This is a genomic window from Streptomyces sp. NPDC102270 (assembly GCF_044766405.1).
Taxonomy (GTDB): Bacteria; Actinomycetota; Actinomycetes; order Streptomycetales; family Streptomycetaceae; genus Streptomyces.
In genome coordinates this window covers 224,915-279,309 of the sequence record NZ_JBIWLX010000006.1, presented here as the reverse complement: position 1 = coordinate 279,309, position 54,395 = coordinate 224,915, and the positions used below count along the sequence as shown (strand labels likewise).

Annotated in this window: 65 protein-coding genes and 1 pseudogene (1 of these 66 cut by a window edge); 19 read left to right on the top strand and 47 right to left on the bottom strand. The window is 70.4% G+C overall.

The features are described from left to right. From ACIRP7_RS14070 to ACIRP7_RS14060, 3 genes are all read left to right on the top strand, one after another. Positions 1-659, top strand: partial view of a hypothetical protein gene (locus ACIRP7_RS14070; RefSeq protein WP_403657884.1) — the 3' portion only. 322 nt of this gene lie to the left of the window's left edge; only the last 659 of its 981 coding nucleotides appear in the window; the start codon falls outside the window, past its left edge; its stop codon occupies positions 657-659. Between the two features lie 114 nt (positions 660-773). Then, the gene (locus tag ACIRP7_RS14065; RefSeq protein WP_403657881.1) at positions 774-1,850 is read left to right on the top strand and encodes a LacI family DNA-binding transcriptional regulator; all 1,077 of its coding nucleotides are present in this window, start codon (positions 774-776) and stop codon (positions 1,848-1,850) included. Then, a complete protein-coding gene (locus ACIRP7_RS14060) occupies positions 1,847-2,758 on the top strand; it encodes a carbohydrate kinase (protein ID WP_403657878.1) in 912 nt (303 codons plus the stop codon). The genes ACIRP7_RS14065 and ACIRP7_RS14060 overlap by 4 nt, the downstream gene beginning before the upstream one ends. Before the next feature lie 135 nt (positions 2,759-2,893). On the opposite strand, the gene uvrA is transcribed toward ACIRP7_RS14060, so the two are convergent. Beyond that, positions 2,894-5,932, bottom strand: a complete 3,039-nt coding sequence (gene uvrA / locus ACIRP7_RS14055; protein ID WP_403657875.1) for an excinuclease ABC subunit UvrA — start codon at positions 5,930-5,932, stop codon at positions 2,894-2,896. A 224-nt stretch (positions 5,933-6,156) separates the two neighbouring features. Between uvrA and ACIRP7_RS14050 the strand changes: the two genes are divergently transcribed. Further along, on the top strand, positions 6,157-6,843 hold the full coding sequence (locus ACIRP7_RS14050) for a maleylpyruvate isomerase family mycothiol-dependent enzyme (RefSeq protein ID WP_403657872.1): 687 nt from the start codon (positions 6,157-6,159) through the stop codon (positions 6,841-6,843). Positions 6,844-6,853: 10 nt separating this feature from the next. Further along, positions 6,854-7,507: an MBL fold metallo-hydrolase gene (locus ACIRP7_RS14045; RefSeq protein WP_403657869.1), complete on the top strand. Its 654-nt coding sequence runs from the start codon at positions 6,854-6,856 to the stop codon at positions 7,505-7,507. 330 nt (positions 7,508-7,837) lie between these two features. On the opposite strand, the gene ACIRP7_RS14040 is transcribed toward ACIRP7_RS14045, so the two are convergent. After that, positions 7,838-8,086, bottom strand: coding sequence for a GNAT family N-acetyltransferase (locus ACIRP7_RS14040; protein ID WP_403658429.1), 249 nt, complete (start codon positions 8,084-8,086; stop codon positions 7,838-7,840). Positions 8,087-9,577: 1,491 nt separating this feature from the next. Between ACIRP7_RS14040 and ACIRP7_RS14035 the strand changes: the two genes are divergently transcribed. The 3 genes from ACIRP7_RS14035 (at position 9,578) to ACIRP7_RS14025 (ending at position 11,943) form a co-directional block, all read left to right on the top strand. Further along, the gene (locus ACIRP7_RS14035) at positions 9,578-10,195 is read left to right on the top strand and encodes a hypothetical protein (protein WP_403657866.1); all 618 of its coding nucleotides are present in this window, start codon (positions 9,578-9,580) and stop codon (positions 10,193-10,195) included. Positions 10,196-10,330: 135 nt separating this feature from the next. Further along, a complete protein-coding gene (locus ACIRP7_RS14030) occupies positions 10,331-10,600 on the top strand; it encodes a hypothetical protein (protein ID WP_403657863.1) in 270 nt (89 codons plus the stop codon). A gap of 392 nt (positions 10,601-10,992) precedes the next feature. Then, positions 10,993-11,943 (top strand): PIN domain-containing protein, encoded by a 951-nt coding sequence (locus ACIRP7_RS14025; RefSeq protein WP_403657860.1) that lies wholly within the window; start codon positions 10,993-10,995, stop codon positions 11,941-11,943. Between the two features lie 570 nt (positions 11,944-12,513). Here the strand turns inward: ACIRP7_RS14025 and ACIRP7_RS14020 are convergent. Then, on the bottom strand, positions 12,514-13,929 hold the full coding sequence (locus tag ACIRP7_RS14020) for a hypothetical protein (RefSeq protein WP_403657857.1): 1,416 nt from the start codon (positions 13,927-13,929) through the stop codon (positions 12,514-12,516). Between ACIRP7_RS14020 and ACIRP7_RS14015 the strand changes: the two genes are divergently transcribed. After that, on the top strand, positions 13,919-14,095 hold the full coding sequence (locus tag ACIRP7_RS14015) for a hypothetical protein (protein WP_403657854.1): 177 nt from the start codon (positions 13,919-13,921) through the stop codon (positions 14,093-14,095). The genes ACIRP7_RS14020 and ACIRP7_RS14015 overlap by 11 nt on opposite strands. Positions 14,096-14,100: 5 nt before the next feature. On the opposite strand, the gene ACIRP7_RS14010 is transcribed toward ACIRP7_RS14015, so the two are convergent. The 5 genes from ACIRP7_RS14010 to ACIRP7_RS13990 all read right to left on the bottom strand — a co-directional run bounded on the left by ACIRP7_RS14010 (position 14,101) and on the right by ACIRP7_RS13990 (position 18,151). Beyond that, positions 14,101-14,262: a hypothetical protein gene (locus tag ACIRP7_RS14010; RefSeq protein ID WP_403657851.1), complete on the bottom strand. Its 162-nt coding sequence runs from the start codon at positions 14,260-14,262 to the stop codon at positions 14,101-14,103. Positions 14,263-14,445: 183 nt separating this feature from the next. Continuing rightward, positions 14,446-15,114: a hypothetical protein gene (locus tag ACIRP7_RS14005; RefSeq protein WP_403657848.1), complete on the bottom strand. Its 669-nt coding sequence runs from the start codon at positions 15,112-15,114 to the stop codon at positions 14,446-14,448. A gap of 32 nt (positions 15,115-15,146) precedes the next feature. Then, the gene (locus tag ACIRP7_RS14000) at positions 15,147-16,217 is read right to left on the bottom strand and encodes an integrase (protein WP_403657845.1); all 1,071 of its coding nucleotides are present in this window, start codon (positions 16,215-16,217) and stop codon (positions 15,147-15,149) included. Further along, on the bottom strand, positions 16,214-17,347 hold the full coding sequence (locus ACIRP7_RS13995) for a serine/arginine repetitive matrix protein 1 (RefSeq protein WP_403657842.1): 1,134 nt from the start codon (positions 17,345-17,347) through the stop codon (positions 16,214-16,216). Before ACIRP7_RS13995 ends, ACIRP7_RS14000 begins: the two co-directional genes overlap by 4 nt. A gap of 135 nt (positions 17,348-17,482) precedes the next feature. Beyond that, positions 17,483-18,151 carry a DUF4145 domain-containing protein gene (locus tag ACIRP7_RS13990; RefSeq protein WP_403657839.1) on the bottom strand — a complete coding sequence of 223 codons (669 nt, stop codon included), beginning with the start codon at positions 18,149-18,151 and terminating at the stop codon, positions 17,483-17,485. Between the two features lie 101 nt (positions 18,152-18,252). Here ACIRP7_RS13990 and ACIRP7_RS13985 point away from each other — a divergent pair, with 101 nt between their 5' ends. Beyond that, positions 18,253-18,474 carry a hypothetical protein gene (locus tag ACIRP7_RS13985; protein ID WP_403657837.1) on the top strand — a complete coding sequence of 74 codons (222 nt, stop codon included), beginning with the start codon at positions 18,253-18,255 and terminating at the stop codon, positions 18,472-18,474. Between the two features lie 291 nt (positions 18,475-18,765). Then, the gene (locus ACIRP7_RS13980) at positions 18,766-19,749 is read left to right on the top strand and encodes a hypothetical protein (protein ID WP_403657834.1); all 984 of its coding nucleotides are present in this window, start codon (positions 18,766-18,768) and stop codon (positions 19,747-19,749) included. On the opposite strand, the gene ACIRP7_RS13975 is transcribed toward ACIRP7_RS13980, so the two are convergent. Then, positions 19,693-19,935 carry a hypothetical protein gene (locus ACIRP7_RS13975; protein ID WP_403657831.1) on the bottom strand — a complete coding sequence of 81 codons (243 nt, stop codon included), beginning with the start codon at positions 19,933-19,935 and terminating at the stop codon, positions 19,693-19,695. The genes ACIRP7_RS13980 and ACIRP7_RS13975 overlap by 57 nt on opposite strands. Before the next feature lie 432 nt (positions 19,936-20,367). On the opposite strand from ACIRP7_RS13975, the gene ACIRP7_RS13970 reads away from it, so the two are divergent. Further along, on the top strand, positions 20,368-21,249 hold the full coding sequence (locus ACIRP7_RS13970) for an alpha/beta fold hydrolase (protein WP_403657828.1): 882 nt from the start codon (positions 20,368-20,370) through the stop codon (positions 21,247-21,249). Positions 21,250-21,334: 85 nt separating this feature from the next. Here ACIRP7_RS13970 and ACIRP7_RS13965 read toward each other — a convergent pair. Then, positions 21,335-22,215, bottom strand: a protein-coding gene (locus ACIRP7_RS13965; RefSeq protein ID WP_403657825.1) for an IS5 family transposase whose coding sequence is annotated in 2 segments (ribosomal slippage) — positions 21,335-21,855 and positions 21,855-22,215 — 882 coding nt in all. Because the reading frame shifts where the segments join, the coding sequence is not laid out codon by codon here. A gap of 98 nt (positions 22,216-22,313) precedes the next feature. Between ACIRP7_RS13965 and ACIRP7_RS13960 the strand changes: the two genes are divergently transcribed. The 3 genes and pseudogenes from ACIRP7_RS13960 to ACIRP7_RS13950 form a co-directional block, all read left to right on the top strand. Then, complete coding sequence (locus ACIRP7_RS13960) at positions 22,314-22,685, top strand: VOC family protein (protein WP_403657822.1); 372 nt, start codon at positions 22,314-22,316, stop codon at positions 22,683-22,685. A gap of 238 nt (positions 22,686-22,923) precedes the next feature. Continuing rightward, complete coding sequence (locus tag ACIRP7_RS13955; RefSeq protein WP_403657819.1) at positions 22,924-23,361, top strand: transposase; 438 nt, start codon at positions 22,924-22,926, stop codon at positions 23,359-23,361. A 167-nt stretch (positions 23,362-23,528) separates the two neighbouring features. Then, positions 23,529-24,473 (top strand): annotated as a pseudogene (locus tag ACIRP7_RS13950) (transposase); the annotation flags it as partial. Positions 24,474-24,650: 177 nt separating this feature from the next. On the opposite strand, the gene ACIRP7_RS13945 reads toward ACIRP7_RS13950, so the two are convergent. Beyond that, positions 24,651-25,466 carry an EamA family transporter gene (locus ACIRP7_RS13945; protein ID WP_403658426.1) on the bottom strand — a complete coding sequence of 272 codons (816 nt, stop codon included), beginning with the start codon at positions 25,464-25,466 and terminating at the stop codon, positions 24,651-24,653. A gap of 146 nt (positions 25,467-25,612) precedes the next feature. Here ACIRP7_RS13945 and ACIRP7_RS13940 point away from each other — a divergent pair, with 146 nt between their 5' ends. Continuing rightward, a complete protein-coding gene (locus ACIRP7_RS13940) occupies positions 25,613-26,482 on the top strand; it encodes a LysR family transcriptional regulator (RefSeq protein WP_403657816.1) in 870 nt (289 codons plus the stop codon). A 289-nt stretch (positions 26,483-26,771) separates the two neighbouring features. Continuing rightward, the gene (locus ACIRP7_RS13935) at positions 26,772-27,293 is read left to right on the top strand and encodes a hypothetical protein (RefSeq protein WP_403657813.1); all 522 of its coding nucleotides are present in this window, start codon (positions 26,772-26,774) and stop codon (positions 27,291-27,293) included. A gap of 109 nt (positions 27,294-27,402) precedes the next feature. Here the strand turns inward: ACIRP7_RS13935 and ACIRP7_RS13930 are convergent, their stop codons facing one another. The 28 genes from ACIRP7_RS13930 to ACIRP7_RS13795 form a co-directional block, all read right to left on the bottom strand. Beyond that, positions 27,403-28,056 (bottom strand): helix-turn-helix domain-containing protein, encoded by a 654-nt coding sequence (locus ACIRP7_RS13930; RefSeq protein ID WP_403658423.1) that lies wholly within the window; start codon positions 28,054-28,056, stop codon positions 27,403-27,405. Positions 28,057-28,100: 44 nt separating this feature from the next. Beyond that, the gene (locus ACIRP7_RS13925; RefSeq protein WP_403657810.1) at positions 28,101-28,382 is read right to left on the bottom strand and encodes a hypothetical protein; all 282 of its coding nucleotides are present in this window, start codon (positions 28,380-28,382) and stop codon (positions 28,101-28,103) included. Between the two features lie 587 nt (positions 28,383-28,969). After that, positions 28,970-29,830, bottom strand: coding sequence for a helix-turn-helix domain-containing protein (locus ACIRP7_RS13920; protein ID WP_403657807.1), 861 nt, complete (start codon positions 29,828-29,830; stop codon positions 28,970-28,972). A 167-nt stretch (positions 29,831-29,997) separates the two neighbouring features. Further along, positions 29,998-30,396 (bottom strand): hypothetical protein, encoded by a 399-nt coding sequence (locus ACIRP7_RS13915; protein ID WP_403657804.1) that lies wholly within the window; start codon positions 30,394-30,396, stop codon positions 29,998-30,000. Between the two features lie 186 nt (positions 30,397-30,582). After that, entirely contained in the window at positions 30,583-31,047 is a 465-nt protein-coding gene (locus ACIRP7_RS13910; protein WP_403657802.1) for a hypothetical protein, read from the bottom strand. Continuing rightward, positions 31,044-31,430: a hypothetical protein gene (locus ACIRP7_RS13905; protein WP_403657799.1), complete on the bottom strand. Its 387-nt coding sequence runs from the start codon at positions 31,428-31,430 to the stop codon at positions 31,044-31,046. Before ACIRP7_RS13905 ends, ACIRP7_RS13910 begins: the two co-directional genes overlap by 4 nt. Before the next feature lie 123 nt (positions 31,431-31,553). Beyond that, positions 31,554-31,778 (bottom strand): hypothetical protein, encoded by a 225-nt coding sequence (locus ACIRP7_RS13900; protein ID WP_403657796.1) that lies wholly within the window; start codon positions 31,776-31,778, stop codon positions 31,554-31,556. Between the two features lie 469 nt (positions 31,779-32,247). Beyond that, entirely contained in the window at positions 32,248-32,604 is a 357-nt protein-coding gene (locus ACIRP7_RS13895) for an ASCH domain-containing protein (protein WP_403657793.1), read from the bottom strand. Further along, positions 32,601-33,701 (bottom strand): hypothetical protein, encoded by a 1,101-nt coding sequence (locus ACIRP7_RS13890; RefSeq protein WP_403657790.1) that lies wholly within the window; start codon positions 33,699-33,701, stop codon positions 32,601-32,603. Before ACIRP7_RS13890 ends, ACIRP7_RS13895 begins: the two co-directional genes overlap by 4 nt. Before the next feature lie 77 nt (positions 33,702-33,778). Further along, positions 33,779-34,021: a pRL2-19 gene (locus tag ACIRP7_RS13885; protein WP_403657786.1), complete on the bottom strand. Its 243-nt coding sequence runs from the start codon at positions 34,019-34,021 to the stop codon at positions 33,779-33,781. Then, positions 34,018-34,353 carry a hypothetical protein gene (locus tag ACIRP7_RS13880; protein ID WP_403657783.1) on the bottom strand — a complete coding sequence of 112 codons (336 nt, stop codon included), beginning with the start codon at positions 34,351-34,353 and terminating at the stop codon, positions 34,018-34,020. Before ACIRP7_RS13880 ends, ACIRP7_RS13885 begins: the two co-directional genes overlap by 4 nt. 106 nt (positions 34,354-34,459) lie before the next feature. Beyond that, the gene (locus ACIRP7_RS13875) at positions 34,460-34,972 is read right to left on the bottom strand and encodes a hypothetical protein (RefSeq protein WP_403657780.1); all 513 of its coding nucleotides are present in this window, start codon (positions 34,970-34,972) and stop codon (positions 34,460-34,462) included. Between the two features lie 119 nt (positions 34,973-35,091). Continuing rightward, positions 35,092-35,244 carry a hypothetical protein gene (locus tag ACIRP7_RS13870; RefSeq protein ID WP_389158633.1) on the bottom strand — a complete coding sequence of 51 codons (153 nt, stop codon included), beginning with the start codon at positions 35,242-35,244 and terminating at the stop codon, positions 35,092-35,094. 67 nt (positions 35,245-35,311) lie between these two features. Next, on the bottom strand, positions 35,312-36,835 hold the full coding sequence (locus tag ACIRP7_RS13865; RefSeq protein ID WP_403657777.1) for a transfer protein: 1,524 nt from the start codon (positions 36,833-36,835) through the stop codon (positions 35,312-35,314). Beyond that, on the bottom strand, positions 36,835-37,695 hold the full coding sequence (locus ACIRP7_RS13860) for a hypothetical protein (protein ID WP_403657774.1): 861 nt from the start codon (positions 37,693-37,695) through the stop codon (positions 36,835-36,837). Before ACIRP7_RS13860 ends, ACIRP7_RS13865 begins: the two co-directional genes overlap by 1 nt. A gap of 20 nt (positions 37,696-37,715) precedes the next feature. Next, complete coding sequence (locus tag ACIRP7_RS13855) at positions 37,716-38,207, bottom strand: hypothetical protein (RefSeq protein WP_403657771.1); 492 nt, start codon at positions 38,205-38,207, stop codon at positions 37,716-37,718. Positions 38,208-38,221: 14 nt separating this feature from the next. Further along, positions 38,222-40,480, bottom strand: coding sequence for a hypothetical protein (locus ACIRP7_RS13850; RefSeq protein WP_403657768.1), 2,259 nt, complete (start codon positions 40,478-40,480; stop codon positions 38,222-38,224). Between the two features lie 157 nt (positions 40,481-40,637). Further along, positions 40,638-40,868, bottom strand: a complete 231-nt coding sequence (locus tag ACIRP7_RS13845; protein ID WP_403657765.1) for a hypothetical protein — start codon at positions 40,866-40,868, stop codon at positions 40,638-40,640. Next, positions 40,865-41,365 (bottom strand): hypothetical protein, encoded by a 501-nt coding sequence (locus tag ACIRP7_RS13840; RefSeq protein ID WP_403657762.1) that lies wholly within the window; start codon positions 41,363-41,365, stop codon positions 40,865-40,867. The genes ACIRP7_RS13845 and ACIRP7_RS13840 overlap by 4 nt, the downstream gene beginning before the upstream one ends. Positions 41,366-41,539: 174 nt before the next feature. Next, positions 41,540-41,761: a hypothetical protein gene (locus ACIRP7_RS13835; protein ID WP_403657759.1), complete on the bottom strand. Its 222-nt coding sequence runs from the start codon at positions 41,759-41,761 to the stop codon at positions 41,540-41,542. Further along, on the bottom strand, positions 41,761-43,284 hold the full coding sequence (locus tag ACIRP7_RS13830) for a DUF2637 domain-containing protein (RefSeq protein ID WP_403657756.1): 1,524 nt from the start codon (positions 43,282-43,284) through the stop codon (positions 41,761-41,763). The genes ACIRP7_RS13835 and ACIRP7_RS13830 overlap by 1 nt, the downstream gene beginning before the upstream one ends. 118 nt (positions 43,285-43,402) lie before the next feature. Next, positions 43,403-43,546, bottom strand: a complete 144-nt coding sequence (locus ACIRP7_RS13825) for a hypothetical protein (protein WP_403657753.1) — start codon at positions 43,544-43,546, stop codon at positions 43,403-43,405. Then, on the bottom strand, positions 43,543-43,839 hold the full coding sequence (locus ACIRP7_RS13820) for a hypothetical protein (protein ID WP_403657750.1): 297 nt from the start codon (positions 43,837-43,839) through the stop codon (positions 43,543-43,545). The genes ACIRP7_RS13825 and ACIRP7_RS13820 overlap by 4 nt, the downstream gene beginning before the upstream one ends. Then, positions 43,836-43,970, bottom strand: coding sequence for a hypothetical protein (locus ACIRP7_RS13815; RefSeq protein WP_403657747.1), 135 nt, complete (start codon positions 43,968-43,970; stop codon positions 43,836-43,838). The genes ACIRP7_RS13820 and ACIRP7_RS13815 overlap by 4 nt, the downstream gene beginning before the upstream one ends. 245 nt (positions 43,971-44,215) lie before the next feature. Then, positions 44,216-44,437: a hypothetical protein gene (locus tag ACIRP7_RS13810; protein WP_403657744.1), complete on the bottom strand. Its 222-nt coding sequence runs from the start codon at positions 44,435-44,437 to the stop codon at positions 44,216-44,218. Further along, positions 44,434-44,697, bottom strand: a complete 264-nt coding sequence (locus tag ACIRP7_RS13805) for a hypothetical protein (protein ID WP_403657741.1) — start codon at positions 44,695-44,697, stop codon at positions 44,434-44,436. Before ACIRP7_RS13805 ends, ACIRP7_RS13810 begins: the two co-directional genes overlap by 4 nt. A 69-nt stretch (positions 44,698-44,766) precedes the next feature. Next, a complete protein-coding gene (locus tag ACIRP7_RS13800; protein ID WP_403657738.1) occupies positions 44,767-44,955 on the bottom strand; it encodes a hypothetical protein in 189 nt (62 codons plus the stop codon). Positions 44,956-45,024: 69 nt separating this feature from the next. Next, complete coding sequence (locus tag ACIRP7_RS13795; protein ID WP_403657736.1) at positions 45,025-45,354, bottom strand: hypothetical protein; 330 nt, start codon at positions 45,352-45,354, stop codon at positions 45,025-45,027. 527 nt (positions 45,355-45,881) lie between these two features. Between ACIRP7_RS13795 and ACIRP7_RS13790 the strand changes: the two genes are divergently transcribed. Together ACIRP7_RS13790 and ACIRP7_RS13785 are read left to right on the top strand one after the other, a co-directional pair. Then, a complete protein-coding gene (locus tag ACIRP7_RS13790; RefSeq protein ID WP_403657733.1) occupies positions 45,882-46,634 on the top strand; it encodes a GntR family transcriptional regulator in 753 nt (250 codons plus the stop codon). A 692-nt stretch (positions 46,635-47,326) separates the two neighbouring features. Further along, entirely contained in the window at positions 47,327-48,196 is an 870-nt protein-coding gene (locus ACIRP7_RS13785; protein WP_403657730.1) for a helix-turn-helix domain-containing protein, read from the top strand. Between the two features lie 121 nt (positions 48,197-48,317). On the opposite strand, the gene ACIRP7_RS13780 is transcribed toward ACIRP7_RS13785, so the two are convergent. From ACIRP7_RS13780 to ACIRP7_RS13745, 8 genes are all read right to left on the bottom strand, one after another. Further along, positions 48,318-48,449, bottom strand: coding sequence for a hypothetical protein (locus tag ACIRP7_RS13780; RefSeq protein ID WP_403657727.1), 132 nt, complete (start codon positions 48,447-48,449; stop codon positions 48,318-48,320). Between the two features lie 283 nt (positions 48,450-48,732). Further along, entirely contained in the window at positions 48,733-49,101 is a 369-nt protein-coding gene (locus tag ACIRP7_RS13775; protein ID WP_403657724.1) for an STAS domain-containing protein, read from the bottom strand. Continuing rightward, a complete protein-coding gene (locus ACIRP7_RS13770; protein ID WP_403657721.1) occupies positions 49,098-50,522 on the bottom strand; it encodes a PP2C family protein-serine/threonine phosphatase in 1,425 nt (474 codons plus the stop codon). The genes ACIRP7_RS13775 and ACIRP7_RS13770 overlap by 4 nt, the downstream gene beginning before the upstream one ends. 621 nt (positions 50,523-51,143) lie before the next feature. Continuing rightward, positions 51,144-51,626 (bottom strand): ATP-binding protein, encoded by a 483-nt coding sequence (locus ACIRP7_RS13765; RefSeq protein WP_403657718.1) that lies wholly within the window; start codon positions 51,624-51,626, stop codon positions 51,144-51,146. Positions 51,627-52,253: 627 nt separating this feature from the next. Then, the gene (locus ACIRP7_RS13760; RefSeq protein WP_403657715.1) at positions 52,254-52,778 is read right to left on the bottom strand and encodes a hypothetical protein; all 525 of its coding nucleotides are present in this window, start codon (positions 52,776-52,778) and stop codon (positions 52,254-52,256) included. A gap of 240 nt (positions 52,779-53,018) precedes the next feature. Next, entirely contained in the window at positions 53,019-53,150 is a 132-nt protein-coding gene (locus ACIRP7_RS13755) for a hypothetical protein (protein ID WP_403657712.1), read from the bottom strand. 497 nt (positions 53,151-53,647) lie between these two features. Next, a complete protein-coding gene (locus ACIRP7_RS13750) occupies positions 53,648-53,788 on the bottom strand; it encodes a hypothetical protein (RefSeq protein WP_403657709.1) in 141 nt (46 codons plus the stop codon). A 247-nt stretch (positions 53,789-54,035) separates the two neighbouring features. Beyond that, on the bottom strand, positions 54,036-54,344 hold the full coding sequence (locus ACIRP7_RS13745; RefSeq protein ID WP_403657706.1) for a hypothetical protein: 309 nt from the start codon (positions 54,342-54,344) through the stop codon (positions 54,036-54,038). Between the last annotated feature and the right edge of the window lie 51 nt (positions 54,345-54,395).

Here is a 54,395-nt window from a genome sequence, read left to right as displayed (position 1 = left end):
AGCGGCCCGCGACCCGCTCCTACCGCTCCCTCCTCGCGGCCTCGGACATTCTCGGACAACTGCTGGGCGAACTGGACGCGCCGCCCGACGGCGGGCTGCACACCCTCGGCCATCACGAACGCATAGGCATCGGGGCGCGCCGTGAGCTGCGCAGCCGCGAATCGCACCACATCGTGCGCGCCCACCGCGAGGGCGTGGACCGTTTCATCGCCGTCCACCACGGCGACCCGGGGTGCGTGCCGGAGCGCATGACCGTGCACGCCCTGGAGAACTGCCGTACGGGACGCGTGCGTTCGCACCACGACACCGGGGTGCTCGTGGCCGAGCTGCTCCTCGACGCCCGGCTGCGGGCCGGGGACACCTTCCTGTTCCGCTACGGCGTCGAGGACGGCACGGCCGGGGTGTCCCGCGAGTACACCCGCGGCTTCGGCTCGCCCGGCGGGCAGTACGCGCTCCAGGTCCGGTTCGACGAGAACGCCCTGCCGGTGCGCTGCCACCGCTTCGCCCAGCACTCCCCCGCCGCGCCCCGCAGCGGCCGCCAGGAACTGTCCCTCACCGGCCGCCACCACTCGGTCCACCTGGTCGAGCCACGGGTGCGGTCGGGGGCCGTGGGGATCGGGTGGGACTGGGAGCAGGGAGCGGTGCCGTCGGACCGGTGACATGACGTAAACGTTTGCGCAAGCGTTTACGTGCACCGCTGAATGGGATACCTTCCCGGCCGTGGGCCACTGTTCCGGTGCCCCGCAAGGGCGCCGTTCCGGGAGGGGAAGCCGATGCCGACCATGGCCGACGTGGCACGCAACGCCGGGGTCTCCGTGGCGACCGTCTCGCACGTCCTCAACGGCACCCGGCCGGTCCTGCCCCACACCCGCCAGGCCGTGCTGGACGCCGTCGACGAGCTCGGCTACACCCCCAACACCCTCGCGCGCTCCCTGGTGACCTCCCGGACCCGCTCCATCGGACTCGCGGTGTCGGCGATCAGCAATCCGTACTTCACGGAGATCCTCCAGGGCGTCGAGGCGGGCGCGCTGGAACACGGGTACAGCCTGCTCATCGCCGATCCGCACGACGACCCCGTGCACGAGCGCAAGGTCGCCCAGCTGCTCCACGAAAGGCGCGTGGACGGCATGATCGTCGCGCCCTCCGCCGACCCTCGCGAACTCGTGTCCTACCTCGGGCGCCACCAGGTCCCGACGGTGTTCCTGGACCGGGTGATCGACGATGTGGGCGGGAGCGGCCCGCAGCGCTTCGACCAGGTCTGCGCCGAGAACACCGAGCCGATGGCCGGGCTGGTCACCCACCTCGCCGGACTCGGTCACCGGCGCATCGGCCTGGTGGCCGGCCTGCCCGGCCTGAGCACCACCGCCGAGCGGATCGCCGGATACCGGCAGGGCCTGACCGCCGCCCACCTCCCCCACGACGATCACCTGGTCGTCCACGGCGACTCCGAAGCGGCCGGAGCGGAACGGGCCACGGCCGCCCTGCTCGCCCTCGCCGAGCCGCCCACCGCCCTCGTCACCGCCAACAACGCGATGACCATCGGCACCCTGCGCGCCCTGCGCGAGCACGGCGTTTCGGTGCCGGACGACCTGGCCCTGTGCTGCTTCGACGACTTCGCCTGGGCGGATCTGTTCTCGCCCCGGCTCACCGCCATCGCCCAGCCCAGCAGGGAGATCGGCGCGCAGGCGGTCCGTGTGCTGCTGGAACGGCTGGACAGGCCGGACCGGCCTGCCCGGACCGTGCGCCTCGACTGCACGTTCGTGCATCGCACGTCGTGCGGCTGCTCCGACTCCGGACAGCGGGCGCGGCCCTCGCAGCCCTCGCATTCTCAGAAAGGAACGGTTTCTTGATCGTCGTCGCTGGTGAGGCCCTCATCGATCTGGTCCCGCAGGGCACGGGAGCCCTGGCAGGTCTCAAGCCGGCGCTCGGCGGCGGCCCCTACAACACCGCCGTGGCCCTCGGCCGGCTCGGCTCCCCCACCGCCTTCTGTTCGCGCATCTCGTACGACGCCTTCGGCGAGGCCCTGCTCGACGGCCTCCGGGAGGCGGGGGTGGACGTGTCCGCCGTGCAGCGCGGTACGGAGCCCACCACGCTCGCCGTCGCCACGGTCGACACCAACGGCTCGGCCGCCTACTCCTTCTACGTAGACGGCACCGCCGACCGTCTGTTCGCCGCCCCCGCCGAACTTCCCGCCGGTACGCGCGCGGTGTCCTTCGGCACCTGCTCGCTCGTCCTGGAGCCGGGGGCGAGCGCCTACGAGGAGCTGCTGCGGACCGCGGCCGCGCAGGGGGTGTTCACCGCGCTCGACCCGAACATCCGGGACGGGCTGATCCCCGACGCGGACGCCTACCGGGCCCGGTTCAAGAGCTGGCTGCCGTCGGTGTCGCTGCTCAAGCTCTCCGAGGAGGACGCGCGGTGGCTGGGCGGCACCCCGTGTGAGTGGCTGGCCGCAGGGCCCTCGGCCGTCGTCGTCACCCAGGGCGGGGAGGGGCTGACCGTGTTCACCCGGGACGGGGCGGTGCTGCCGGTGCCGGGCGAGAAGGTCGACGTCGTGGACACGATCGGCGCGGGCGACACGGTGAACGCCGCCCTCCTGCACGGCCTGGCCACCCTCGGCGCACTGTCCCCGCAGGCGGTCGCCGGCCTGGGGGTCGAGGACTGGGCCCGGCTGCTGCGGTTCGCGGCACGCGCGGCGGCGATCACCTGCTCACGAGCCGGGGCGCAGCCGCCGTACGCGTCCGAGCTGGGCGAGCTGTAGGGCCGAGAGGGGTGCCGGTGGGCGGGGCCGGTGCGTTGATCCAGGGCTGATGACGGAGCGAGCGGTGCCCCGCGGGGAAGTTCCCGCGGGGCACCGCTCCTGTGTGTTCCAGATGCGGCTCGCCGCCCCGGCGTCTCAGGCCTTGCGGGCCCGGGTCGTCTTCTTGGCGGGCGTGGCCTTCTTGGTGGCTTCGGCGGCCTTCTTGGTCGCCGTCGTCCTGGCCGTCGCCGTCTTTTTCGCCGTGGACTTGGCGGCGACCGTCTTCTTCGCCGCGGCCGTCTTCCTGGCCGGTGCCTTGCGCGGGGCCTTCACCGAGGTCCCGTCGCTGATCCGGTCGGCACCGAGGATCTCCCTGAGGAACTTGCCGGTGTGGCTGGCCGGGACCCCGGCGACCTCCTCCGGCGTGCCCTCGGCGACGACGAGGCCGCCGCCCGCGCCACCCTCGGGGCCCATGTCGACGACCCAGTCGGCCGTCTTGATCACATCGAGGTTGTGCTCGATGACGATGACGGTGTTGCCCTTGTCGACCAGGCCCGACAGGACCTTCAGCAGCTTGCTGATGTCCTCGAAGTGCAGACCGGTGGTCGGCTCGTCCAGGACGTAGACGGTACGGCCGGTGGACCGCTTCTGGAGCTCGCTGGCGAGCTTCACGCGCTGGGCCTCGCCGCCGGACAGGGTGGTCGCGGCCTGGCCGAGACGGACGTAGCCGAGACCGACGTCCTTGAGGGTGTTGAGGTGGCGGGCGATCGCAGGGACGGCCTCGAAGAACTCCGTGGCCTCCTCGATCGGCATGTTCAGGACGTCGGCGATGGACTTGCCCTTGTAGTGGACCTCCAGGGTCTCCCGGTTGTACCGGGCGCCGTGGCAGACCTCGCACGGGACGTAGACATCCGGGAGGAAGTTCATCTCGATCTTGATTGTGCCGTCGCCCGCGCAGTTCTCGCAGCGACCGCCCTTGACGTTGAAGGAGAAGCGGCCGGGCATGTAGCCGCGGACCTTCGCCTCGGTGGTCTCGGCGAACAGCTTGCGGACGTGGTCGAAGACGCCGGTGTACGTCGCCGGGTTCGATCGCGGGGTGCGGCCGATGGGCGACTGGTCCACGTGCACGACCTTGTCGACGAGGTCGTCGCCGTCCACGCGCGTGTGCCGGCCCGGGACGCTCCTCGCGCCGTTGAGTTCGCGCGCCAGGTGTGTGTACAGGATGTCGTTGACCAGGGTCGACTTTCCGGAGCCCGAGACGCCGGTGACCGCGGTGAACACGCCCAGCGGGAAGGACACGTCGATGTCCTGGAGGTTGTTCTCGCGGGCCCCGTGCACGGTGAGCTGCCGGGACGGGTCCAGGGGCCGCCGGATGTGCGGCAGCGGGATGGCCTTCTTGCCCGACAGGTACTGGCCCGTCTCCGACTCGGCGTTGGCGAGCAGCTCCTTCAGGGAGCCGCTGTGCACGACCTTGCCGCCGTGCTCGCCCGCGCCGGGGCCGATGTCCACGATCCAGTCGGCGACCTTGATGGTGTCCTCGTCGTGCTCGACGACGATGAGCGTGTTGCCCATGTCGCGCAGCCGGACCAGGGTCTCGATGAGGCGGTGGTTGTCGCGCTGGTGCAGACCGATGGACGGCTCGTCGAGGACGTACAGGACGCCGACGAGTCCTGAGCCGATCTGGGTGGCCAGGCGGATGCGCTGGGCCTCGCCGCCGGAGAGGGTGCCGGCCGCGCGGTTCAGCGAGAGGTAGTCCAGGCCGACGTCGACCAGGAACTTCAGCCGCTCGTTGACCTCCTTCAGCACCCGCTCGGCGATCTTCTTGTCACGGGCGCTGAGCTTCAGCTCACCCAGGAAGTCCGCGCAGTCGCTGATGGACATGCCGGAGACCTCGGCGATCGACTTGCCCATGACGGTGACCGCGAGGACGAGCGGCTTCAGACGCGTGCCCTCACAGGTGGGACAGGGCACCTCGCGCATGTAGCCCTCGAAGCGCTCGCGGCTGGCGTCGCTCTCGGACTCGCTGTGCCGACGCTTGACGAAGGGAACGGCACCTTCGAAGGGGGTCGTGTAGACCCGCTCGCGGCCGTACCGGTTGCGGTAGCGGACCTCGATCTGCGTCTTGTGGCCGTAAAGAAGGGCCTTCTTGGCGCGCTGGGGCAGCCCGGCGAAGGGGATGTCCGTCCGGAAGCCCAGCGCGTCCGCGAGGGCGCCGATCAGACGGCCGAAGTAGTCCTTGGTGTGCCCGTGCGACCAGGGGTGGATGGCGCCCTCGTCGAGGGACTTGTCCTCGTCGGGGACGATCAGCTCCGGGTCGACCTCCATGCGCGTGCCGATGCCGGAGCAGTCGGGGCAGGCGCCGAAGGGCGAGTTGAAGGAGAAGGAACGGGGCTCCAGCTCCTCGAAGGACAGGTCGTCGTACGTGCAGTACAGGTGCTCCGAGAACATGCGCTCACGCTCGGGGTCGTCCTCGGGGAGGTCGACGAAGTCGAGCACGACCATGCCGCCGGCGAGACCGAGGGCGGTCTCCACCGAGTCGGTGAGACGGCGCTTGGCGGACTCCTTCACCGTGAGGCGGTCGATGACCACCTCGATGGTGTGCTTCTCCTGCTTCTTCAGCGTGGGCGGGTTGGAGAGCTGGACGGTCTCGCCGTCCACCCGCGCGCGGCTGTAACCCTTGGTCTGGAGATCGGCGAAGAGGTCGACGAACTCTCCCTTGCGCTCCCGCACCAGCGGCGAGAGCACCTGGAAGCGGCTGCCCTCCGGCAGCTCCAGGACCCGGTCCACGATGGCCTGCGGCGACTGGCGCGAGATCGGGCGGCCGCACTCGGGGCAGTGCGGCTTGCCGATGCGCGCGAAGAGCAGACGCAGGTAGTCGTAGACCTCTGTGATGGTGCCGACCGTCGAGCGCGGGTTGCGCGAGGTCGACTTCTGGTCGATGGAGACCGCGGGCGACAGGCCCTCGATGAAGTCGACGTCGGGCTTGTCCATCTGCCCGAGGAACTGGCGGGCGTACGAGGAGAGCGACTCCACGTAGCGCCGCTGGCCCTCGGCGAAGATGGTGTCGAAGGCCAGGGAGGACTTGCCCGACCCGGACAGGCCCGTGAAGACGATGAGCGAGTCGCGAGGCAGGTCGAGCGAGACGTTCTTCAGGTTGTGCTCGCGCGCGCCACGGACGATGAGACGGTCGGCCACGCCGGTCCGCACCTTTCTTTGAGAGAAGTGACAGGGGCGGGGCCCCCGTGCTTCTTCAGACTAGGGGGAGCCACTGACAACGCCGGTCGGATTCCCGGATGCATAACAATCCCCGGCCTTCCAGCATGCCCGACGCCGCACCCGACCATATAGCACGTGCATTCGATTTACGGCACAGCTTCACCACCTTCACCCAAAGGTGTGGCGGAGCTAGGGTCAGCAGCATGATTGATCACGCTCATGACCTGGAGTCTGTACGTGGTGCGACCGAGCGACTGCTGACCGCAGCCGCCACGATGGACAACGCGGCCGTGACGCAGTCGTCACGGCTGCCGGGCTGGAGCCGCGGCCATGTCCTCGCGCACCTCTCCCGCAATGCCGACGCCCTGGTGAACGTTCTGCGCGGGCAGCCCATGTACCCCTCGGCGGAAGCGCGCGACGCCGACATCGAGCGCGACGCCCCGCGCCTGCTCGACGTCCAGCTGGCCGACCTCCGCGCGAGCGCCGCCCGCTTCGACGAGGCCGCGGCAGCACCGGCGGACTGGTCGCGGACGGTGGAGCTGCGCAACGGGGTCACCGACTCGGCGTCGCGGGTGCCGTTCCGGCGGTGGGTCGAGGTGGAGCTGCACCATGTGGACCTCGGGATCGGGTACGAGCTGGAGGCCCTCTCGGAGGAGTTCACGCAGCGCGAGATCAACTTCCTGACGGAGCGGTTCCGGGGTCATCCCGAGGTACCCGCGCTCTTCATCCAGGAGGACGACGGCCGCAGGATCCCGACGGGCGGCGCCGGTGATCCCGCGCTCGTCGTCACCGGCCGCCAGGCCGATCTGCTCGGCTGGCTCGCCGGCCGCCGCGACGGCTCGGCACTGACCGTTCACGGTGGCACCCTCCCCTCGCTGCCCCCGCTATAGGCTGCCGCCCATGACGTACAGCGGACAGGTGACGGTCGGCGGGCCCGCCGACGTGCACGAGCTCAAGGACCTGATGATCACCAAGATCGCGGTCGGCCCGATGGACAACAACGCCTATCTGTTGCGCTGCCGGGCCACCGACGAGCAACTGCTGATCGACGCCGCCGACGACGCGGACACCCTGCTGGGCACGATCGGTGACGACGGCATCGCGTCCGTCGTCACCACCCACCAGCACGGCGACCACTGGCAGGCGCTCGCGGCGGTCGTCGCGGCCACCCACGCGCGTACGTACGCGGGCCGGGACGACGCCGACGGCATCCCCGTCCCCACCGACGTGCCGGTCGACGACGGCGACGTCATCCGCGTGGGGCACGTCGAGTTGACCGCGCGCCACCTGGTCGGCCACACGCCGGGCTCGATCGCCCTCGTCTACGACGACCCGCACGGGCATCCCCATGTATTCACCGGGGACTGCCTGTTCCCGGGGGGCCCTGGCCGGACAACACGCCCCGCAGAATTCAGCTCTCTCATGGGCGGCCTGGAGACCAAGCTATTCGACGTCCTGCCCGATGAGACGTGGGTCTACCCCGGCCATGGCAACGACACCACCCTCGGCACGGAGCGACCCCACCTCGCAGAGTGGCGCGCACGAGGTTGGTGACCATTGAACTGGGTTCATCCTCCGGTGGTGGACTTCGCGTTGGTCAAGTCAACTGAGACATGGACACCTACGACGGCGCCGCCACGGTCGTGGCGGACGGAAACGAATATGCGTGCCACGCCATGCTCCGGCGGTGGACAGAGCGAATCCGGTCCCAATCCTTCGGGGGACCCAGCATCTCAACAGGGCGCACGGGCTGGGACGGAACGCTAACGCTCGACGGCGACGCCTACGCGGTCTACGCGGCCGAGGACCTACAACTCCGCATCAGCCGAACCAGCTCCTTCACCATCGCGGAGGGCGGGGACCTCGGTTCAGGAACGCTGAGGATCAAGGGCAATAACGCCGCCCCGTTCGATTGACCGCCCTCGAGGGCGCGTGACCGCGCGAACGGTCGCCTGTCGCCTTGATCTGATGGACAACTCCGAGTGACGTCAGCCCCTCCCCCGCACACAGACGGTCGGAGGCACCGCCCACCACGGTCTGGAGGAGCTGGTACGCCGCACCGTGCTCGTGCCCCCAGTGCATCGCCGCGCGCCACAGGGTCAGGCCATAGCCACGCCCGCGGTGCTCCGGCAGGACACTTAAACTGCGGCAGAAGACACGTCACCCCCTGAGCGTCGGCCATCGTCTCCATGGGGCCGATGGCGCCGGCCACCCGGCCGCCGTCGAGGGTGGTGAGGACGGGACCCACGGATCCGGCTCGCATCCGCTCGTGTAGGAACGCGAACCCGTCCGCTGCCATGGCGTCGGCGAACTCCGCGAACACGGCCTCCTCGGGGAGCTGTGCGGCCTCCAGGACGATCCTGTCCGGCGGCAGGCCGGGGCCGATGGTGAAGTCCTTGAGCTGGACGCGCGTGCCGCCCCGGGCGTGCTCCTCGGGCTCGTCGGGGCCGAGGAAGGACACCACCCTGGCCTGCGCTGCGCTGTGGGCGTCAGCGAGTTCCCGGGCGAGGTCCGCGGCGACGTCCAGGCCGTCCCCGAAAACGTGGACGCGGACAGTGCCGGCTGCCCGTTCGACGAGCGTCGGCACAAGCGTCAGCCTCCGGACGTGCTCGATCGCATCGACCAGGACGCGCTCGGCCTTCCGGTCGGACCAGCGGCGGTCTTTGTCGTGAGGAAGGAACCGGCCTGTACCGGCCGCCTCCACGACGGCGGCGAACAGCTCGGGGAGCGGACTACCCAGGTGGACCGGCCCGAGGGTCGGCACGAACGGCACGGGCAGGACGTGCTCGATCCAGTCCCAGTGGAGGCGCATGGCTCGCACGCTACGCCTGGTCGACGACCGGGACGGCACCGTACGTGAACCCGTTGATATACCGCTGCCGCTGGAGACGTACACGTGTTCACACCGGCCGGAGACGACGAAGGCACGACGCCTCCATGGATAGGGCCGGGCTCCCATCGACTGGAGTACCTCCAAGAGCCAATATCCGTACCCGGGCCACACAACGGGCTACGCCACGGCCAGGACAGCTATGACATGACGAATGCCCGGCGGCCTACCGACACGTACCGGCCTCCCCACGGCGCCGCAGGACAGCGGATGAGGGATGTAGCGTGCGTTCCCGGCCCTCGTCCGGCAGGTCATCGGTTGCCCTGCTACGCAAAAGAGCGGGAGGCCGGCCCTCAGATACGACGAAAGGCCCGCGACGAGCAGTCGCGGGCCTTCGCGCTGAGGTCGGTGAGGACGCCAGCGGGGCCGGGTGGACCTCCAGCCACTCGCGCGGGTTGAACGGTGACGACACTTCGCCTGCGGATCAGACGGTCCCGGCCGGAACTGCGGCCGCCTCGTCAGCGCCCGGCTCGCACAGCGCGAGCGCCGCCGGACAGATGGCATATGCGGGTTCTGGAACGTCCGGCGCACCTGGGTGTCCGGCCGGACAGATTGCCTGTCCGGAAAGGTGCAGCAGTGACTTTCAGGTCGGCAGAGTCGCCCCATGAACGAAGAACTTGGGCCTATACGGCCCACCTCCGACTCACCGAAACCGACGAAGAAGGGCACGAGCGACAATGCAGCCGCCGAAGGGGAAGAAGCCGCGCACACCCAGCCCGAGGCCCGGCGGAGCCTTGGAGAGGAGGTCGGTCTCGCGGCGGTCCGAGGGGGAGCTTCCGGAGGCGTTCGCGGGATCCTCGACTGGATCCGCGACATCTTCGACGGACTGGACTCCTGACCCCGACGACTTCGAGGGCCTGGACCAGGAGGGATGGTTCGAGTACGTCACGGCCGCGCACGAGGCGTACGACAAGCCTTCGCTCCGCACGATCATGCGCCAGGCACGTAAGCGCGAGAAAGGATGCACTCTCGGGCACAGCACGGTCCACGACGTCCTGGGTGGGCATAAATGGCCCACCCAGCAGACCGCCTACTGGCTCGGCATCGGCATCGGCGGCCACGCCCTCGGCGCACAGTTCCGGGCCGCTTGGACTGCAGCTGACGGCAACCTCCGCAAGGAGGTCCACCAGGAGGTCATGGGGAAGCAGCTCGCGCTCCGCGAGCACCCTGGCGCCCTGGTACAGCGCCGTCAGATGCGGCAGGAGGAGCGGCAGAAGGAGCGCGCCAGATGGCGCCGCCGCAAGAGGGAGCGTCTGATGATGCTCGTGTCGATCATCATGGGCGTTATCACCCTGATCGAGATGGTGATCAGGGAGTGGGGAACCCTGCTGGGATCGATCCTCTTCGGCTGAGAGTGATCCTGCCGAAGGAAGCGGCAGGATCACCCATGGCCAAGGCTATGCAACAGGGGCTCCACCGGTCATGCCGGTGGAGCCCCGCAGTGTTCTCCGGATGCGGCCGCTCAGGGGAATGCAGAAGGTGGCCCCATGGCGATCGTCGTGCTGCGCGAGCCGCGCAAGGAACTGTCGCAGGACTTCGGTCCGGGCGACCCGGTCGACAACATCGAGGCGATACACGCCGCGCCGGCCGACCCAGACGTCTCAGGAGATCCGGACGACCGGACGTTCTGCGGCAAGTCGACCCTGGACATGGAGCGGGTGTACTACCAGCCTCCCGGGCCGGGCGCCGCGTGGCTCCCGGCCAACATGCAGGATTGGGAGTGCCGCGACTGCGCAGCCGCGCTCCGGTCGCAGTAGAGGGCCCCGCAGCGTGGCTGCGGGACCTCGTCGTCAATCAGGGGCTACAGCACCCGTACCGGCTTCACGTCGGAGGGGAGCGGGCAAGCACCCATGTGCAGTCCGGGGTCGGGGGGACTGCTGCATGGGCTGCGGTCTGCTGGGCGGGGTTCACCTGGCAGGCAGCGGAACCTCCCACCTCTCCGCAATCCATCCCTTCGGCTCCCAGCCGTACTGCCTCAGTCGTCTACCCTCTTCTACCCGTCCGGCCGCGTATTTCCCATCCGGGGGCCTCCTGTCCAGGCGCCCCGCGGTCCCAGCGGTTCGGCGAGTATGGCGCGGGTCTGCAGAGAGAGGGCCGCGACCTTGGAAACCGAAGGCGCACCAGCGGGCCGCGCTGGCAGGATCACCGCATGCTCATCACACCCCGCCCCGGCACAGACCGGAAGAACATCCGGCAGGCCCTCAGCGGCGTCCACACCACGGCGATGAACCTGCAACGACCGTACGGCAGCGCCTTCGAAGGGCTGCTGACGTATTTGGACTGGGCCACGGAGTCCGCGCGGATGTTGCGCTCCCAGATCAGCGATCGGGACCTCGACCAGCTCGTGTTCACCGACCGCTACCGGGCGCTGCTGGGCAGCTGCGGCACGCTCGCTGGGACCGCCCAGCAGCGCCTCGTGAACGGTCTGGTCCAACTTGAGGTCGCCGAACGGATCGAGGCGTTTGAGGCGGCCGTAGCCGCGCTGGATGCGCAGATCGGCCGGTGGAGCCAGCGGGAGGTGTTCGTCGTGGCCGACTCCAGCTTCTACATCCAGAACGAGGTGAAGCTGGCCGACGTCGACCTGCACGAGGTGCTCGACGTGCCGCGCTGGCAGTTCGTGCGCCTGTTGTTTCCGATCGTGGTGGTCGACGAGCTGGACGACCTCAAGGACGCCAGCAAGCAGCGGGCCCGCTGGCGTGCCGCCCACACTCTCGGTCTTCTCGACGGGGTCCTCAAGGGTGGCACGCACGGGGTCCTGCATGAAGGGGAGCACACCGTTCAGGACGGCGAGACCCGTGGCAGGGTCAACGTGGAGATCGTCCTCGATCCCCCCGGCCACGTGCGCCTAGACCGCCCCGATATCGAGATCATCGACCGGACGGTGGCTATCCAGGGCCTGGCCGGCCGCGACGTTCGGTTGCTGACGTGCGATACGAGTCAGCACACCCGGGGCCGGGCCGCCGCGCTGCAGGTGACCAAGGTGGCGACGAAGGACCCCGGTGACGAACCGGACTGGTCGGCCCCGGACAGGTCCGGCACTGGCGTACGCGCGCAGCGGCGCGCCCGGCAGGCCGAAACCCAGGCTCCGACGGCCAGCTGAGAATCGAGCACCACGGCAGTGACACTGCACTGCACGCCGCCTGGCGGTTCCGCACGCTGCTGCTTTTCCTCGTCCCCCAGCTTCCTGGCCTCCGTCAGAACGCACTTGAGATGAGCCCACAGCCGCGCCGCGGGCCGGACCACGTGCCATGGCGGTGTGCGTGGAGCATGCGAAACGAACCGCGAGATGAGGACTCTGCCCACGAACTCGGTGAGCGGTATGGACGGCTCCGGGGTCCAGGAGGCGCCGACGAAGCGGGCCATCGGTTCAAGAGCGACCAGGTCACCGCCCTGTCGGGCAACCGTACCGAGGGCACGGCGCCCAGCCAGGGGATGCGCCTGCGGTCGCTGAACCAGCAGGAACGGACTCCGTAGGCACTCATCCGCTCCGTGCGGTTGCGGATCTCGGCAGCGGTGATGCTCGCCAACTGCGCCTCCAGGGCCATCCGGTGGCCGCCGACCGTGGAGACGAGATGTCCGCTCGCCAACGGTCGTCCGGCCTGCTCACCTCCAGTTCGGCCATCCACCCGGCCGCGCGGGCGGCCTGGGCAAGTTCGACTTTTCCGGCCGCTCAGCTGAACGGCTTGGCTGTGACCTGGTGTGATGCGTCACGTTGCTGTTCGGGACGTAGTCCTGGGGCTGCTGCTGCGGCGATCAGGGTCTGTGCGATCTTGCGCATCGCGTCCCATCGGTCGTCCAGCGGTGTGTCGCCGGCCTCGGCGGTGGTGAGCATCTTGTCGATTCGCTCCTGGACGGTCTTCTTGTCGGCCGGGACAAGTTCGCCCTGGTAGTCGCTGATGCCGTTGTTGAAGCCGGTCCAGCGGACCGGCAGCGGCTCGCCAGAAGCTGTCAGCAGGCATTCGAGGCCGAAGTAGAACTCCACGGAACATGCGCGACCGTTGATGTCGTAGCGGGTGTCACCCGTGGGTCCGAGAGTCGGGTAGTCCTTCACGTAGTCGAGATCGGGTAGCCGGCAGACCTTGAACCGTCCGGGCAGCGGAGCGCTCGACAGCGTCTTCACGGCCTCGCGGCCAGCGGCGTCGTTGTCGACCAACGCGATGACGCGGTTCATGATGCCGGCCGCCGCGAAGGCCCGCAGGTTCTTCACCAGCTGGGGTGTGCCGCCCGCGGCCTTCGCGTCGGGGTCGAGGAACGTGAAGTAGCCTGCGAGGTCGGGCGCGACGATCTTCAGTCCTCGCTTGAGGAACCGCGCGTCGGTGGTTCCCTCTGTCATGACGATGATCGGCCCGCTGCTTGCCATCTCCGCTGCCAGCTCCTGCAAGGCGAGCTCTGAGACGGCGTCGTGCCGAGTGAAGTAGCCGGCCGACAGAAGATCGTGCAGGTCGAGGCGGACAACGGTGTCGGGTGCCTGGCCTTCGAGGAGTGCGGCGAGGAGTGCCCGCGGATCCTCGTCATATTCCCGGAACGGTTCAAGCGCCTCCAGGCAGGCGGTCTCCAGGCTGGTCAAGGGCTCCTTCGCCTCCGACGACTTGGAGCTGGCGATCAACGCGCGCAGGCCTATCTCCACCACTTCTTCGCAGTCGACAGTGTGACGAACGAGCTCGGCCACCCCCGGCTCTCGGACGTAGATGGCGTCATCGCCGTCGGAAATGCGGAGTTCCTGGAGAAAATCCCTCATCTCCGCCTTGCAGCGGTGGGAGGTGAACCCCATCAGGTTCAGCCGCTTCACCACCGTCTCCACGGTGGTCGAGTAACCGAAAGCCCTGCTCATGTCACCCTGGATGGCCTCCACGTACTCCTCCCACCCTGGTGCGCCCTCGTAGGCCTCCAGCGGGGCATCGATCCAGCCATCCTCGTCACCGCCCAGGTCGACGTCCCCCGCATTCATCGCGTCGACCTGGCTCGCCCAATCCTCGTCCACGTACTTGTCGTGCTCTTGGAAGATGGTCATGAGCTTCGTCGGAATGTGGTTCTTTCCCGCACTGATCTTGTCTTCGCCGAGGAAGAAGAACCACTTGTCGCCCACGCAACTCTCCGATCCGCGCTCCATGAATCTGCTTGGCGAGCATCACAGGTTCGCGTCTGGCAGGCAATGGACTTCAACGCTGCCCGGCTTCGAGGAGTTCAGCCTCAAGGGCGGCGATCTGCTTCTCGGAAAAGCGGAGGTTGGAGCGGGCGCTTTCAAGGCGTGACAGCGTCAGAGACTGCCCAAACGAGTGATCCGGACAAAGACAGAGCAGTAGGAAAACTCCAGCTTGAGCAGGTGATGAGCCTTGGACTCCTCCGCCAGCGTGCAGGTCGGAGCACCGGGCGCATGGGCGAAGAACCGCAGACCAAGGCTCGAGACCTTGGCGTGCATCCCGTGACCGCACTCCGGACAGGCCAGCGGGGCTGGCTGCCGCACCCGGCGGACCGCCTCCCACTACCAGCCGCAGCCGAGGTCCGGCAGAGAGGCGTCCACACGCCACCGGCCCGGGTGAACGGCGGTGAAGCTCACTGCTGCCTCCAGCCGGTACGGCCTGGCTGTGCGCTTCCCCCCGGGTCACAGCACCCTTACGGGTTCCACGTCGGCCGGGAGTGGACGCGTACCCATGTGCAGCCCGGCGCGCTCCAGGTCGACCAGGAGGTGGATCTCGTCCTCGTCGTACGGCCAGCGGGCCACAGCGCCCTCGGTGAGTAGGTGCGCGAACGTGCGGCTCGGCAGGGTGTAGCCGACCTCCAGCGGGACCGAGAACGGGCGCACCTCGAACGGCGCCTGAATCGCTCCGTGCAACACGTGCGCGCCCAGGACGGGAACGACAGTGCTGCGCCACGCCGTGATCGGCTCCGTCCACTCCAGCGAGCCGTCGCTGTCGGCCCCGTTCTGGGTCATGTCCAGGTGCGCCACGAACGGCAGGGGGAGCCCCTGGAGGCGAGCGGCGTTACCCACTCGGTCGGCGTCCGCTCCGGGTGACGCACCCACCCGGATACGACGGCGGGCAACCTTGCCGTAGGCGAGTCGGGTCATGACGCGCACGAACGCGGCGACCTGATCTGACGGCCAGGACCCTGGCCGCGCCGGCGTCTGCCCGACCATGGCGGCGAGCCAGTGGGGGAAACGTCCCTCCCGAAGCCGGGAGGCCACAGTGTGCAGGTGCTCCGCCTGATCGGGATCGGCCAGCATGTCGGCCAACTCGTCCTCTGCGATGTCCTCGTGAATGGTGCGCCCCACTGGGGGTCTCCTGTCTGGTCCGCTGGCAGTGGTCAGGTGAGGCCGGCGGTGGCGTTGTCCTCCCACCCGTCGACCCGCTGAAAGTAGCCGTTCATAGAGCGGGAGTGCCGGGCCCATCCGCCCTGGTCGGCGATCGTCACGGCGTCTTTCCCGCGCTTGCGGGCGGTCGTGGCCAGGCCGATGCGGAGGCTGTGGCCCGTCCAGGCAAGGTGAGCCCCGGCGCGGCCGCTGATCCGTTTGACGGCCCGGGTGACGGAGTCGGGAACCATACCTCCGGTGACGTTGCCGTGCCTGTCGATGCCGACGAACGCGGGCGCAGTGGGCTCCGACCAACGCGGTGCGGCCTCGGCGGCGAGGCGGGCCCGGTACGCCTTCCACGCCTCCACTGGGCAGACCTCCGGGTCGTCCTGATAGTTGATCTTCGCGTCACGGGCGGAGTGCTTGGTCTTGCCGGTGAGCACCGACACGACCATGCCTCGCGGCGTCAGGGCAACGTCCCCGGCGAGGAGGCCAGCGGGGTCCTGAGCGCGTGAGGCGTAGTGGAAGCCCGTCAGGATGAGCGCCTTGTCCCGGGCCCCGGCGAGGGTGTCGGGGCAGGCCCTCACCACGCGATACAGGTCGGGGACCTCGGCGGCCGCCGCCTGGCCCCGGCCGCGCCGCTCGCCCTCCTGCAGCAGCCGAACGGCCAGGCCGTCCAGCGCCTTGCGGGCAGCCGCCTGGTCGTCGCGGGTTACAGCGCAGCCGCGCTCACGCAGGCCGACGACAGCCCCAGCAAGGATCGTGCTTGCCGACGACGGGGCGTAGCCCTTGCCGTTCTGCTGGCCCTCGCGCAGCATCCACGTCACGAACGCCACCAGCGCGCCCCGGGATCCCTCCCGTTCCGGCAGCTCGGTGACGGCGCAGAAGCGCGTCCACACCCGCCAGCTCTTGTTGTAGGTGTCGACGGTGTTCTCCGGGGTGATCTCCTGCACGACGGCGTCGGCCAGGTCCTCGGCCTCGGCGAGCCGAAGGGCGACCTCGACGCCGTGCCGCTCGGCCCACCGCTCGACGAGCGCCAGCCGATCGGCCAGGACGGGGACCGGGAATGCGATCTCGGTGGTCATCCCCGCTCCTCGGTGAACCCGTAGTCCTCCGGACCCTCGTAAGGCAGTTCGTACTCGGGCTCGGTCTCCATCGACTCCTCGCACTCGTGACACATAGGCGGGGAGCCTGCAGCCGAAGCATCGATTTGCCGGCCGCAGCCGTCACACGGCATGAGGGTCGCGAAGGCCGTCGTGCAGCAGAAGCAGAAGTAGCGGGAGTTGGTCGCTTCGCTGCGCACGCGAACGTCGGCGCCGAGCGCCGCCTCACCGCACATCGGGCAGATGTCTGCCTGCTCCCACGACGGACTCTGCCCCCGGAAGTGCAGGTGGAGCCCCTCCGGGGGCCAGGACGTCGAGCAGAAGCGACACGTCGCGCGGTCGCCCCAGTCGCCCTGGAGCCCTGAGACGGTGCGCGGCTGCACCACAAGGGCCATCTCCTGGCAGGAGACGCACTCGATGGTGCGGTGCTCGACTCCTTCCGCTTTCAGTTCTCCTCCGATCCGGTTCATCCGCTCGCGCACGTAGGAGTTGATGTTGTTCAGCCCCTCGCGCAGACCGTCAAGCGACCGCTCCGTCTCCGTCGTCTCCGGCTCGTCGAGATAGGGCAGGAGCTGGTCCTCGATGAAATGGATCAGGAAGTCGAGTACGGCGCCGGCGCGGGCCTCGACGGCGCGGGCGTTGTGGGTCAGGCCGAAGTGCTGGAGCTTGTTCCGGTCCTCGGTGAGCTTGGTGAGTGCCTTCTGCTCCTTGTCAGTGATGGGAACGCCGACGATGTTCCGAAGCCGCGTGATGGCCTTGTCAGTGGACACGCTGTTGAGCGTGGCTTCCTCCAGGGCCTTCCGGTTGGCCTCGCCGGGGTGGGTGAAGACGAGGGTCCAGTGCTCTGCGAGCAATCGCGCCTTGAACAGCACCTCGACGGCGGCTTGGAGATGGAGCACGGCGTACTTCACGTCCCGGGGCGTCACCTCGGACTCAGTCTCGTCCAGGTGCTCGACGACACTAGCCAGGTAGTCGAGCCCGTTGCGGACCGGCGGGAAGTCGAGCTGCGGCGCGGCCAAGGTCCGAGGCCGGGGCGCCGCCTGCTCCCTCCGCTGGCCCGGGAAGCCCCAGACTGCCGTCCCGGCCGCGCGCAACAGTTCGGGATCGTTCATCAGTGCGGTTCCCCCTGGGGCCAACCGACGCCCGTTTCACTCCTGTTGTCGCGTCGGATAAGGAGAGGTTATCCGACGCCACCCACACGATGATCCCTTCGCCGGACTCCGCCGTTCGATGCGTTCGATTCTTCGTCAGGCGCCTTTCTGCGCCAACGCCTTCTTCTCGGCGTTCCGCTGCTCCCGCTCCAGACGGCTCTTCTTGAGCGCCAGCATCCGTGCTGGCCCTTGGTAGACCTCTTCGAGGATCTCGTCCATCAGCGCGACGATCGCCTCGGCGTCCTCGGGCGGCATCGGCTCATCGGCCAAGTCTCCGTGAGCGATCTCGTTTCCGCCCTCGCGGATCTCGTGCGCCAGCTCCCGCGTGATGTCACGGATGAGGTTCCGCTCGTACATCTCGTCGATCTTTGTGACCAGCGGCCCGCTGGTGATGCCCTTGTCCTTCGCCGTGGCCTCAAGAACCGCCCGGGCCAGAGCCACCGCCCCGCGGCAAGCGCGGATGGCCAGACACGCATGGGCTTCCACGGCCGCGTTAGCTATCTGCTCCGGTACATCGGAGAACTCCTGTCGAGGGATGTGCGTCGGTTGCCACGACAGCTCCCCGTCTCTTGCCATGTCTCGCTTCGGGCTGCCGTAGGCCCCGCTACGGGACACCGTGGCGATGGACAGCCGGTGGCACGCTTCGTTCGAGCACTGAAAGGCTGCCGTGTAGACGTAGGCCAGGTGCCCGGGAAGCTGCTCGGGTTCGGTCACCATCGCCATGTGGGTGCGGTCGCCGCACCAGCCACAGATTGTGCTTGCCATGGGCAGACGATACGCGCGTTGATCGATCCGACGGGAGTGATTAACACACGTTATGCGCATCCCCCAGCGTGGTCGTACCGCGCACCCCAGATACTGGACTCGTGACCGACAGCCCTGAGCGCAAGCCGAACACGAACCGGAACGCCCCCGTCGGCTCCGTCGACATGATGGCCTTCCAGGAGGACGGCACCCCGTACGAGATCTGGCCGTGCGACCACTGCCTCCCCTGGCACGCCGAAGTGGTGCACAGCGAAGGGGAGATCATCGTTCGTGAGTGGCACGCCGTCGACTGCCCGCTCTTCCTGGAGCTGATCGACGACTGACCTGCGCCGGCCGCTGGGCCGGGAGAAGGAACATTATCAAGAGCCAGGCGGGGGCAGGCGGGAACACACGGGAACATCCGGGGACATGAGGACCGTGGGGCGTCCGCCTCGCTACGGTGGGAGCGGCCGCCCTCGCGTCGGCCCGACTCCGAGCCGGACCCGCCCACGCCGGGACGGCGACGAGGACAAGGGGCTCAGCCTCACGCGACGTCAGCCCATAGTGCCCCTTGTGGTCCACCGACGCCACGGCGGCCGATGCGTGGGGTCCGCCGCCGGGAGAGCGACCGGTCCATGACGACCGACAAGCACGCCAAGCGCGCCGCCCGCGACCTCGCGGCCCGTGAGGGCATCTCGTACACGGCCGCCCGCCGCCGCCTCGCGGCCGGGCTGGTCGACCAGGAGCACCGGGAGCCGCGGCCGCCGGTCGCCGTCATGACGACCAGCTCGCCGTGCCCTGAGGGCTGCGACGGCTCGGGCCACCCCGGCACGGCGTGCTGGGCGTGGAGGCCTGCCGATGCGACCAACGGCGCCCGGTGGGAGGTACGGCGCGCTGCAGAACTCCCCGGCGGCCGTGCGGACCAGGTCATGCGGCGCCACGAGGAGGCCAGGGAGAACGCTTCCACGAGGTGGGCGCGGTTCCACGCATGGGAGACGAAGTGGCTGCTCGCCCTGGTCTACGCGATGCTCACGGACCAGCGCCCGGAACTGCTGCCGGACCGCGCGAGGCTGCGGGCCGCCGTCGAGGAGGACGACCTGGCGGCGGTCGACGCGCTCATGGAGCCGCTGGACCGCGCGGCCGCACGCCTTATGACGAAGGTGCCGGCCGTCTGGTGGGGCGAGGTGAAGCCGCGGATCGACGCGTACGCGGACGCCGTGGAGAGCGACGACCGGGAGCTGAGCACCTGGCAGGAAGTCGGCGCACGGCACGTCGTGGGCCGCCTGGTCGACCAGTGGCGCAGGACGTGGGAGCCGACCGTGCGGAACGCGTCGGGTGTCCTGCAGGCGCCGGGCGTGCTGTGGCTCGCGGTCAAGGGGTGGCTGGATGCCCTCCTGGTCGACCGGCACGGCGGCCACGCCCCCGGCGCCCGGGTCCGCTTCGGCGACGGCCGCCCCGCCGTGGTGTACGCCGTGGAGTGGGGCGAGGACGGCCCACCCGTCGCCTACCGCGTCCGGGAGCTGGAACCCGGCAGGCACGGCAACGTGGGCCGCCTGGTGCCCTCACTGACGAGTGACGTCCTGGTCCCGGCCGCCGACACGGGCCCCTTGGACGACTGAGCCGACAGGCATCGGCCGCCCCGTCTCCTGGACCTCGGCGAGGACGATCCCGTTCGCCGGGTCCCTGTGGGTGGGGAGGTACAGCGCCCAGTCCGCGCCGTCGCCCTTGAGCCAGCCGCCGGGCCACGGCGCCGACGTCGACAGCACGCGCCCGGCGAGGGGGCCGCCCGCGAATCGCACGATCATGGTGAAGCTCCGTTCCGAGGCGGGCACCTCCCACCTCACCTCTTGAGGAGGGCTCGGTGCCAGGAGGACAGGGACGCGCAACAGCGAGATAGTGCGAACTGGGCCCAGTTCGACCGGCGCGAGCCCGGCCGGGACGGTCGCATACGTCGGCCGGGGGTGCCGGCCCCGGGGACCGCAGCCGCGAGTGTCGGTGGAGCGTCATTCCGGAGTTGGGGTGCCGGTAAGAACGCTGTCACCGATCCTGCTGGCTTATTCCACGCTGTTCTGTTCCAGATTGAGTGGGACACCTTGGCGGTCGGTTTCCAGCTCAACCGCAGGTAGCTGTCTCTAGGGCCTGTCCGACGGATCATGGGCAGAAGCCAGGAAAGTATGTGCAGGTCACCGGACGATATTCTGGGTGCGCTCCGTGGATGACTATGACAGTCTCCGTGCATGTCGATCGTTGACGTGTCCCCTGAGGTGTCTATCGCGTACGAGAGTTTCGGCGACCCTGGAGACCCGCCAGTCCTGCTGGTGATGGGTTTCGGCGCGCAGATGCTCGCCTGGCACGAGGACTTTTGCCGAGCACTGGCAGACCGCGGCCGTTACGTGATCCGGTACGACAACCGGGACTGCGGGCTGTCCGCCAAGTTCGACGATCATCCTGTGGACATGGGCAAGTTCATCGCCGCCGTCAGCTCGGGAGACATTCCCGCCGCCCTCGCCATGGTTCCCTATCGGCTTCTCGACATGGCGGGTGACGGCCTCGGCCTGCTCACCGCGCTCGGTATCGAACGCGCCCACGTGGTCGGTGCCTCGATGGGAGGGATGATCGCCCAGGTGATGGCCCTCTCCTGCCCGGAGCGGGTGCTGACCTTGACGTCGATGATGTCCTCGACCGGCGAGAGCGAATACGGCCAGTCCAGCCCGGAGGCCCAGGCGGTGCTGTTCAGTCCCAAGCCCGCGGACCGCGAGGGATACGTTGCGGCGGCGGAGCGGGAACTGGTGTGGGCCTCCAAGCGATACGGCGACGCCTCGGTGCTGCGTGAGCTGGCCGCCGCGAGCTACGACCGCGCCTACTACCCCGAGGGGATCGGGCGGCAGCTCGGCGCGATGATCCTCAGCGGTTCACGTGCGGATGCACTGCGTGAGCTGCGGGTGCCGACGCTGGTGATCCACGGCCTGGACGACACGCTGATCGACCCCAGCGGCGGGAAACGCACCGCGGAGCTGGTTCCCGGCGCCCAACTCCTGCTGGTCCCCGACATGGGCCACGATCGCCCGCGTGAACTCTGGCCCGAGCTCATCGATGCCGTGGTGACCCATACCGGTTGAGCAAGCATGGCCAGAGCAGCATTGAGGGGAGATGCGGCTGCTCCGGTACTGGTGCCGGCCTCGAGTACGCCAGGTCTGTCCCAGATCATGGGCGCAGCCAGAGTCGAATCGAGGCGATGATGATGGTGCCGTGGAAGATGTAGGCACGCTTGTCGTACCTCGTGGCCACGGCCCTGCACGTCTTGAGCGCATTGATCGTTCGCTCGACTTCGTTCCTCCTTTTGTAGATCGTCTTGTCGAAGCCCGCAGGCCGGCCGCCCCTGCTGCCGCGGCTCTGGCGGTTGGCCCGCTGGTTCTTCGGTTCGGGGATCGTGTGCTTGATCTGGCGTCGTCGCAGGTATCGGCGATTGCGGCGCGAGGAGTACGCCTTGTCACCGCCGAGACGGTCCGGTCGGGTGCGCGGACGTCCGCCGCCGAGACGGGCGACTCGGACACGTTCCATGATGGGGATGAACTGTGGGGCGTCGCCCCACTGGCCTGGCGTGATCAGCAGGGCCAGCGGGCGGCGTCCGCCTTCCCCAACGAGGTGGATCTTGCAGGTGAGGCCGCCCCGAGAGCGCCCGAGCCCCTCGTCGGAGCGGTGCTGCCGGGGCGTTGATCTTTTCCCGGCACCCGCGGGCGTCGCTTGCGGGCGCCGGCAGCGTGCTGGTGAGCCCGGCAGGAGGTGGAGTCCACGCTCACCATCGACCAGTCGATACGGCCCTCCGCGTCGGCGTCAGCCAGGACAGCGGCGAAGAGCCTGTCCCACGTGCCGTCCGCCGACCAGCGTCTGTGTCTCTCATACACGGTCTTCCACTTGCCGAAACGCGCAGGCAGATCCCGCCAGGGCACCCCCGTGCGATTCCGGTACAAGATCCCGTTGATGACCCTCCGATGGCTCACCCAACGACCGCCCCGCTTAGCGGACTTCGGTAGATGCGGCTTCAGCCGGGCCCATTCCTCGTTCGACAGATCTCCCCGCCTCACGGACAGGCCAACGAGCCAGGCCCGCGAAGGTCACATGATCCGTTGGACAGGCCCTAGGGTGCTCGTGGCGGAAGTTCACTGGTCGGCCCGGAGGTTCCATGTCCCTGCAGATGAAGCTGGTTGCGATAACGCTCGACTGCCCTGATCCGCTGGCTTTGGCGGCGTTCTATCGGCAGGCCACCGGCCTTGAACTGCACCCGAAGTCGGACGCCGACTTCGCGGGCCTCAATGGTGAGCACGGACTCTTCATCGGTTTTCAGCGGGTCGAGGACTACCGGGCTCCGAGCTGGCCCGGCCAAGTCGTTCCCCAGCAGCTTCACACTTGCTTCAAGGTCGATGAGGACTTGGCCGTGGCCGAGGCCCGGTTGCTGGAGCTGGGCGCGAGCAAGCCGGATCACCAGCCGCATGGCGACAGGGCGCGGGTCCTCATCGATCCGGCTGGGCATCCATTCTGCATCAGCTTGCGCTGACTGCCGGATTCACGAGGGCCTCGACCTGTCTGGCACCGGACTTGCCGACACAGGACCGGGACCCAGCCGTACATGCCTACAGAACGGCGGGACTGCCTACACATCGCAGAGACAAGACACGTGCCCAGCGAGGCTGGCGGATCGTTGGTCAGGACAGTAGCGGCCGTCTTGGCGTTCCCGGTCGCGGGTGGGGTGTGGAATGTCGATGCAGCCGAGGCCGTGGCCCACGGTGCCTGAGTTGACCGCGCAGGTGGCGCGGGCGGTGGCGGCACGTGGCCCGTACCCGTTGGCGATGCGGGTCCGTGACGAACTGAGCGAGTTGTTCGCGGACTCCGAATTCGCCGAGGCGTTCGGAGTCAGAGGGCGGCCAGGCTGGTCACCGGGCCAGCTCGCGCTGGTGACGGTGTTGCAGTTCGCCGAGAACCTCACCGATCGCGCGGCAGCGCATCGGGTGCGATACGGCATGGACCTGAAATACGCGCTCGGCCTGGAGCTGGATGATCCCGGGTTCGACGCATCCGTGCTGTCCGAGTTCCGCGCACGGCTGGTCGAGCACGGGATGGAGGAGAAGGTGCTCGACCTGCTGCTGACCGCCCTCAAGGACCGGGGCCTGGTGAAGGCCGGAGGCAGCAGCGCACCGACTCCACCCGCGTGCTGGCGGCGGTACGCGACCTGAACAGGCTGGAGCTGGCCGGGGAGACGCTGCGGGCCGCGCTGGAAACGCTGGCCTGCGCGGCCCCGGACTGGCTCGCCGAGGCGCTGCCCGTTCGGGAATGGGCCGAACGCTACGGCCCGCGGATCCACTCCTGGCATCCGCCGGCCTCCACGAGCAAGCGGGAGGAGATGGCTCTGGTCTACGGCCAGGACGGGTTCATGCTGCTGGAGGCGGTGCATGCCCCTGATGCCCTGGCCTGGCTGCGCGAGCTCCCGGCGGTGCAGGTCCTGCGCACGATGTGGGTGCAGAACTACCACCGCACCGTGTCAGAGGCCGGAGCGGAGGTGAAGCGGCGGGAGAGCAATGACCTCCCGCCCGGCAGACTGCGGCTGGCCTCCCCGTACGACACCGACGCCCGCTACGGCCTCAAACAGGGCTCCTGGTGGACCGGCTACAAGATCCACATCAGCGAGTCCTGCGACGATGCCGATGACCAGGACCCGGCTGCCGACGGCCAGGCGCTGATCCCCGGAGCCGACGGGCCGCCGCCGCGCTTGATCACCAGCATCGCGACCACCGACGCCACAGTGACCGACGCGGAAATGACCGAACCGGTCCATCACATGCTCGCCGCCCGCGATCTCCTGCCCACCGAGCACTTCCTCGACTCCGGTTACGCCTCGGCCGAGTTGATCGTGGGCATGAAGAAGAACTTCGGCGTCACCCTGGTCACCCCCGTCCTGATGAACAGCTCACCCCAGGCGCGTGCCGGCGCCGGCTTCGACCGCACCGCTTTCACCATCGACTGGGACAAGCGGCAGGCCACCTGCCCACGCGGGGACACCAGCACCTGGTGGAGCCCCGCCACCCTGCGCGGCACCAAGGCCATCGTCATCAAGTTCGACAAGGAGACATGCCGCCCCTGCCCGGTGCGCGGCCAGTGCACCCGCTCGAAGACCGGCGGCCGGACCCTCTCCCTGCAACCTCGCGAGCTGCAAGAAGTCCTCGACCACGCCCGCCTCCAGCAGAGCGGCGAGCAGTGGCGAGCAAAGTACGGAACCCGCGCGGGCATCGAGGGAACCATCCACCAGGCGGTCGCGGTCACCGGGATGAGACGTGCCCGCTACCTCGGTCTCCAGAAGACCCACCTGGAGCACGTCCTCTCCGCCGTTGCACTCAACCTCATACGCCTCGATGCCTGGTGGAACGGCCACCCGCTCGACCGCACCCGCGTCAGCCACCTTGCCCGCCTCGACAAAGGCGCACACCGAGGCGCGGGCGTCGACGCGGGTTCACCGCAAGAGGTTGGTCTACTTCTCGGAGTGGCTGGCGGAGGTGCCCACAGAGACGGCGTTGGCGGTGACAATCACGGTGATGGCCAGCCACGATGCCGCACCGAGGTGCTGGTCAAGGACGAGCATGCCGATCAGAGCGGCGAACACCGGGTTGACGCTCATGAAGATCCCGAAGAAGCGGGCGGGGACCCGGCGCAGCGCGAGCAGGTCGGCGAGAAACGGCACCGCGGAGGACAGCACACCGGCAGCCAGCGCGCACAGCAGGGCGCCGACGGTGGGCTGGTGGAGCCACAGGACCGCAGCGCCGAGGGGCAGGTAGAGCAGGCCGGAGACGGCCGCGGCGGCGGCCGATCCCTGCAGCCCGGGCAGGCGCTCGCCCACGGTGCGGTTGAGCAGGATGTAACAGCCCCAGCAGACGGCGGCGATCAGGGCCAGGCCGATGCCGAGATAGTCCGTGCTGGGCCGGGGGCGGGTGAGGACCACCACGCCCACCGCGGCGGCGAGAGCACAGGCCAGATCGATACGCCGGCGAGAGCTTGCCAGCGCCACAGCGAGCGGGCCGAGGAACTCCAGAGTGACCGCCAAGCCGAGCCCGATCCGGTCGATCGCCGCATACAGCGTGAGGTTCATGGTCGCGAACACCGCGGCAAGGCCAAGGACAGGACGCCACTGCGCGGCGGTGAATGAACGCAGGTTCGGCCGGCCGGCGCTCAGCAGCACCACGGCGGCCACCCACTGGCGCACCGCCACCACTCCCGCCGGCCCCAGCACCGGGAAGGCGAGCGCGGCTATTGATGCTCCGACCTGGTTGGACAGGCCGCTGCCCATCATCAGCGCCACCCCGGACCACCGGGGCGACGACGCCTGCGCCGCGGCGGCCGAAGTCTCTGCGCGAGCTTCGAGTGTCATGGCACGACCATCCGCCAGACCGACGCATACGCAAAATGCATCCGAACCCCCAGCTATACGCTGGACGTATGGATGGTCGTACGGAACTGGAGCTGCGGCACCTGCGTTGCCTGGTCGAGATCGTCGACACCGGCAGCTTCACCGACGCCGCGATCGAGCTGGGCGTCTCCCAGGCCGCGGTCTCCCGCACACTGCTCGCACTAGAGCGCATCCTCGGCGTGCGACTGCTGCACCGCACCAGCCGCACTGTCACCCCCACCACCGCAGGCGTGCAGGTTCTCGCCCGCGCCCGGAATCTCCTGGTCGACGCCGACGAACTGGTCCACCAGGCCACCACCGGCCACACCCGGCTGCACATCGGCCACGCCTGGTCCGCGATGGGCCGCCACACCGCCGAGTTCCAGCGCCGCTGGCACGACCGCTACCCCAACGTCGAACTCCACCTGATCCGCCACAACACCCCCACCGGCGGCCTCGCCGAGGGCCTGTGCGACCTGGCCGTCCTCCGCACCCCCGTCGACACCCGCCGCTACGCCCACGCCCTCGTGGGCCACGAACGCCGCTACGTCGCCCTCGCCTCCGACGACCCATGGACCAGACGTCGCAACATCCGCCTGGCGGAGATCCGCGAGCGCACCCTAGTGGTGGACCGCCGAACCGGCACCACCACCTTGGAACTGTGGCCCGAAGACGCCCGCCCTGCCGTGGAGTACACCCGCGACGTCGACGACTGGCTCGCCACCATTGCCGCTGGCCGCTCTGTCGGCGTCACCCCGCAGGCCACCGTCGCCCAGTACCGCCGCGACGGCATCACTTATCGCCCCCTGCGCGACGCTGTCCCTGTCCCCGTCCACCTCATCTGGGGCCGACAGGACCCCCACCCGGCCACCCACGCCGCCGTCGCCCTGCTCTCTGACCTCTACCGTGAAGACGCCTGACACCCGAGCCCATGGTCTACCCTCCGAGCTCCAGGCACTGATCGACGCAGTCACCACCGGACTCTCCCTCGCCGCGTGACCGAATAAGCCAGCAGGATCGTCACCAGCCCCAAACGGCGGTGATCTTGCGCGGGTGCCACTGCGGGAGCTAGGGAGCACGGCCGATCCTGCGCGGACCCGGGTCTCGGGCCTGTTGCCGAAGTTGGCAGCACATGGACTTCCGATCGCCGAGGATGAATCGGGGCCCTTGCTCACAGGGCTTCCGGAGCGACTGGTCAGAGGAGAAGGCATGAGCGGAGAGCATCTGATTTCCGATGACGAGACCCGTCAGTTCGCGGAGGGGTTCCTGGCAGCTTCTCCTTGGCTCGGCGATGCCGAGTGGGAGCGCATCGTGATCGGCCCGAACGCTGACTATCTCGCTGGGTTCGATGGCGCCTTCCCCGCTGATGCCGAACTCGCCGAAGGGCAAAGGTGGTCCTGGCGGGTGTCGTTCTCCGATCCCACAGGAACGAAGAAGACCCTCTACCACGAGGCGGTCCTGAAGGGGCTCAGCCACATCGTCTATGGAGACCACACAGGCCCTGAGGGCTTTCGCTACATGCGCATCCAGCAGTGGTTCACCGAGCCGACCGAAGCTCGACGGACGATCCAACTGTCCGCGTCAGATCACTCGTCGATCTGCCAGTGCGCCCTGTACGGCAAGATCGTCTTTTCCACGGGGGAGGCGGAGGACCTGTTCGGCAAGAAGCTGGACCTGTTCGAGGACCAGCGGCCAGGCGGTGACCAAGCTCCTGACGGACTCAACGCCTGACTGAGCTTCATCCAGGACGAACCGGAGGGCCCGCGCCGACGATGGCGTGGGCCCTCCGGGGTCTCGCCGCGGCCCCCTCTGCATGCCATTCGGGTGAACGGCGAACGGCCTAGGCTGTCGAGTTCGGGTTCATCCCGCCCATCCACGGGACGACGTCGCTGTCCTTCAGCGCCACCAGGCGACGCCAGGTGTACACCCAGACGTCCAGGCTCGCATTGTCGATGCCGCAAGCCGACAGAAAGGCGAGGTACCGCTCGTATTCCGGCACTGTCGGCGTTCCGCGGAGCATGTCGCTCACCGTGCTGCGACGCAGGAGGCCATCGGAGCGCTTCTCCAGTTCCCTCAGCGGGGGCTTGCCTCCCCACACGTGCACGGCCCTCAGCGCCTCCTGCAGTTCACCAGCATCCGCAACCCTGATGGGGTCTGGCTGACCGAACCTTGGCACGAAGGTCCGGTACGTCCTCTCCGGCCTTCGCACGCGGCCGCGTGCTGCCTGTTCCGCCCTCTCCGGCCTTCGCACGCCGCCGGGCTGCGCCTGTTCCGACATGGCGCCTTTGGCCGTCTTGCGGCGCTGAGCTTCAAGCTTGTCTCGTGTGCTCAGGAGGTCGCGACGCAGCTGACCGGTGATCTCGAGTACGTCCATCAGGCGTGCCAGGTGGCTTTTGGCCGGGAGCCTGTGCCCGTTCAAGACCTTGTGGTTCATGACGATGCTGACACCTGCGGCCTCGGCCAACTGCGCGCTGGTCATGCCCGCTCGTTGCATGGCGTCTACGAGCTTCCACGAGAGCACCCAGTACTCTCCCCGCTCTACCGCAGCCATGCGGTACCTCGCCGCCGGCTAAGAGCTCGGCGCAGGTCTTCGTTCAGGCCGACCAGCGCCTCGACAGCGGCTGCGGCGACGACGGCCGCGACCACCTCGGCCGGGTGGTCGAGCCAGAGCCACAGCAGGACGAGCGCGGAGAGGCCAGCAACGGGGGTCCGGCCGAAACCGAAGGTCTTGCGCGATTCTCCGGGTGCGTACACGCACCCGGAGGCCAGGGGATAGAGAAGCTGGAAGACCCAGCCGACTCCAGGAACGTAAGTGAACATGAGCTGACCGCCTTTCAAGCGGACGGATGGCCTGGACTGACGCGGCGTCGACGAGGGCTTCGCGGGTCCCTCACGCCTTGCTTTTGAGTCTTACGGGGCCACAGACGGCTGCACAACTCGCCTATATACGGAGCCAGTTGTTCCCCTTAGGGATGCCATCAGCGTTAGCCCGCAACGCTCCTGACGGAACGTAAGCGGCAAATCATCGTGAAATGAAAGGCTGACGACTCTGCTGGGACCTCTTGATTGTCTGATGGTGTCCGGCAGCGTCCATCACCCTGTTCACGAAACCCGTGGCCTCGAAGTAGTGAGATGCAAACTTGTCCGGTGTCGTCCGACAACGTCCGAAAATTTGGCGTCCCGGCGACGAAACAACGATGGTGACTCTGGTGAGCTGTCCGTTCGGAATGGCCTGGACGTGCTCTCATTCGGAGTGTGTTTCGCGGCACCCTCCACGTGACCGAGGTCACATCCCGAAAGGCCCGCATCCTTGCGGGTGCGGGCCTTTCGGGGTTCCGGCGCATCCCTCGAAGGGCTTCAACCCGGTTCAACCCGGCCGGCCGCGGCGGGTGTTGTGGCGTGGCGGGTCAGGCGTCGGGTTCCTCGTCGGGGAGGTCGTCCAGGAGCGCGGCGAGGGCGGCCACGTCCTCCAGCTCGGTCCAGTCGTCGGCGGCCGCGACGTCCAGCAGCCCGGCCAGTTCCGCCGGGTCGACGCCGAACCGGGCCTCCGCCCAGACGGCGAACGCCTCGTCGGGGTCCTCGGGCAGCGGCCGGTCCTGCGAGTCCTCGGGCGTCTCCTGACGCGCCGTGTGGACGGTCGGGCGGGCAGTCCGGGCCTTGAGGTCGTCCAGGGGCGGTAGGACGGCGAGAGCGGCCGCCAGGGCTTCGGGGCTGCCCTCCCGGTGCCATAGCTCCATGCCGCGCTGCGCCCAGCGCCACGCGGTCGACGGCGAGACGCGGAACGCCCCGGCGATGTGCCGGTACGGGAGGCCGGCGGCCGCCAGGACGGCGACCGTGCGCAGGTGGTCCCGGTCGGCCTCCTCCTCCTGGCGCTCCGCCTCGTCCAGCTCCTCGCGCGTAGGTCGGCCGTCCAGGATGGTGGCGAACACGGCCCGGGGCCGCTCGTGCTCGGGCACCAGGCGCTCGAAGAGGTCAGCCGCAGTGAGGGGCGCGCGGCGGATCTCCTCGGCGACGGCGACCTTCCACGGCCAGTAGACCTCTGCGTACCAGCGCTCACGGCGGGCCCGGCGCTCCTCGGGCGGGGCGGACGGGTCTGCCTTCGGCGGGCGGGGTGCCCAACGCTGACGGAGCGGCCACGGGTGCAGCTTGCCCCCGTCGACGCGCCACAGGGTGGTCACGTCCGGGTCGTGGGGGTCGCGGACGGCGTACGTGCCGTCAGGCAGGCGCGGGACGACGGGACGGGCGGCGAGCTGGGAAGCGGACGCCATGCGCTCCTCCTGGTGGTCGTTGTCATAGTTCGCATCCCTTGTCACCCAGTGAGCGAACGCTCAGCGGGCGAAAGGGCCTGGTCGTGGAGTGGTGGGGTCGGCGGGAACGGGCGGATTCCGGGGCGTAGAGGGGCTGGGAGTGCCCGGGAAGAGCCTCCCGGCCGTCCCTACAGGCCAGGGAAGAGGTCGGCCAGGAGAGCGCTCATGGCGGGGTCGACGGGCCGGTCAGCGCGCTCCTGGAGGTGGATAGCCCTGTCGGCGGCCTCCATGAGTCGTCGCGCTGCACCCGTGGCACCGCGTCCGCCGCGCTCGATGAGCCTGGACATCTGTAGGGCGACCTCCCGGTGCAACACGGCGGCGGGTGCGGTGACCTCCTCCAGGGCGCGCAGTACGGCGACGGTCAGTTCACCGTCCGGTGGGGGCGGTGTGCCGTCCTCGTCGGCAACGGCGGCACTCAGCAGGTCGGAGGCCGTCGCGGCGAGGGACATGCCGCGGCGGGCGGCGAGCGCGGTCAGGGCCTCGTGGACGGCCGGGGAGACGCGGGTGGTCAGCGGCTTGGACGCCATGGGGCGGGCCTCCGGTGGGGTATGGCACTCGGGGTCAGGGGCGCATACAGGCTCACCGGTCGTGACCTGCACGGATGTGTAGCGGTACGGAGGCTCGGCCCGCGCGAGGGTCAACAAAAGTCAGCGTTTGTGCAGCACTTCCGTAGCCCTTCTGCGGCTCCTCGCCGGGCCGGGAGCGGGGAGGGGTCACCGGTGGCCGGCCTTTCCCGTGGCGCGATCGGACGGAGGGATGCGGGCCTGCTCGAACGCCTCCTCCTGGCGGGCGAGGTCGGCGGCCGCGGCCTCCAGGACGTCCGGGGCGATCCAGCCGAACGGCTCGTCCGGTGGCTCCGTGGCCCGGGGGACGTCGTGCCAGGCGGTGACGCCGTAGCGCTTCGCGGTGGTCTCCAGCCACCCGGAGCGGTAGCCGGTGTCATGCCAGGCCCGGGGCAGGGCGAGGGCGACGTACAGGGCGGAGGCGGCCCGGGCCCACGAGTTGCGGCCGCGAGGCTGGAGTCCCCAGCAGCGCAGGCAGAGGTGCCCGGATACGTGGACGTCGGCGCGCAGCGTGCGCTCCGGGATGCCGGGGGCGGCGCACAGCCAGCACCGATTGTCCTCGGGGCGGCGGCTTCCGACGATGCTGTCGGCGGCGGTGGGCTTGCTGGCCTTCACGGGTGATCCTCTCGGGTCGGTGGGGCGGTGAGGTGGTCGACGGCGGCCGTCCAGTCGGGGACGGCGGAGGGCGTGAGGGTGAGCACGTCGGGAGACCGGCGTACGACGACTCCGGCCGCGAGGGCTGCGGCGAGGTAGCGCACGGCGTCCTCGGTGCGCAGGCAGGCACCGCGGGCGAGGTCCTGGACGACGTCGACACCGTGGCGCGGGCGGACGTGTCCGACCTCGTCGGCGCGGTCGTGGAGGACGTCCAGCAGCCCGAGGAACCGGGAGCGCAGCAGGACGGCCGGCATCGTGGCTTCCCACTCGCGGGCGAGCTGCCCGAGGTAGGCGGCCGGGACGGGTCCGGCGGACGGTCGGTTGATGAGGTCGACGGCAGGCATGGGCGCCTCCGTGCTCGTGGGTGTCGCCAGGCCCTAAACCATCGGCGTCAGGAGGCGGCGCGGTGGCCGGCCTCCGGGTGGTGCAGCGCGCCAGGCCCAGAACCATGCAGCGCGCGGGCGACGTCAGGCGGTCGCCGTGGTGTCCCCAATTGGGGACATGCCGGAGCGGCGGCGCTCCAGCTCGGATCGGTGGACGCGGACACGGTGGCCGGTCGGCCCGAGGCGCTGTACGCGCATATCCGGGTCGGCGGCGATCCAGCGGGACACGGTCTTGGGGTGGACCTGGAGGGCGGCGGCGAACTGGGCGCGCGTCAGCCACTCGGGGCCGTCGTCGTCGGCGGTGCCCACGGGGCCTCCTTCGCTCGGGTGCGGGCGGACGTCCCAGCCGGTCCCATGCGGGGACAGCCGGGAGCGGCCGGGCACCTTAACTCATTCCGGCCCCTTGCGGGGTCGGCGGAGGACGGGCCGCTCGTGAGACCGGACGTCAGGGCCGTGACCTGCGGAGAGGGGGGCGTCGTGGAACTCGTGAGACCGTCCTACGCGCGCGGGCTCGCACGAGGCGACGACGGCCGCGAGGTCGGAATCGTTCCGCACCCCGCAAAGGTTGTTGGGTTCTTGTTGTTGGGTTTCTTCTTGTTTACGTGCGCTGTAGCGCATCAGGCCAAATGCGGTGTCGCGTACGAGGCCTGATGCGGTGTAGCGCATCAGGTGCCGAATCCTCGTGCGCTGTGGCGCATCAGGTGGACGGCCCCGGAACGCAGAAAGGCCCCCGGCCGCGCCCTCCGTGGAGGGGCGGCCGGGGGCCTTGTGTGTGGGGTTAGTCGACCAGCTCGATACCGATGGCCAGGCACCCCAGCGCTTCCTTGTCCGGCGGGTAGATGCTCCGGATGTTGGCCAGTTGCTCCTCACGGGTCGCATCGGGGTTCACCTGGGAGGGCCCTTCGGCGTCCAGGAGTTCCTCGAACGAGGCGTACTCGGCGACCCGTGTCACCCGCGTCATGCATGACCGGTCGGTGTTCTTCACGGCGAACCGGATCAGGTCACCGGCGGCCAGGCCGTCGAACTTCGGGTACTTCACCCGCACTTCCCGGGTCTTGCGGCCGGTGGCCACGAGGTCGAAATACTGGGGGTACAGGTTCAGCTCGATGACGCGGGCTGAGGTGGTGCGACTCATGTGGTCGGGCTCCCTGTGGGTACGGACATCAGCCGCGCGAGTTCCGCAGCCGAGTACGAGCGGAAGAAGTGCCGGGGGTGGGACAGCAGCAGTCCCGCCAGGTTCAGCAGGCGGTCCGCGAACTCCTCCACGGTGCCGGGCCACTTCCGGGTGTCGAGCATCCAGGGTTCGGCGCCTGCGGGCAACGCCGCCTCCCCGGAGCGGATGAGGCTCTTGGAGAGCTTGGCGCCCGTCTCGGCGACGATCATCGGGCAGAACAGCCGAGCGGGCAGTTGGCCCCGGGTCAGGCCCACGGCTTGGAGCGCGCCGTCGACCAGGAGGCTTCCGGGCATCCAGTCGGTGCCCTTGACCATCACCTGGAGGACGTCGGCCTCGGCGAGCGCGGCGAGTTCCTTGACCATGTTCCGGTACAGGGTGGCGAGGTCGAGGTAGCCGCCGCCGGTGGGCGTGATGGTGGCCGCGTAGGGGCCGTGGTGCAGGCAGACCGCCGACACACGGGCGAAGCCGCGGCCGGCGAGTTCCAGACGGGTGCGCTGCGCGTACTTCTCCGCCCACCCGCAGGACTGCGGGCAGGGCACCCGCAGGTGCGGCACTCCCGTGGAGGGAGCCAGCCAGAGGCTTGCGGCGTCCAGGCGCGGCAGCACCCGCAGCCACGTCTCCCGGAACAGGCCGGTCGCCTGCTGCTGCGAGTAGGTCTCCACGCCGTACGGCACGCCCAGCCGCTCCGACAGGGCGTCGAACAAGGATGGGTAGAGGGCGCCTACCAGGCCGGTGATGCCGTCCGTACCGAGGGCGTGGGCGTAGGCCCGCTGGTAGCGGTTCCCCGATTCGGGGTCGGTGACGATCTCGTGCGGCGCGTTGTCCAGTGCCGAGAACCGGACCTCCACGGGCAGGCCGTGGCGGTCGTGGAGCAGGGCGGCCATGGCGAACGCCATCGACTGCACCAGAGAGGTGCCGGCGTGCGGGGCGCCGTTGATCTGCGTGCCCACCACCAGGGCGATCCGCTGCGGCTTGTTGGCGTGGATGCGCGGCGCGAGGACGTCCTCCACGTTCGTCAGGGCGTTCGCGAGGACGGTGTTCGGGCTGATGAGTGTCACGGTGTTGCCTCGTCTCGTGTCGGTGACCTGCTGGCTGCGTGGGCCGGGCCGGTGAACGTGGACGGGCTGAGGGCGGGTCACTCGAAGCGGACGCCGGGGCCGTCGATGTCGGGCGGCCGGGGGCGGACGGACAGGCGCACCGTGCCGTCCTCCAGCGGTTCCAGCGCCACGGCGTGCCAGGACCCGTCAGGGCCTCCGGTGGAGTCCGGTTCGAACGCGGTGACCGGGATGGTCAGGGAGCCACCGTGCGCCATGAGGACGGCGACGAGCATGGAGTGCGAGAGGTCTTCGGGCCGGACCGGGCGGCCGTCGAGGGTCACCGGTCGGCCTCCGCCGCGTGCAGCTGCTCGCCGTGCTCCTCGTCGTCGTCTGGGTCGTCCGGGTACGGGGTGACGTGCCCGCAGTGGTGGCACCGCTCGCCGTCCCGGCCGTCGAAGGTGGAGCCGGTGCACACGGGGCAGTCACCGCGCTCCAGCACGGGCAGGCCGCCCCGGGCGCAGGACGGGCAGCGGTTCACCAGGCCCCCGGCGGTGATGCTCCAGCCGACCCGGGCGGCGGCGTGCTGGGCGGCGTCAGGCCCGAGCTGGGGAGCGGCGAGGTAGAGGGCGAGGCAGGCGGACGTGTCGCATCCGACTGCGCGGTGTAGGGCCATGAGGCGGGTTCTCCGTTCGTGCGTGGTGGTGGCGGCCGGTCGGCCTGCGGGGCCCTCGGGACGCCCTGTGCGGGCGTGCTGAGGGCCGGGCAGGGCGACCGGGCGGTCAGTTGCGGACGTCGTTGCGGTTGCGGGCGAACATGCCGCGCGCGGTGCTGCTGACCTCGGTCTTGTTCGTGACCTGGACGGAGCCCTTGAAGACGTTGGTGGTGTGCGACCGCTTGGCCTTGGCGATGGCCGCGCCGATCGCCGTAGCGAGCACCGCAGCGCCGACGAACGGCGCGAGGATGATCAGCGCGAACGTCTGGAGGCTCGGCAGGCTCACCAGGGACAGGCCCTTGAAGACGAGCCAGGCGGCGCACCCGAGGCCGGTCGCCCCGGCGCCGACTCCGAGGGAGCCGACCGCGAGGCCGGCCGCCCAGGAGGGCACGATGCGCTTGTCGTCCTGCCACACGGGCGGGGTGTCGGTCTCGCCGGTCTTCGGCACGGGCGTCTCGTCGCGGAACGACGTCACCAGGGCGGGCTGCTGCTCGGGCTGGTAGGCGCTCTCTACGTCGGCGATGAGCGCGCGGACGTGGGGCGGGAGCGGCCGGGACTGCTCGGGGCGGGTCGGTTCCATGGGGGTCCTCCTGGGCGGGTACGAGGACGGCCCCCGGCGGGTGTGCCGGGGGCCGTGCGTGGGGCAACAGGAAGGCCCGGAGCCGAGGTGCTCCGGGCCTGGCGCGCGAGGGCGGGCGGTCAGTCGTCGTCGGGGGTGGTGTTGGTCGCGCCGCAGTTCCAGCAGTCGAACTCACCCGGCAGCTCGTAATGGGTGGTGCTCCAGAAACCGCGGGGCTTCCCCCAGACGACACAGGTCGTGCCGCATCGCCAGCAGTCGAATTCGAAGTCCATGACGGTCAGCATGGCGGCCTCCGGGGACGTCGGGGGAGGTATCTGCCGGACGTCCCCGGAGGGGCGGTCAGTCGCCCGAGGGAGCGGCGGGCAGGGCCCACATGCCGCGCTCGGGCTGCTCCAGCTCGCCGTGTGACTTCATCTCGGACAGGGTCGGCGCGATGTTCCGCACCTGGCGGCCGCCGTCCGCGTTCACCTTCGCCTGGAGGTCGTGCTTGTTCAGCGGGCCGTCGGCGAGGGCGTCGAGGATGCGGCTGCGGGTGGACGGGGCGCTCTTGCCCTTGGACGGCGGCGGCATGAGGCCAGCGCCCGGGGCGGTGGGGTCCATCGTCGGCCCGGCCGGGGACGGCGAGGGCGGGGCGAGGAGCGGACCGGCGAGGTAGGCCGTGGACTCCGGGTCGACCCCGGCGGCCTCCAGGCCCTCCGCCAGGGCGTGCGCGGCCGCCACGTCGTGCACGGTGATCGGGCCGCCCCGGGCCGCGTAGACGCCGCCCATGTGCGGGACGGATTCGGCCTCAAGCCGGGCGGGCTCGCCCGGGCCGTACAGATCCACGATGGCCGGGTCCAGGCCGGCGACGGGGACCGGGGAGCCGACCCGGAAGAACCGCATGAGGGCGGTCGGCCGGGGCGAGCCGAGGAGGTACGCCTGTCCGGCCGTGGAGGTGCCGGGGACGTCGGTGCCGGTGCGCTCGAACCGGGAGCGCAGAACGGGCGGGCCGCTGCGCCTCGGGATCGGGACCAGGTCCGCGCCCAGGGGCAGGAGACCGTCCGAGACGAGCGCGGCCATCATGTTGGACGACCAGCGCAATAGGACGACGTCGCCCTCCTTGAGCATGGCGCGCAGGGTGTCCGAGCCGCCCAGCTCCTCGATGTGGCCGGCCTGCGCGGCGATGCTGATGCCGACGCCGACCGACCGGCCCAACCGCCCGATCTCCTTGATCAGGTAGGCGGCCTCGTCGCGGAACGGGCTGCCCTCCTGGAGGAGCCGGTTCGCCTCGTCGATGCGGATGTTGACCAGCGGGTCCGGGTCGCCGACGACGAAGTACGACCGCCCGAGCTTGGCGTACCGCTCGGTGCGGAGCATGACCAGGCACAGCCCCGCGCGGAGCTGCATCATGGCCTCTTGCTCGGTGGTCGCCCTCCAGTCGACTTGCCCCCGGGCCTCCGGGACGGACTGGCCGCCCTTGAGGTCCGACAGCCACGAGACGATCCGGGAGCGCTTCTCAGCGGCGAGGACCAGCTGTAGGGCGCGGGACTTGCCCGCGCCCGTGGTGCCGAACATCGCGCCGCGCTGCGCGCCCGAGCCGGGCTCGTACAGCCGCATCCGGGCCGCCATGCCGTCGTGGTGGCGGCCCACGGTGATGAACCCCTCAGAGTCCATCACCAGGTCCTCGGGGCGGGCGTAGCGCAGGTTCTCCAGCGGCGGCTTGCGGTACGCGGTGATCAGAGCCCGGGACAGGCCGTCAGTCTCGACAGCCACGCACGCCGGGTCCTTGCCCCCGAGCGCGGAGACCAGGGCGGCGTGGTTGTACGTGATCAGTTCGCCGGGCCGCCGGGCGACCTCGATCTCCACGAAGTCAGGGGCGCGCATCACTGGTCCTGGTCCTCCTTGTCGATGTGTCCGGCGCGGACCGCGACGACGGTCGTGCCGGGCATGGCGGTCGGGGCGATCTTCTGCGCCCACAGCTCCGCGAAGTCCTCGGGGCCACCGGCCGCGACGGCGCCGACCCGCAGGCGGCGGTACCCGGCGCCCCTGCCCTTGACGGGCCCCACGGCGAACAGCTTTTCCTCGATGTCCATGAGGGCGGACAGCCGCGGAACGCTCACGGCCGGGACGGGCTGGCCGGGGACGTCGGCGACGATCCACGCGGCGAACTCCTTGGGGCCCACGGCGGCGATCCGTTCCAGGTGGGTCCCGGGGGCCGGGCCGCCCTCCACGGCGGCGTGTGCGGCCCACCAGGACGCCAGGCGTTCCTCCAGGGCGCCGGTCAGTTGCACGGCCGGGCCGCCCTGGACGGCGACGGCGTCGCCGATGTGCTCGTACACGGCGACGGCGGCCTCGTTGCCGGCCGCTTCGGTCGCCCAGTCGCGGGCCTGCTTGGACGGGCGGAGCCACCAGGTGAGGGCGGTCCATCCGGCAGCCGCCAGGACCTCCCACCAGTGGATGCCCGGGGCGAACTGGAAGGCGACGGCCTCAGCAACGCAGGTGAGGGCGGGGGCGGCGTACATGGTGCGCAGCCATCCGGGGGCCGCCTCCCCGGCCGGGGCCATGGACACCAGGTAGCCGCCCCCGGCGGCGATCCCGGCAGCGGGCAGGGCGACGGCAGCGGCTTCGGGGACCACGAGGGAGGCCGCCAGGACGGCGGCCCCTCCCACGGTGCCCACGCGCCCGGCGGCGTCTCGGGTGTGTCCGACGACGGCGCGCACTCGGTCCAGCGGGGGCAGCGGCACAGCAGTGCCTCCTTCCGGGGTCAGCGGTTGCGGTAGAAGTTCCGGTTCGCCATGGGGACCGTCATGGACGTCGCGACGTCGTTGACGGCCCCGTAGTCGCCCTCGTGGGCGGCCTTGGCCTGGTCGAACATCACGCTCATCTCGTCCACGGTGTTGGCCATGCGCTGGGCCCGGGCGAGGGAGGCGCGCATCACCTTCGCGGCGTCGCGGTGCTCGCCCACGGTGTCCGCGTCAACGGCCGGGCGGAGGTTGGCGGCGAGGTCGGCGAGGTGGTCGACGCTCTTGGCGCAGTCGCCGATGTACCGGTACGTCTCGCGGACCCGGGCGCCCACACCCCGGAGGGCGAGGCCGGCGGACGCAAGCTTGGCGACCATGGCGGTGAACTGGATGCCGTAGCCGACAGCGGCGACGACGGCCCCGGCCGCGCTGGCGGCCGTGGCGGCGGCGCCCCCGCCGCCGCCCTGCGGGGCGGGGGTGAAGTCCGGGGCGGGGGCGGGGAGGTTTTCCGACATGAGCAGCGGGCTCCTTATCCGTGGTACTCGACTTCGGCCGGGGCGGCGTGCCCGTGGTCGCTGGTGGTGTCGGCGAGCGGCTTGTGCCGGGCGGCGGCGTTCTTGCCCGCCGCGCTGATCGCCTCCGAGGCGGCCGGGAGCGACTTGGCGAGTGCGTCGGCGTCGGCTGCCAGGACGGCGGCTTTCTCCTGGAGGCGGCAGGCGTACCGGAACAGGGCGCCCGGGATCTTGAGGCGGACGATGGTGGCCTTGAGGTCTTCCATGTGACCGACCAGCGCGCGGGCCGCCTTGGCGTCCTCGCGGGCGGTGTCGACGCGGGCGACGATCTCCTCCGCCGCGTCTTCGTCGGCGTCGACCAGGTCGTAGATCGTCAGCTCAGCCGCGCCGCTGTCGTACGAGGGGGCAGCCATGGCGGCGACCCCTTCGGCGATCGCGGAGGGCGTGGCGGGCAGCTCGCTCACAGGCGTTGTCTCCTTACTCGCAGGGGCGGCCGCGGTGCGGGCCGCCGGGATCGGGATGGGGCCGGGCTCGGGTTCGACCAGCTCGGCGACGTCGACCAGGACCCATCCGCCGTCGACGCCGCGCAGCTGCTCCCACGCCTGTCCGGCCGGGGCGTCCGGCGGTGGTGTGTCGCCGTCGGCGACGACCAGCTCGGGCAGTTCGACGGTCGCGGCCTCGCCGCCGTCCTCGCGCTCCATGACGACGACGTACGGGTCAGTGACGGCCGGGGGCGGTGTGAGGGGGCCGTAGCCGACCCACGGGCCGCCGCCCGGGCCAGGTCCCCAGGGCGACGCTCCGGGGCCGCCGGGGGGCGCTCCTGGACCGCTGGGGGGTGCGCCGGGTCCGGTGGGCGTCGGGCCCGGGCCGGGCGGCGTGGGGCCGGTAGTCCCGGCGGCCGCAGCGGCGGCGGCAGCGGCTGCTGCGGCCCGCTGGCGGCGCTCCCAGCGCGCTTCGGCCCGGGCCGTGATCCGGTCCCACCGGGTGCGGGACCAGCGGCGGGTGTGCCGGGCCACGCGACGGCCGTTCTTGTTGAGGTAGCGGCCCGTCTTCCGGGCGGCCGGGGGCGTGACCCGGGCGAGGTAGCGGCCGCCCTGGCGGACCAGGCGGCCGGTCCGGCGAGCGGCGCGGACGGTGGCCCGGCGGGCGAGGGCGCGGGCCTTGGCTCCCCTGGTGGCCGGTGTGGTCGGGGTCCTGGTCGCCGGGCTCTTGGACCCGCCGCCCTTCCCCTTCCCGCCCTTGCCTTTGCCCTTGCCGCCCTTCCCCTTCGGGCTGGTCGACGCGGGCGAGGTGCCGGTGCCCTTGCCGCCCTTGGATCCCTTCGGCCCCTTGCCCTTGCCCTTGCTCTTGCGGGTGGACGTCCCCGAGCCGCCCGGCGACGATCCGCCGCCGCTGCTCCCGGAGCCGCCGCCCTTCGGCTTGCGGCGCTTGATCCCCTTGGGGCCGCGCAGGGCCTTCCCGCTGCCGTCCCCGTCGCTGCCTCCGTCCTTGCGCTTCCGGCGGCTGCTGCCGGGCGGCTTCGATCCGGAGCCGCTGCCCGAGCTGGGCGACGTTCCCGAGCCGGACCCGTTCTTGCGCTTGCTGCCCGGGCCGGTGCCGCCCTTCCCGCTGTGCGTGGCGGCGGGCGGCCTCGAGTTGCCCCCGCCGGGGCGAGTGGAGCCACCCGCGCCGCGCGAGCCGGACCCGGAGCGGAACGTCGCCGGGGCGCGGCCTCCGCCGCTCCCGCCTCCCGGCCGGCCGCCGCTACCGGAGCCGGTGCCAGTGCCGGCGCGTCCTCCGCTACGCGTCGCGCGGCCGAACTCGGGACCGGAAGGCACCCGGCCGCCGCCCTTCCCGGCTGCCTTCGCGGCTGCCTTGGCGGCCTCCTCGCGGACCGTGCGGTGATGCTCCGCCCGGGCCCGGCACCAGGAGGCGAGCGCCACGGTGCCGCGCAGGCACGCAACGGTGATCGCGGAGGCCACCATCACCCCGAGCGTGGCGGCCTCGCGGGGGGTCATCCCGCCGTCCTGGTGGACGGTCACCGCCTGGTCGTCGTCGCCGCCCTGGTCCTCGTCGTCGGGGGCGAGGGCGGGCAGCGTCAGGGCGAGGGGCGGGGCGAGTTGGGCACCCGCGAGGGCCGGGAACGCGGTCAGCAGATCGGATTCCGGTTCCAGGTCGGCGGGCGGTGCCGTGGGCGGTGGAGGCGGGGCGGTCGTGCCGCCGTCGCCGATGGGCGGCCGCAGTCCTCCGAGGGCCGGGAACGGGATCACCCGGCCGTCCTCGTCGTCGCTGGACATGATCGTTAGCCCTCCTTCCGGTGGATTAAGGGGGTTGACAGAGAGTGAGCAGTCCGGCGACCCTCGCGCGCGCACGTCGTACGCGCGCCTCGGGGCCCGGCGAACCCCGGGGGCCGGGCTGAAGAAGAAGAAAAAGAACTCACCGTGTGTGACCCGTCTACTGGGCTCGCTGCGTGTCGACGGACCAGCGGTGCAGGGTCTCCGCGAGCTCGCGCCAGATCGGGTGATTGGGGTCCCGCCCCGCCACCTTCGCGGCGGTGGAGCGGGCCAGGTCGTACATGACGGCCGCGAGCTGCTTCTCGTCGCTCGCGGCCGCCTGCCGGGCGTTCCAGAACTCCGCTTGATTCCGCTTCGTCTGGTCGGCCAGCCGGGGAGGAGCCGTGGTCACCGGGCCTCCTTGAAGAGGTCACCCCACGGCGTCACCGGCCGGGCCGGGGCGGTCTGCTCGTCGTCGTGGTCGCCGGGCTGCGCCGGGAGCATGGCCCGGCGGGCGGCGGCCGCCGCGACGTCGTTGGGGACGGTCCCGGCCGGGAGCGGTCGGCCGGTCTTCTGCAGCTCCTTCGCGGCCGCCTTCGCCGCGCGCTTCTCGGGCAGCTCCACGCACACCCGGCGGTAGTCGCCCTCCAGGGCTTTACCGGCGGCGACGACCGCCCGGGCGTGCTTGGCCATGTCCCGCAGGGCGCCGGACACCTGCCAGGCGTGCCAGTGGGCGGTGATCTTGTTGTCGCCGTCGATGGGGTCGGCGACCAGGTCGGCGCGGACCTCGCGGGCGAGGGTCTCGAAGTCGTCCGCGTACCGGCGGAACAGCTCCCTGACCTGGGCGGAGTACGTTTTGACGCCCTGCTCGGTCAGCAGGGTGTCGCTGGTCCAGCGGTCAGCGCTCACTGGGCGCTCCTCTCGGGGTGTGGTGCGGGGTGGTCGGTGCGCGGGGCTGGCGGTCCCGCTGCCGCGCCCGGCCCTTTGGGGGCGGGTCGGGAACGGCGGAGGCATCGCCAGATGCGGTGAGGGGCGGCCCGGTGCGGGCCGCCCCTCGGTCGGTGCGGTGGGTGTTTGTGCTGGTCAGCCGTCGTCGCACTCGCAGGCGCAGCCGGGGCCGGCGCACTTCCCGCAGTCCTGGCAGGCGGAGCAGGTGCGGCAGTGGCCACAGCCGCGGTTCTCGATCGGCCAGCACCGGCAGCCGGTGGGCTGCCACGGATCGGCGGAGCCGAACAGCCCGAGCTGGCCGGGCACGTTCTCCTCGGGGGCCCTGCGCGGCGCGCGGGGCTTCACCCGGCCCGCCATCACATGCCCTCCGGGCGGTATCCGTCCGCGAGCAGGGCGGCGGCCGCCGTCCGGTACTCCGAGGCCGTCGACACGGAGACGCCGAACGCTTCGGCGACGTCGTGGATCGGCAGGGCACCCGCGGTGCCTCCGGCGGCGAGGATCATCCGGGCGACCTTGCGGTGCATGCGCTCCTTCGGGGAGAGGCGGGCGACGTCCTCGACTTCGACCGCGCGGCGCTCCACTTCGGCAGCGCGGCGGCGCGTTTCGGCGGCGTCCAGCTCCATTCCGGCGGCGCGGGCCTCGGTTTCGGCGCGGGCCTCTCGGGCGCGCTCCGTGGCGGCCTTGGCGGCCTCCTCGCGGGCCTCGGCTTCGGCGGCGCGGGCCCGCGTTTCGGCGGCGGCCCTCGCCGTTTCGGCGGCGTCGTGATCGATTCCGGCGGCGCGCTTGCGGTCTTCGGCGGCGCGCAGTGCGGCGGCCGCCTCGCGGGCCTTCGCTTCGGCGATGCTGGCCGACTCGATCGCCTCCGTCTCGGCGTTCGCCGTGCGCTGCGCTGCGGCCACCTCGGCGGCCGCGACGACCTCGGCGCGGCTGGTGGCCGCCTGGACCTCCGTGCGGGCCTCCTGGACGGTCCCAGCGGCCTTGAGGCGGGCGACCTCAGCCTGTGCGGCCCTCTCGGCTTTCCGGGCCTCCTCGGCGACCCTGGCGTCCTCCTCCGCCTCGCGGAGGGCCTGGGCGCGCTTCTCGGCCTCCAGGGGCAGCGCCAGGGCCTCCTCCACGGTCAGGCCGTACCGGGCCATCGTGAGGGGCAGCAGGGCGTCTGACGGGGCCTTTCGCACGCTGCCGTACTCGCGTTCCAGCATCACGCGGTAGACGCGCAGCTCCTTGTCCAGCTCCACGGCCTCCGCGTAGGTGGCGACCGCCCACAGCTTCATGCGGCGCCACAGGGCGAACGTGGGGAGGGGGGCGAGGAACCAGCGGTTCAGGGGCACGCCGTCCGTCTGGCGGCCGTCCTCCAGGGCCGTGACCTTGAGGACCAGCTTCCGGCCGGCCTCCACGGCGGCGATGAACATGAGCGGGATGACGCCGTGCATCCCGGCGCCCACCAGGTCCTCACCGATGGGCTGGTCACCGGAGGAAGCGTTGAAGACGATCGTGCCGACCGTGAACGTGTGGGCCAGCAGGCGCAGGATCGGCCACGGGGTGCGGCGGCGGATGAGCAGCAGGTCAAGGGCCAGGAGCACGAGGATTCCCGCGTCCAGGCCGATCGGGAAGACGTCGAAGTCCCCGAAGCCCTTGGCCTCCCCGAGGCCCTTGAGGGCCCTGTAGGAGCCCGCGAAGCCGATCCCGGCGAGGATCGCGCCGCCCGCGAGGGCGAGGACCGTGATGCCGCGCATTGTCGTCTCGGAGCGATCCCGGCGCGGTGCCGCCGAAGCGTCGGCGGGCGCGTCCGGAACGGCGGCCGGTATCGCCGGAATCCGATCATGCGCGGTCGGAACGGTGGAGGCCGGGGCCGCCGTGGGCGGCGTCGCGGCGATGGTCATTTCGGGTGCCTCCTGGGCGGTCGTGGGGCGCGGCCGGAACGGCGGGCGATGATCCCGGAACGTCGGCGGGTGTCGTCGGAACGGCCCGCCCCGAGGGGTGTCAGGGCGGGCCGTTCGGTCACCAGCCGCGTACGCGGAGCGCCCTGCGGCGGGCTTCCGGATCGCGCGGCAGCGGAAGGGACGGGGTCGGCTCCAGAACGATGACCCGGCGGCACCGCTGGGGCGGGACGCTGCGGGGCGGGAGATCGCGGCGCTCGCTCACGGGCACTCACCTCCCGTCCGGGCGGTCTGGCGACGGGTGCCGGCGCAGCAGTGGCACGCTGAGTCCGCGGGGCCGTTCCAGGTGTCGCAGTCGGCGCAGCGCCACCGGTTCCCGGCGGAGAGCACCAGGGCGAGGGCGGCGAGCGTGGCGAGGTAGCTGGACAGGCAGACCAGCACCGCGCGCAGCGAGGGGCAGACGAGCGCCACGGCGAGCCACGCGGTGCCGTGCACCGTGAGGACCAGCAGGGCGAGGGCCTGGCGGCGGGTGAGGTGTCGGGGCGGTCGACGGGTCACGGCGTCGGTCCTCCCGTCTGCCCGGCCGCGAGGTCGCGGGCGAGCTGGACGAAACCGAGCTGCACCGTGGCGGCCTCCGCACCGGCAGCGGCGCGCTGTGCGACCGTGAGGTGGGAGCGGGTGAAGTCCACCAGGCGCTCGTGCGCCAGGTCCTCCGCTCAGTCGTGCCGGGCCTCAGGCTCCGGGATCGGGGCGTTCACCGCTTGCCTCCCTGCCGGGCGCGGCGCAGGGCCTCCTCCATGTCGGGGTCGGAGTCGGTGGGAACGGCAGGCCAGGGGTTGGTACGGTCGTTCATGCGCTTCGTCCTCCAATGATTCGGTCGGGACGGAGCGGCACGGCCCCGAGGCGCTTTCACCGTCTCGGGGCCGTGTCGCGTTCATGGACGGCGCGGGCCGGGAAGGCCGGCGGCCGCGCGGTGTGCCGGGCACTGGCACGGCGGCCAGGGCGCGGTGAGGAGCTGGGTGAGCGGGTCGACGGTCGCCGCGTCGTCGTGCGGCGTGGCGAGGGCGGCGGGCCCGCTGTAGGTGCGGCCGCCGTCGCGGCTGACTCGGATCGTGATGACGGATGCGCCCTCCGGGGCGCGGCGCCCGCCCCTCACTGCCTGGTCCCGAGGACGGTCGCGAGGAACTCGACCCGTTCGGCCGGGGTGAGGTCCGGGGCGATCAGCACCATGCGGCGGGTGCCGTGCCGGGTGACGCGGGCCGGGCAGTGCTCCGGGAGCGTCCAGTCGATGCGGACCAGCGTCCGGGAGCGGTGCGCGAGACGCTGGAAGCGCATCACGTGCATCCGGTCCAGCAGGTCGATGGCGTCGCCGCCGGTCAGCGGTTCCACCGGAGGTGCGTGAACGTCGGTGGTCATGCGGTCCCCTTCCTGATCAGGCGAAAGCCCCCGGCGGGAGTGCCGGGGGCCGGTGGTGCAGTCAGCGGGTCAGCGGGTGACGGATACGACCTCGTCGCGGTGCAGGCAGGTGCGGCGGCCGCTCTCCAGGCGGACGGTCATCAGCCCGCCCGTGTGGACCTCCTCGACCTCGCCCATCTCGCCGGGCTGCGCGGTGTGCCCGAGGGCGGTCACCTCCGCCGTAAGCTCCACGTGGTCGCCCTGTACGTACGTCGTCATCCGGTCCTCCTGGTCCACGGAAACGGCCCCCGGCGGGTGCCGGGGGCCAGTGGGGTGGTGCTGGTCGGGTCAGGCCGCGAGCTGCGCCGTGGCGGGCTCGGTCGCGGCCGGGAAGGTGACGACGTCGGCGGCGGCCGCCGTGATGCGCAGCGAGGGGGCGCAGGTCCGCATGGGGTCCGGCCCGAGGTTGAGCCGCTTGTAGGTGGCGCGGATGCTGTCCAGGTCCGGCGTCTGCCGGGAGGACGGGAGGCACTCCACGATCCATCCGCCGTAGTTCCCGGCGGGGAGGCGGTCCAGGATCTTACAGGCCTTGCGCTTGCCGCGTTCCCCGACGCGGGTCCTGTCGCAGGCGGCGGCGTAGTCGGCAGCCGCCTCCTCGATGGCCTCGGGCGCCGGCATCTCGTCGGGGCCGGGCGGGGGCGGTGATGCTGCGGAGGGCGTCAGCGGCGGTGCGGAAGGCGCGACGCGCGCGGCTGGTGAAACGGATCATGTGGGCCTCCTGGTGGCTGGTGCTGGTGGTACGAGGCCCCCGAGACGCTTTCACCGGCTCGGAGGGCCATGGTGCCGAGTGGTCACCGCTCCGGCATGCCGCGCGGCGCGCGAGGCGCTGCACGAGGTACTGGACGGCGACGGCTCGGAGCCGTTGGTGCCGGTCTTCATCTGCTTGTTTCCGACCTCCCACGTGCTCGAAGGCAGCAGATCCACGGGTTACCGGCGTGGTCCCTGATGTGAAGTTCTCAAGCCGTCGTGCGCTTCCTTTCGGGCCGCCATCACACGCTGCCGTCCGGACGCTCTCAGGTTCTTAATGAACCTTTCGGCCCGCTCAAGGTACGTCGATCACCCTTCATGAGCAAGAGATGTACCTACCAGGTGCGTCATGTACCTTGATGGCGTACCGCAATGTCCGTCATGAAAGGGGACAGGCAGTGGCATATCGATCAAGCGGGGCGGGTTACGCAGACGTGGCCGGCCACTTCCGCAAGCGCATCGAGGACGGGGACCTTGCCCCCGGTGACCCGCTGCCCTCGGTGGCGGAGGTCCGGGAGCAGTTCGACGTTTCGGCGAAGACGGTGAGCCGCGCCCTGGGCGTGCTCAAGAGCGAGGGCCTGGTGACCGCCCGCGGTGCCCTCGGGACTGTCGTAGCCGAGCCGCGAACGGTCACCAGCGGTGTGGACCGCATCCCTCGACTGGCGCGCACCGGGCGCCGGTATGGGCCTGGCGAGGACTCCACGGGGCACCGAGTGATGATGCGGTCGGCGCACGACCCCAAGGTCTGTCGAGCGCTCGACATTGAGCCCGGCGAAGAAGTCGTCATCCGCATCCGAACGTTCCGCCAGGGGGGCCGACCTACGGCCGTCGGCCTCTCGGTGTACCCGCCGCGCGCATGGGCGGCGGTGCCCGAGCTGGCGTCGGAAGAGCGCATGAGCGGGTACTTCGGCACCCCCTACGAGGAGCGCACGGGCCGGGAAGTAGCCGTGGGGAAGCGCGTCGGGTACCTGCGCCTGGCTTCAGAGGATGAGCTGGACGCACTGGAGATCAAGGTCCCGTCCGTCACGCCCGTGACCGTGTTCGTCACTGACGTCACCTTCCACGACGAGGACGGCCCGATCGCGTACTGGGAGGACGTCTACGCGCCCGACGCGAAGATCCCTGTGCCCATGGAGGCGAGCGGCCAGTGAGCGCGGCGGCATCGGTCGAACGGGAGCTGCAGGCCAGCCTCGCGGGCCTACCGGATGTCCGGCGAGCGACCTGCCCCCCCCCGGGTGAGCCCGTGGAGCCGGTGCGCGTGGCAGTCGCCGCCGCGCGGCCGGCACTCGCGCAGCGACGGCGGGAAGAGGCGGAGGCACATGCTCGGCAACAGGTCCGGCGGAAAGGAACTGGAGGTGGACCCCGGGCGTCGTCAGCGTGGTGTTCGACCACCAGCGAGGCCGCGTGGTCGAGGCGTACGACGAGAACAGCCGCCCGGTGACCTACACGTGGGAAGCCGAGTGGGCTGTTTCGCCGCCGCCGACCTCATCTTCGCCCACGGACCAAGGTCCTGATCGCTGCGATCGCGGGCGTCGTCTCGGTGGCCTGGTCGCACAACCTCGCTGGCCGGTAGCGCTGCACCACTTCCCGCGACCCGTTGCTCACCCGCGTGGCCGTGTTGTGGCCGAGCGGTTCAGGCAATGACGCCGGAGACCCAACTGCTCACGGCGTGCGCGAGGATCGCTGACAGGTACCTCTTCGACGCACCAACGCTGATCGGTGTCGTTCACGTAATGGACAGTTTCGACCGCTTGTAATCACACCGGCATGGCATGCGATCGACGGTCCGCACTCCAGGCAATCTGCGGTCGACGTATGACATGGAGCCGGAGGTGTACCGCGCGTGGAGGCGACCAGCAGTCCCACTGTCAAAAGGCGTCGTCTGGGATCCGAACTGCGTCGGCTACGCCTGGCCAGCGGGCTGAAAAGCACCGAGGTGGCCGAGCGACTCATGGTGTCCCAGCCCAAGATCGCCCATATGGAGAACGGGAACCGGGCCATCAGCCCGCGCGACGTACGCGACCTGTGCGCGCTGTACGGAGTCAGCGATCAGCGGGTCATCGACTCGATGACGGAAGAAGCGCGGGAATCCGGCCGGCAGGGCTGGTGGCATCCCTACGGTGACCTCTGCGACAGCCTCTATATCGGCCTCGAGACGGACGCCGCCTGCCTGCACACCCACGCGGCCACGGTCCTCTCCCCGTTACTGCAGACCGCCGCCTACGCCCAGGCCGTCCTCGCGCAGTCAATGCCGCAACTCACCCCGGAGCAGGCCGCCACACGCCTCGACGTGCTGCTGCGCCGCCAGCGCCGGATCCACGACCTGAACCGCACACTGCGCCTGTGGGCCGTCATCGACGAAGGGGTACTGCACCGCGTCGTCGGCAGCCGTAACGTCATACGGGAACAGTTGGAACACCTCAACGCCCTGGGCACCCTCCCGCACATCACCCTGCAGGTCCTCCCCTACACCGCGGGAGCCCATCCGGGCCTGTCAGGACAGTTCTCCATCCTGGACTTCCCCGACGGCCCCCAGGAGGGCGTGGTGTACCTGCAACGGTGCGCCAACGACCTCTACTTGGACAAGCCATCGGAGGTGCAGCACTACCGCACGATGTACGACCGCCTCCAGGCCAAGGCCCTCGACCCTGACAGCAGCCGGGACTTCATCACCGCCACCACCCACACCCATGCCGCAGACATCCGGGCGTGAGAGAACCCACCCGCAGGAACCACCACCGGCGAACCACTCCAAGCCCGGCAGTCGGGTGCGAGGGCGCCGGCCAACCCGCAGGTTAAAGAGCGGGCGTCTTCGCCAGCCGACGTGGGCCAGCTCATAGGTCGCGGTGGAAGAAGGCGGCGGGGCCGATGCCGAGTCCGCGGGCGCGGGAGGCGGTGGTGGTGACGATCCGGTCTGCGTCACCGCACTGGTTGAGAAGCATGACCTCCGGTGGATCAAGCGCCACGCCGCCTGCGCCTCGGCGGTCCTCGCCGGCACCGGCGGAGTGAGCGCGGTGGTCAACGTCCTGGGCCGCTAACCCGCCACTGAACGCGCCCGAACCCGCCCTGGCCCCGCGGCATCCGCGCAGGTCCAGGGCCACAGGGCAGCCCGCGGGGCTCTCGGGCGAGCTGGGGGCCGAGGTACGACTCGAGGAGACCGCCGGTGGGACATGCCAAAAGCAGCACGGGCCATCCAGTCGGCATCCGGCGCCGGCCATCCCCCAGGAGCAGTCGGGCGGGCGAGGGGTTTCAGGCGGTGGTGCGGTTGCCTTGGCGTGCGGCGAGCGCGGCGTCGGCGCTGGAGTAGGCGGGCAGGAAGGTGTCCATCCCGGTGACGCTGAGCAGGCGGCTCAGCCGGTCGGGGATGGCCGCCAGGGTCAGGGAGCCGTCGGCGTCCTTGGCGCAGCGCCAGATGCCGACGAGGGCGCCCAGTCCTGAGGAGTCGCAGAAGGTGACGCCGGAGAGGTCGGCGAGCAGGTCGGGGTGGCCGTTCGCGATGAGTTCCAGGGCGCGGGCGCGTACGGCGGGTGCGGCGGTGATGTCGAACTCGCCGGACAGGGCGATCACGGCCAGGGCGCCGTCGGTGTGCGGGACGTCGATGTGGAATGCGTCGGTCATGGGCGTGGGTTCTCCTGCCCGACGCAGACGTCGGCGGTCGGGGCGGCGGCGCTGTGGGCGGTGGTGGTGATGCCGGCGGGAGCAGCATCGGGGGTGGGGACGGACAGGGCCAGCAGGGCCACGTCGTCGCGTTCGGTGTCGGGGAGGGTGTCCAGGAGCGCGACGGTGTCGTCGATCAGGGCGCCGGCGCTGACCGGTGCCGGCCGCTGGGCCAGGAAGTCGGTCAGGCCCGTGTCGGCGAGCATGTCACCGTCGGCGGTGCGGGCCTCGGTCAGCCCGTCGGTGTACAGCAGCAGTCCCTCGCCGGGTGCCAGGTGCAGGGTGCGTGAGGCGAAGGCGGCTTCGGCGAACGCGCCGACCAACATGCCGCCCTTGGCGCGGACCGCCTCCACCCGCACGCCGCCGCCCTCGACGGGGCTCAGGTGGTAGGCGGGCGGGTGACCGCCGGTGGCCAGCGTGATGGTGAAACCGCCGTCACGGGCCGGGTCGAGCAGGCCGAAGACGGCGGTGCAAAAGCGGGTTCCGACTGCCGGGTCCAGCAGCAGCGCGGTGTTCAGGGCCTTGAGCGCAGCCGTGGGGTCCGCGTCGACGAGAGCTGCGGCCCGCAGCGTGTAGCGGGTCAGTGAGGTGATCGAGGCGGCTTCGGCGCCCTTGCCGCAGACATCGCCCAGGAAGAACGCCCACCGGCCCCCGCCCACGGGGAAGACGTCGTAGAAGTCACCGCCCACTTCCTGCGGGGAGGCGGTCTTGTAATGGCAGGCCAGCTCCAGGCCCGGTACCGCGGGCAGTGCCGGGGGCACCAGGGTGCGCTGCAGGGTGGAGGCGAACGCGGCGATGGCCGCCTTGTCCCGCTCCGCACGCCGGCGGGCCTCTTCCTCCGCCTGGCGCTTGTCCTGCTCGGCCTTGCGGCGCTCCTGCTCGGCGCGGACCGCGTTCAGTGCCGACAACCGCAGCTCAAGCTGGTCACGCACTACCGCGGCCAGGTCCCCGAGGGTGGAGGCATCGGCCTCGCTGATCTCGCGGGGGCGGGTGTCGAGGATGTTGACCGTGCCCAGCCGGTAGCCGTCGGCGGTGATGATCGGAGCGGCGGCGTAGAACCGTACCCCCATCGGGCCGGCGACCAGTGGGTTGGAGCAGGCGACCGGGTCCAGCAGAGTGTCGGGGATGACGGTGGTGTCATCGGTGAGCACCGCCGAGGCACACAGGCCCGGATCGCGGCCGATCTCGCTGACGCCTTCCAGGCCGTGCGCGGCCTTGAACCAGATCCGGTCCTCGTCAACGATCGTCACCGTCGCCACCGGCACCTCGAACAACCGTGCCGCCAGCGCCGCGACTCTGTCGTAGGCGCCGTCCGGCGGAGTGTCGAGAATGTCGTAACGACGCACCGCCGCCATCCGCGCCGCCTCGACCGGCGCGGCCACAGGCCGGCTCGGTGCTATCACAGGCGGGCTCGCTTGCTCCGGCATGTTCCTCGTCTCGTCATCCCCCCCAGGGAGGCACCGACCAGACAGCCAGCACCCCGGAACCCTACCGAACGCCCCCAGCGTCACCGCTCAGCAGGCGCCGCCGAGCGGCCGGCCCAGAAACTTGCGGGCGAAACCCGTGCCCCACGGACGTACGCGCTCGCGGTCAGCCAACGTGACAGTGCCCACGCACTCCCCCACGATGTCGTCCACTCCCGGCCGGCGGACTCCACTGAACGTTCGCCAACTTGAAGTAGGACCACCGAGAGCACCCGCGAATCGTTCACAGCAGCCCTTTGACCTGCGCATTCACTCCGTCACCGTGGGCGGCGATGTGGCGTTCATCGGCGAAGGACTCCTCGCGGAGCTGTCCGCAAAGGAAGGTCCTGGACTTCGGCGCGGCAGACCTGAGCAGATCTGGCGGCCGGCATCGATGTCGACGGTTCACCATCCCAGACACCCATCGCAGTCCCGGGCTCTAGCTCTGCCGGGCGGGCGGGCGGGCGGGCGGGCGAGGGCAGTCCGGGCAGACCTCCTGGGCCCCGCGGAGGGACACTTCTGCGACCTCGAGCGACCGGCTCAGCTCGTGCCCACAGAATTCGCTGCGTCGGGATCGTCGGACAGGGCGATGCCAGCGGTGATGCGCTTGCCGACCGGCTCGCGGTGGGCCTCGAAACTCTGGGCGACGGCCATGACGATCTCCAGGCCGTGCTGGCCGACCCGGCCGGGTTCCGCCGCACGCGCCACGGGCAGGGACGGGTCGCTGTCCCACACGGTCACTTCCACCCTGGCACCGGCAACACGAAGCTCCAGCAGAGCGGGCCCGGGGGCGTACTTGCGGGCGTTGGTGACCAGCTCACTGACCACCAGCTGCGTCATGTCCATGGCCCGCGCGGAAACCGGCAGGCCGTGGCCGGCCCGCACGCTGCTCAGAAAGTCGGCGACCAGATCGCGCGCCTGAGCGATACAGGAGAAATCCCCCTCAAGGGCTGCGGCGGTATGCAGCGCGATTGCGCCTCCCGTCACATCGTCCTCACCCTCAGGCATGTCGCCGAATGCCATAGCCGAAGGACGGGCAGGGAGCGCTCCGGCCAGCCGGCGCCTGGCACGACCCGCCGGGGCCGCACGCATCCCAGCCCGGCGCAAGGCGGCGTACACCGCCGGCCAGGCACTCGTCAGCGCTGCGAGCAGGGCAACGACGGAAGCGATCAGCACAAGGCCGCGAGCCCGCGTCGGCTGGCTATAGAGGGCGGCTGTGGCGGCCAGGACACAGCACAGGAGCCAGGCCGCTGCCTGAAGCAGACGCTGCCGCGGTCGTTGCTGTCTCATGCGCTGCCATCCGGGCCGTGATGATCGATGTCACGTTTTGCCATCGGCATCATGATCGACGTCTTCATACGGTAAGACGACGGTAGGCGGCTTTTGCGTACCCCCCGTGAAGAGCTGGTGAAGCAGCTGCTGGACACCCGTCCTGGCGTTTGGTCTGCCTGCCCGCGCCGCGGCCGGCCCGACGGGACAGCGAAGGCTCGGACCGCAGCGGCGCCAGCTCCTGAAAGGCGCTTTGCGCGCGAGAGGCCGCATCAGCGATGCCACGGCAGCCTTGGCCCCGCACAACCGCCACGGTCGTCGCCGAGGGCGGTCTCCACCCAGGGGGGCGGCCCCGCCTCCGGATCTGGGTTGCTGCCGGAGTCAACGGCGGCTGATCTGCGCAAGGACGTCCTGAAGCCGGCGGACGGCATCCTCCGCCTCCGTGTACTCCTCAGTACTTGGAAGGACAGTGCCGAAGGTGCCGCCACGATCAGCGGGCAGGGCACGCCAGTGCAGGACCGGTTCGAGCGCGTTAAGAGCACCGGAGAGAAACCAGGCGAGGCGGCCGTGAGTACGCGCGAGGGAGATCGCCAGGACGGCGAGCGTTTCTCGCAGGCGTTCGAGCCTTTTGATCTGCGGTAAGGCCTCCTGGGCGTCCGGTGGGCCGACGACGTCGCGCAGGCCGGCTTCGGTATCAAGAGCGAGTGCGCGGTCGCCCGGTTCAACCTTCCACACGTGGTCCTGGATCTGCTGTTCAGCTTCCTCGGCCAGCACCGCGACGATCCTCCGCATGTCCATGCTGATCACTCTAGTAACCGGCCCAGGCCCCGCGCCCGACGCGTCTTGTTCGATTCCCGAACCGGCCACCGACCCGCAGCATGTGTGGGTGCCCGACTCGGTCTGCACGGGCAGAGTGTGCAGGTTGGACCACGGCCGCCAAGACTCCGATCACAAGCGCGAGCAGCGTAGGTGTGCTTCTCCGTTCGGCGGCGCACCGCTGGCTGTGGGCCTTGGCGCCTTGCAGACTCGCGGTGCGGGCTGATCCGGTCCTTTCCACGTCGCCACCTTGGGGCCGGAAGCTCCTAAGTGCCGCCGCCGCTGGCGAAGAAGCGGCGGCGGCACCGCCTGCCCCCGGTGCGGGGGCAACTACTTCGTGACCGTGGCCAGCATGGCGGTGACGACCAGGCCCCACGCCAGCACCGCTATCCCCGTGTGCAGCCATGCGCCCTTCGATCCACCACCCCAGGGCCGTCCCTGCCAGCCGCTCTCCCTGCACACGCAGCGCCCCTGCGACAGGGGCGGAGAACCCGACCAGTAGGCACCCAGCAGGCGGGCTCGTCTTGGCTGCGGATTTCCTCCATGCCGTGAACGAGCGCTCCGCGGGCAGTGGGAACGGCCCGCTGCCCTGTGCGCCGGCCACCGCTGTCGTGCAGGCTGCCAGGGTGAGAGCCAACATGCGGCATCAGCCATTCGGCCGCATCCTGAAGTCCGGTCACTCCCTCAGCCCAGGCCTACAGCCCAAGGGAGGTCCTGTGATCGTTCTCGCGCTCGTACTGCCCCTCCTGATGATGGCCGCCCTCTTCGCGCTGGACGCCTTCGAGGACTGGCTCTTTCCACCCTGCGAACCTGCCGAAAGCACAAGTCCTGGGGGCGCCACGCCAGACCGCGCACCCTGACGACGACTGCAGGGCAGCACACCCCCTAGGAGCTGTGCGTGGCGACCTCACGGCAGGACGGCCGACGGTGGTCGCCCAGGGCGGGGCGGTGAGCCACAGCTACCCCAGGATTGAGGGCGCCGGCCGCATCTGCCTGATCAGCAGGCCCACCATGCGGAAGCCGGCCAGCAGACCAAACAGGTGCGCCTCGTGGACCGCGCGGCCCTCCAGGCGGTAGTGGTCAAGGAGAATGGGCAGCACTGGTGCTCCGCGGCCGCCAGATCGGTGACCCGCGCGGCCGGCCGGCGGGCAGGGGCAGCCGCAGACCTTGCCATACCGCGGTCCGCGTGGCGCCGCCGACGGCGCCACCGCTCCGCGTCCTGTTCGACGGCCCGGCGGCTGGGGTGCCAAGAAGCCGCGCTCGTGATCGCAGGGGCCCGCCCGATCTGGCAGGCGTCCAGCTGCGCCAAGGCGCCGTGGAGGGAAACGGTGAAGGCGGCGATCACGTTCAGGCGGTGACGAACGCGGGCGCGATGCATGCTGCAGCCGCCACCGCGTGGCGTGTGACCTGCTGGTCGTCCAGGTAGTCCAGGCCCAGGGCGGTCAGCAGCTGGTCGGCCTGCTGACGGGCTAGCGCTTTCAGAGTGTGGGCCAGCTTGTCCTCGTCGATGTCCATCTCCGAGTTCTTCAGCTGCCGGGCGGCCTCCCAGGCGGCCGCGTGGCCGGCCTGCTCCTCGGTGATGCGACGATCCAGGCCGGTGCCGCCGTACAGGGCGGTATGGGCATTCTTGTACTGCGTGATGGTCTGCAGGGACACGGATTCTCCTCGATGGACTTCCGCAGGGCTCCTGGTGCCAGCGAAACACCA

What these genes read in the sequence shown, in the direction of transcription:
- ACIRP7_RS13795 (WP_403657736.1), bottom strand. Translation starts at nt 45,354, where the DNA reads ATGCCGGCGCCCGAGGCCATCGAGGAGGCGGCTGCCGACTACGCCGCC.
- ACIRP7_RS14030 (WP_403657863.1), top strand. Translation starts at nt 10,331, where the DNA reads ATGGCGATCGTCGTGCTGCGCGAGCCGCGCAAGGAACTGTCGCAGGAC.
- ACIRP7_RS13940 (WP_403657816.1), top strand. Translation starts at nt 25,613, where the DNA reads ATGGATGGTCGTACGGAACTGGAGCTGCGGCACCTGCGTTGCCTGGTC.
- ACIRP7_RS14050 (WP_403657872.1), top strand. Translation starts at nt 6,157, where the DNA reads ATGATTGATCACGCTCATGACCTGGAGTCTGTACGTGGTGCGACCGAG.
- ACIRP7_RS13970 (WP_403657828.1), top strand. Translation starts at nt 20,368, where the DNA reads ATGTCGATCGTTGACGTGTCCCCTGAGGTGTCTATCGCGTACGAGAGT.
- ACIRP7_RS13905 (WP_403657799.1), bottom strand. Translation starts at nt 31,430, where the DNA reads ATGCCTGCCGTCGACCTCATCAACCGACCGTCCGCCGGACCCGTCCCG.
- ACIRP7_RS13915 (WP_403657804.1), bottom strand. Translation starts at nt 30,396, where the DNA reads ATGGCGTCCAAGCCGCTGACCACCCGCGTCTCCCCGGCCGTCCACGAG.
- ACIRP7_RS13775 (WP_403657724.1), bottom strand. Translation starts at nt 49,101, where the DNA reads ATGACCGACGCATTCCACATCGACGTCCCGCACACCGACGGCGCCCTG.
- ACIRP7_RS13930 (WP_403658423.1), bottom strand. Translation starts at nt 28,056, where the DNA reads ATGCAACGAGCGGGCATGACCAGCGCGCAGTTGGCCGAGGCCGCAGGT.
- ACIRP7_RS13835 (WP_403657759.1), bottom strand. Translation starts at nt 41,761, where the DNA reads ATGGCGGGCCGGGTGAAGCCCCGCGCGCCGCGCAGGGCCCCCGAGGAG.
- ACIRP7_RS14000 (WP_403657845.1), bottom strand. Translation starts at nt 16,217, where the DNA reads ATGACCACCGAGATCGCATTCCCGGTCCCCGTCCTGGCCGATCGGCTG.
- ACIRP7_RS13935 (WP_403657813.1), top strand. Translation starts at nt 26,772, where the DNA reads ATGAGCGGAGAGCATCTGATTTCCGATGACGAGACCCGTCAGTTCGCG.
- ACIRP7_RS13765 (WP_403657718.1), bottom strand. Translation starts at nt 51,626, where the DNA reads ATGGCATTCGGCGACATGCCTGAGGGTGAGGACGATGTGACGGGAGGC.
- ACIRP7_RS13920 (WP_403657807.1), bottom strand. Translation starts at nt 29,830, where the DNA reads ATGGCGTCCGCTTCCCAGCTCGCCGCCCGTCCCGTCGTCCCGCGCCTG.
- ACIRP7_RS14010 (WP_403657851.1), bottom strand. Translation starts at nt 14,262, where the DNA reads ATGCACGCCAAGGTCTCGAGCCTTGGTCTGCGGTTCTTCGCCCATGCG.
- ACIRP7_RS14025 (WP_403657860.1), top strand. Translation starts at nt 10,993, where the DNA reads ATGCTCATCACACCCCGCCCCGGCACAGACCGGAAGAACATCCGGCAG.
- ACIRP7_RS13800 (WP_403657738.1), bottom strand. Translation starts at nt 44,955, where the DNA reads ATGACGACGTACGTACAGGGCGACCACGTGGAGCTTACGGCGGAGGTG.
- ACIRP7_RS13925 (WP_403657810.1), bottom strand. Translation starts at nt 28,382, where the DNA reads ATGTTCACTTACGTTCCTGGAGTCGGCTGGGTCTTCCAGCTTCTCTAT.
- ACIRP7_RS13880 (WP_403657783.1), bottom strand. Translation starts at nt 34,353, where the DNA reads ATGGCCCTACACCGCGCAGTCGGATGCGACACGTCCGCCTGCCTCGCC.
- ACIRP7_RS13895 (WP_403657793.1), bottom strand. Translation starts at nt 32,604, where the DNA reads ATGAGTCGCACCACCTCAGCCCGCGTCATCGAGCTGAACCTGTACCCC.
- ACIRP7_RS13980 (WP_403657834.1), top strand. Translation starts at nt 18,766, where the DNA reads ATGACGACCGACAAGCACGCCAAGCGCGCCGCCCGCGACCTCGCGGCC.
- ACIRP7_RS13990 (WP_403657839.1), bottom strand. Translation starts at nt 18,151, where the DNA reads ATGGCAAGCACAATCTGTGGCTGGTGCGGCGACCGCACCCACATGGCG.
- ACIRP7_RS13805 (WP_403657741.1), bottom strand. Translation starts at nt 44,697, where the DNA reads ATGACCACCGACGTTCACGCACCTCCGGTGGAACCGCTGACCGGCGGC.
- ACIRP7_RS13960 (WP_403657822.1), top strand. Translation starts at nt 22,314, where the DNA reads ATGTCCCTGCAGATGAAGCTGGTTGCGATAACGCTCGACTGCCCTGAT.
- ACIRP7_RS14065 (WP_403657881.1), top strand. Translation starts at nt 774, where the DNA reads ATGCCGACCATGGCCGACGTGGCACGCAACGCCGGGGTCTCCGTGGCG.
- ACIRP7_RS13850 (WP_403657768.1), bottom strand. Translation starts at nt 40,480, where the DNA reads ATGTCCAGCGACGACGAGGACGGCCGGGTGATCCCGTTCCCGGCCCTC.
- ACIRP7_RS13975 (WP_403657831.1), bottom strand. Translation starts at nt 19,935, where the DNA reads ATGATCGTGCGATTCGCGGGCGGCCCCCTCGCCGGGCGCGTGCTGTCG.
- ACIRP7_RS13945 (WP_403658426.1), bottom strand. Translation starts at nt 25,466, where the DNA reads ATGATGGGCAGCGGCCTGTCCAACCAGGTCGGAGCATCAATAGCCGCG.
- ACIRP7_RS13865 (WP_403657777.1), bottom strand. Translation starts at nt 36,835, where the DNA reads ATGCGCGCCCCTGACTTCGTGGAGATCGAGGTCGCCCGGCGGCCCGGC.
- ACIRP7_RS13875 (WP_403657780.1), bottom strand. Translation starts at nt 34,972, where the DNA reads ATGGAACCGACCCGCCCCGAGCAGTCCCGGCCGCTCCCGCCCCACGTC.
- ACIRP7_RS13995 (WP_403657842.1), bottom strand. Translation starts at nt 17,347, where the DNA reads ATGAACGATCCCGAACTGTTGCGCGCGGCCGGGACGGCAGTCTGGGGC.
- ACIRP7_RS13855 (WP_403657771.1), bottom strand. Translation starts at nt 38,207, where the DNA reads ATGTCGGAAAACCTCCCCGCCCCCGCCCCGGACTTCACCCCCGCCCCG.
- ACIRP7_RS13870 (WP_389158633.1), bottom strand. Translation starts at nt 35,244, where the DNA reads ATGGACTTCGAATTCGACTGCTGGCGATGCGGCACGACCTGTGTCGTC.
- ACIRP7_RS14045 (WP_403657869.1), top strand. Translation starts at nt 6,854, where the DNA reads ATGACGTACAGCGGACAGGTGACGGTCGGCGGGCCCGCCGACGTGCAC.
- ACIRP7_RS13830 (WP_403657756.1), bottom strand. Translation starts at nt 43,284, where the DNA reads ATGACCATCGCCGCGACGCCGCCCACGGCGGCCCCGGCCTCCACCGTT.